This is a genomic window from Streptomyces poriferorum, from assembly GCF_019399235.1.
GTDB classification, from domain to species: domain Bacteria; phylum Actinomycetota; class Actinomycetes; order Streptomycetales; family Streptomycetaceae; genus Streptomyces; species Streptomyces poriferorum.
The window spans coordinates 1-57112 of the sequence record NZ_JAELVH010000123.1 but is presented as its reverse complement, the minus strand read 5'-3'; the positions used below and the strand labels follow the sequence as shown (position 1 = coordinate 57112).

Genomic DNA, 57112 nt, shown 5'->3' with positions numbered 1-57112 from the left:
GGTTGTAGAAGACGAAGTCCGCGTCGCTGCGCACTTTTCCGGACCCGAGGAGAAGGAGCGCCGAGGCGTCCACGTCCGGAGTCCCGGGGGCGGCGCGCCACCCCAGTTCGACGCGCACGGCCTGAGCCGCCACTGGAACATTGGTTCCCTTTAGCATGGTCATGCTCGCCCCCATCGCGAGTCCGGCTGCCGAGACTTCTCCCGGTCAACCTAATGCCCGTCCCGTCGCGCGGCCCACAGGGGTGCGGGAACGGACGCGTGGCCCGCGGGCAGCCCTCGTGGAACCGCCTGCCGTCGTGAAGCGGCACCCGGATCACAATCGCCCGAGGCCGTCAATCGCCGACGGTCCCGTCGGCGAGTTCACGCAGAATGTCGATATGCCCGTTGTGCCGTGATGTCTCCTCGATCAGATGCATCACGATCCACCCAAGAGTTACGTGGACGTCGTCCCTCACCGGGCGCTTGGCCGTGGCCGTCAGATCGGTCGCCGCGATCAATTCGCGGTAGCGCGCGCTCTGCTCCTCGTATTCCTCCAGCAAGGTGGCGAGGGGAATCTCCGCGCCGATACGCATTTCCCGGTCGGGGTCCTCCTCCGTCCAGGGTCCGTGGTCCTCCTCCCCGAGGAAGATGACTTGGACCCACCAGTACTCGACCCACCTCAGGTGGCTGAGGAGACCGCCCAGGGTCATGAGCGGCGATTTCGGAAGAGGGGCCTGCCCGGCGTCCTCCACGCCCGTGCACTTGGCGACCGCCGTGGCGCGCGCGTAGTCGAGAAAGGTCGCCAGCATGGTGCGCTCGTCCCAGGAGGACGGCATATCAGTACGTGTCATCAGGTGATGTTCGCATACCGCGTGCGCCTGAACGCGCGCATTCCGTTCATAAACGGCGACGTGGCGGCGGTCGTCGGTTCCTTGGCGCCCGGCACCGGGCCGGAACTCGTTACCGGCCGCCGGGCAGTGGTGAATTGACTTCGGAGCACCGCGGCGGCCCGACGGAAAACGGCAGGCCGGGCCGAGGGGCGGCGCCACGGGCGGGCCACCCCTCGGCCTTCTCGTTCACGGACGTTGCCGGATATCGCCCCGCTTCAGGGGGTGAGGCCGGCGAGCAGGGTGTCCATGAGTTCGGTCGGCGCTTCCATGAAGCGGTAGTGCGGCCCCTCCAGGACCCGGAACGTGGTCTCGCCGCAGTCGGTCCAGGACCCCATGAGGCGGTGGTCGACCTCGGCGTCCTGGTCCCAGCCGAGCGCGGTGATGGGGCAGGGAAGCCGGACGGGTTCGGCCGGGTGGTAGCGCTTGTTCGTCTCCACGTCGGCGCGGAGGATCTCAAGACTCAGCTCAACCAGGTCCGGACGCGGCTTCCCGCCGAGCTCCACGATCAGGGTGTGCACCTCGTCGGCCAGTTCGGCGTCCGTCATCTCCAGGAAGCGGCCATGGGGTCCGTCGTGCGGAGCGATCTGGGAGGAGACGAAGAGCCGGGCCGGCGCGGGATATCCGCGTTCCTGCAGCCGGACGGCGGTCTCGTAGCCGGGCAGCGCGGACCCGCAGTGCCCGAAGAGGCCGAACGGCCGGTCGAGGTAAGGGAGCAGCACCTCGACCAGGTCGTCGGCGAGCGCCTCGTACGACTTGTACGGCTCCTCGCGGAAGCGGTTCTCACGGCCCGGCGGCTGCACCGGAACGATCTCCACGTCGCCCAGGAACCGTGGCCACTTGCGGTACATGCTGGCGCCGCAGCCCGAGTAGGGCAGGCAGAACAGCCGTGCGGCGCTCTCCTGCGACGGCTCACGCAGGAACCAGGGTGAGGCGCTCATTCGGCCACCCCCGCATAGGCCGGCTCGGCCCCGGCACGGACCGTGGCGACCAGCGGCATGTGTTTGATGCCGGCCACGAAGTTGGAGTGCAGATGCTGGGGCTCGCCGGCGAACTCGAACGCCTCGAAGTTGGTGAAGAGCTCGGTGAACAGCACCTTCAGACTCATCCGGGCGACGGTGTGACCGACGCAGTAGTGGGCCCCGCTGCCGAAGGCCATGTGGCGGTTGGGCTTGCGGTGGATGTCGAACTCGAAGGGCCGGTCGAAGATGTCGGCGTCCCGGTTGGCCGATCCGAGCCAGACCACCACCGCGTCCCCCGCGCGGATCTTCTTTCCGCGGATCTCGATGTCGTGCAGCGCGTACCGCATGAAGTGGTTGGCCGGAGAGGCCCAGCGCAGCGCCTCGTCCACACCGGTGTTGAGCAGCTTGGGGCTCGACCGCCAGTCGTCCCAGACCGGCGTGCCGATGACCGCCGCCAGCGCTCCCGTCGGGACGAAGGGAGTGGTGACGTTGGCGCCGAGGATCAGGCTGTAGCAGTTGGAGAGGATCGCTCCGGTCTCCAGGGCGCGGCCGTCGATCTCCATGCCGAGGAGCAGGCTGATGAGGTCGTCGCCCAGGTTGTCCCGGCGCTCGCGCAGAATGTCGTGGAAGTAGGCGAAGAGCTCCCGGTGGGCGGCCTGGAGCGTGGAGTTGGACCCGCCCGTCCCGGCGAACTCGGGGTCGTCCGGCGCGACCGACATGGTCGTCAGCTCGGTCAGCCTGGACCAGTCCTCGCGCGGCAGGGCCATCATGGTGCCCGCCGTGGCCATGGGCAGCCGCATCATGGCCTCGGCGAAGTCGAACGGCTCACCGGTGAACGCCGGGGCGAGCAGCCGCTGCACCTCGCCGGTGACAGCGCCCTGGTACTTCTCCACCTGCTTGTTGGTGAGGGCCCGCTGCATGGGCACCCGCATCCGGGTGTGGCGCGGCGGATCGGTGGCCGCCATCTGGCGGCCACGCGCGGGGTCCTCCTTGCCCAGCAGGAAGAGCATCGTGCCGCGCTGCGAGGTGAAGCTGGTGTGGTCGCGCAGGACCAGATCGGCGTCCTCGAACTTGGTCACGGACCAGAATCCCAGGGTGTCGTCGACCTGTTGCCACCGCACGGGGTCACGGTGGCGCATGGCATTCCAGACGGAGTGCGGGTCGCCTTCCCCGTAGAGGACGGAATCGGTCAGATCGACGGCGTCCAGGTCGATGGACTCGGGCGGAGCCGGCTGGCTGAGCTTCATACGGTGTGGCCTCTCTCTCAACTACGCGTCAGGCGGTCAGGCGGCCGTCGATCTCCGCTGCCAGTTCGGCAACGGTCGGGTGCAGATAGAGCGTGCGCGCGGACAGTTCCACGCCGAAGCGGTCACCGAGCCGGCCGAGCAGGTCGGCCGCGATGAGTGAGTGGCCGCCCAGCTCGAAGAAGTCGTCGTCCAGGCCGACCGGTTCGACGCCCAGGAGGTCCGCCCACTCCTGCGCCACGGCGTCCTCGGTGGGGTTGGTGGGGGCCAGATACTCGGTGGGCAGCGCGCGGGCCGTCCTGCGGGCGGTGGGCAGGGCGGCGCGGTCCACCTTGCCGTTGCGGTTCAGCGGCAGTGCGGGGAGGGGCAGGATCGCCCACGGGACCATGTAGCCGGGCAGCTCGCCACGGAGCCATTCGCGCAGGCGCAGCCCGAGTGCGGCCGGGCTGTCGTCCTCGGGCCGTTCGGCGGTGATGTAGGCGAGCAGGCGTTTGCTTCCGGCGCCGTCGTCCTGTGCCACCACGACGGTCTGCCGTACGTCCTCGTGCCTGGCGAGCACCGCCTCGATCTCGCCCGGCTCCACGCGGTATCCCTGGACCTTGAGCTGCCGGTCGGCGCGCCCCAGGAACTCCAGGTTCCCGTCGGGAAGGCGCCGTACGAGGTCGCCGGTGCGGTACAGCCGCCCGCCGCCGGGGCCGGGGGCGAACGGATCGGGGACGAAGCGTTCGGCGGTCGCGCCCGGCCGCCCGGCGTACCCGTGGGCGAGCCCCTCGCCGCCCGCGCAGAGCTCACCCGGCACACCCACCGGGACCGGACGCAGCTCGGGGTCGAGGACCAGGACCCGGGTACCGCTGACGGGCCGTCCGAGCGGGACCGTGCGGCCGGCCGGTGCCTCCGTGGAGGTCCAGCAGGCGGTGAAGGTGGTGTTCTCGGTGGGGCCGTATCCGTTGGTGAACACCAGCCCCGGATGGGCCTCCAGCAGCCGGCGCACCTGGGTCGCCGACACGACGTCCCCGCCGGCCACGACGTGCCGGAGGCCTGCGAAGGCGTCCAGGTGCCGGCCGGCCATCTGATGGAACAGGCCCGCTGTCATCCAGGCGACCGTGACGCGCTCCTCCGCCAAGGTGGTGGCGAGTTGTTCCGTGGACAGCGGGCCCGGCGGGTGAACGGCCAGCCGCCCGCCGTTGACCAGGGGCGTCCAGATTTCGAAGGTCGAGGCGTCGAAGGCGACCGGGGCGAGCTGCAGGAACACGTCGTCCGGCCCGAACTTGGCCCAGTCGGGCTCGACGACCAGCCGGGAGACCGCGGTGTGCGGCACCCGTACGCCCTTGGGCACGCCGGTGGAGCCGGAGGTGAAGCTGACGTACGCCACCGCGGAGGGCGCGACCTCGGCCGAGACGGGCACCGGTGCCTCGGTGGTGGTGTCCTCCGCGACCGGCAGCACGCACATGCCGGCCGGCGCGCTCGCGCCGAACCTGTCCTGGACCACGAGGAGGCGGACGCCGGCGTCGTCGAGGAGCCGGTGCAGCCGCTGGGCGGGAAGGTCCGGTTCGAACGCGGCGTACGCGGAACCGGTCTTGAGGATCGCGAGCAGGGCCACGACCAGCTCAGGCGACCGCTCGGCAAGCACGCCGACCACGTGTCCCGGGCCCGCGCCCTGCGCCATGAGCCGGTGCGCGAGGCGGTCGGCGCGGCACACGAACTCGCGGTACGTCAGATCCTGTCCCGCGCAGCTCACGGCCACGGCGTCCGGAGTCCGCTCCGCCTGGTCCCGGACGAGTACGTGCAGGGGCCGGGCCGGCACCGCGGCGTGACCCGAACCCGCCAGGACACCCACCAGGTCGCCGTCGTCGCCGGCCAGCGGGAGGGCCGACAGCGGGGAGGCCTCACCGGCGCCCAGCGCCCCGGCAGCCGTGGCGAGGAGCCGGGCGAGATCCACCACCGGCGCGGCCGCGCCGGCCAGGGCCACCGACACCCACCAGCCGCCGAAGCGGACGGCTTCACCGAATCCGACGGGCTGCTCCGGCAGCCCGGTGTCCCGGATGAGCCGCAGATCCACCGTGGCTCCGGGGTCGGCGTCCTCGACCGCTTCCCGGTCGGGGGCGGACAGGGCCGTGCGGATCTCCGAGAGCAGTTCGGCCAGGGTCGGATCGGCGGAGACGTCGAGTTCGAGCACGCCTTCACCCGCACCGTCCCGGTACGAACACCGCACGGTCTCCTGAAGCGTGCACCGGTGCAGGACCGCCACGGCGACAGCCGCGGCGGCGGCGAGTCCGAGAGCGGTTCCACCATCCGGCGGGCCCGGCGTGGCGCGCTGCTGCGATTCCGTCATGGGGGTCACGGGGTCTCCTTGGAAGGGGCGGTGCCGACCGGGATCCTGGCGCGGCGCCGCCGGAGCGAGGAGCGGTCGACGCGCTGGATGGGGGCGACGGCCTCACGGGGCTTGGCCAGCTGTTCGTCGACGTAGGACGCGACGGCGGCGATCGTCGGTGATCCGAAGAGCAGCCCGAGGGGCACGTCGACCTGGTACTCGTGGCGGACCCGCTCCATGATCTCCGAGCCCATCAGGGAGTGGCCGCCGAGTGCGAAGAAGTCGGCGTGCACGCTGACCCGGTCGACCCCGAGCGCCGCCGACCAGATGACGGCGAGCTTGGACTCCGTCTCCGTGCTCGGGGCCTTGTGCGCGTCGGCGGCGGCTGTCGGATCCGGGTCGGGCAGCGCCGTGGCGTCGACGGCTCCGGACCTGCCCAGCGGGAAGCCGGGAATCACCAGGAGGTCCGGCGGCACGGCGTGGACGGGCAGCCGCTGCTGCAGGTGGCGGCGGGCCCGCGCGACGGCCGCACGGCCCCGGGCGACCGTCGACGGGTCGTTGTACCACTGCGGCCCGGTGCCGGCTCCCTCGTCCTTCGGCCTGTGTCCGAACCCGGCCGGCAGCTCCGTGCCGGCGCCCGCTTCGCCGCTGCCCGCTTCGGTGCTCCGGGTGAGCAGGACCGACACCGTGCCGTCGGCGGGGTCCTTGCCGTACTGCACGATGGCGGCGTAGCCCTCCCTTTCGGCGAGCGTGGTCAGGGCGTGGGGGTCGACCGGGGAGCCGGGACCCGGGCTTCGGGGGGCGAGGGCCGCGGTGGTGTCGGCGACCGTTGCGGTGCGGCCCTCCAGGAGCTCCGCACAGGCACGCAGCCGTGTGTGCACCCTGCTGTCCGGCACGGCACCGAGCAGCAGCCGCTGAGGGGCCTGCTCGCGCAGGAGCCCGGTGAGCGCGTCGGCGGTCAGTGCGTCGGCCTGCCAGTCCAGGGTGAGGTCCGGGGTCCCGGGATCGGCGGGCGTACCGGCCCGCAGGACGGCGTCGTAGCGGTAGGCGCCGAGTTCATTGCGGTGGCGGCTCAGCCTGGGCAGCAGGAACACCTCGGAGATGCCCGGCAGCCGGCTGGCCAGCTCGGCGAAGTAGCGGGGGTCCAGGCAGAGTTCCTCCTCCTGCGCGACCCGGGCCGACACCGCCGCGCGCAGCCGGTCGGCGGGGTCCGCGGCTTCATGGAGTTCCAGCTGTGCGGGCAGGTGCAGTGGTCCGAGCAGCGGCAGGCTCCGTACGGCCCCGAGATAGACGTGGCCACCGGGCCGCAGCGCCCGCAGCGCACCGGCCAGGACCCGCTCCAGATAGGCGGCGTCGGGGAAGTACTGGACCAGCGAGTTCAGGACGACGGTGTCGAAGCCGCCCTCGGCCAATGCCCCGAAGTCGTCCGCGGCCCGCTCAAGGAGCTGTACCTCGTCCGCCTTGTCGGCCAGCCAGTCCCCGTGGTCGCGGATGTGCTGCAAGGCGTGTGCCGACAGGTCCGTGGCCGTGTATCCGGAGCAGCGCGGCGCCAGCCGGAACAGCAGCGCTCCGGTCTTGCAGCCGATTTCCAGGACATCGCTTGGCCGCAGCGCGAGGATTCGGCGGAAGGTGGTGTCGGCCCACTCCTTCATCTCCGCGGCCGTCAGATACTCGCCGGTCTGCGGGCTGTTCCAGCCGGCCGGGTTCAGGGTCGGGTCGTCCTCCGCGGCCCGGGTGGAGTAGATCTCCTCGAACCGGGCCCGGCCGGGGTCGTCACCGTCGCCTCCCTCCTGCGGGAGCAGCGTCAGATGGGCGGTCAGACCGGTCTCCTCGCCCCCGCCGGGCCGGGCCGTGATCAGCGCGCGCTCGATCTCCGGGGCCGTGTGCAGGATCGCCTCGACCTCACTCGGCTCGACCTGGTGGGTGTGGACGCGGATGTCCTCCCCGAGCGGATCGAGGGTGCCGTCCGGGAGCCTGCGGGCCCGCAGGCCGGTGTGGAAGAGGCGCGTCCCCGGCCGGAGCGGATCGTCGGCGAAGAGGGTCCGGTCCTCGTTCGGGCGGCCGAGGATCCCGTCGGGCAACGGCACCCCGCCCAGGCACAGTTCACCCGGTACGCCGAGCGGTACCGGAAGTCCGCAGGCGTCCAGGACCCGCAGTACGGCGCCGGGTTCCTCCGTGCCGACCTGGGACAGGGTGCCGGTGCGGTGCTCGGCCAGGAGGGGCTGGGCCACGACGTCGAGCGCCGCATGCGCGGGACCGTACTGCAGATGGATGCGACAGCCGGGCGCGAGTGCCCGCAGCCGGCGGACCAGTTGCGGCCAGGGCCGCTCGTCATGGCAGACGACTTGGCGCAGGGAGTTTCCGGGCAGGCCGGTGTCGAGCAGCGCGGCCAGCTCGGACGGGGTGCAGCTCAGGGTGTTCACCGCGGCGTCGCCGGGCGTCCCTGCCCGGTCCCCGTTCCCCGGTTCCTCCCGGCCGTCGAGGGTCAGGCTGCCGCCGGCGGCCGGGGCCCACAGCAGTTCCCAGGGCGAGAGGTCGAAACCGGCTCCGGTGACCAGGCAGTGGGGGCGGTCCGTGCCGTCCTCCCCGTAGGCCGAGGCCGCCCAGCGCAGGCGGTGGGTCACCCCCGCGTGGGTGTTGGCCAGGCCGCGGGGCGTTCCGCTCGACGTATGCGGGTAGTTGACGAAGGCCCGGTCCGCCGGCGTCCGCGTGACCGCTGGGCGGTCGGCCGGCCACGCGCCGAGTTCGCCGGTGGCGTCGAGGCGGCTGACCATCGGGTCGAGACCTTCGGGACCGTCGCCCTCGACGAGCACAAGGCCGGTGGAGCAGTCGAGCAGGACGTCGTTGAGGTCCCCGACGGGGTAGCCGGGATGCAGCGGCACCGCCAGGGCGCCTGCCTTGAGTACGGCCAGCAGGGCGACGAGGAGGTCCGGGGACGGCGGCAGACAGACCGCGACCGGCTGGTCCGGGAGCACCTCCCGGACCCGCAGCAGCCAGGAGAGGCGGTTGGACCGCTCGTCGAGCTGGCGGAAGGTCAGGCTGCTGTCGCCCGCCCGGACGGCGATCTCGTCGGGCCGCAGCCCGGCCTGCTCCTCGAAGAGTTCGGGGACCGTGGCCGGCCCGTCCTGTTCCCGGCGGGGTGCGGGGTCGCCGGAGCCGATCCGGGCCAGCTCGGCCGCGCCCACCACCGGCAGTTCCCTGGCGGGTACGTCCGGCTGCCGGCCTGCTTCTTCGAGGACGGTGCGCAGGGAGTCCAGCATGCGCACCACGACGTCCTCGGTGAACGCGTCGGTGGAGAAGTAGACGGTGCCGGTGATGGCGCCGTCATCGGCGGGCGCCAGGTCCACCTCCAGGTCGAAGCGCGCCGTGTTGGTGCTCAGCGGCTCGATGGTGAAGGTGAGACCCGGCAGCTGAGCGCTCCAGTGCGGTTCGTTGTGGAAGCCGAGCTGATGCCGCACCAGGGGCATCCGCGCGAGGGCGTCGCGCTCGGGCGTGACCGCTTCGATGATCCGCTCGAAGGACACGTCCTGGTGGTCGTAGGCGCTCAGGCAGGCGTCCCTGGACTGCCTGAGCAGTTCCCGGTAGGTCGGGGTGCCCGAGGTGTCCATGCGCAGGACCACCTCGTTGATGAAGCAGCCGGCGAGGTGTTCCAGCTCGGCGTGGCGGCGCCCGGCCACGGGGCAGCCGATCAGGATGTCGTCCTGGCCGCTCCAGCGGGAGAGCACCAGGGACTGGGCCGCGACCAACGCCATGTAGGGCGTGGCCCGTTCGGCCTCGGCCACCTCGGTGATGCGGCGCACGGTCTCCGGGTCGATCCGGTACTCCAGGGTGCCGCCGGACCAGCTGAGCTCGGTGGGCCGGGGCAGGCCGGTGGCGACGTCCACCAGGCGGGTCTCGTCGAGGCGCTCCCGCCAGTAGTCGAGCTGCCGCCGAACCGCCGCGTCGTCCAGCCAGCCGCGCTGCCAGGCCGCGAAATCGCCGTACTGGACGGGCAGTTCGGGAAGGTCGACGGGCACACCGCGCACATGCGCGGAGTAGCGCTCGCCCAGCTCCCGGATGAGGACGTTGAGCGACCAGCCGTCGGTGGCTATGTGGTGCTGGCAGATGAGGAGCAGGTGTTCGTCGTCGGCCAGCCGCAGGAGCATCGGGCGCAGCATCGGGTCGCGTTCGAGGACGAAGGGGCGGTCGGTCTCCTCCTGGCAGCGACGCCGGGCCGCTGCCTCCCGCTCCGCTTCGGGCAGGCCGGTCAGGTCGACGGTGGGGAGCTCCACACCGGTGAACGGGTGGACCGTCTGCATCGGGATGCCGCCGGTCTGCCCGTACGTGGTGCGCAGGATCTCGTGGCGTTCGACGATCTCGCCCAGGCAGCGGCGGAGCAGGTCCGCGTCGAGCCGGCCGCGGAGCCTGGCCGCGCCCGCGACGTTGTAGACGGTGGCTTCGGGCTGCAGCCGGTAGAAGAACCAGATGCGCTGTTGCACGGAGGACAGGGGCATGCTCGTGCGGTCCCCGTCGTAGCGGGGGATGCGGGTGCGCGCACTGGCCGGAGCCTCGTGCTCCGTCAGCCGACTGAGCAGTTCCCTCTGTTCAGCTGTCAGCGTTGCCGGTCGCATGGACGCCTCACTCTGTCTGCGGGGACGGGTCGGTGGAGTTGGCCGTACGGCGGCGAAGACCCCGTACGCGGTCGGTCAGGGCACCCGCTGCGCGGGCCCGCCCCGAGGTCCCGGGGACCCGATGGTGTCGGTCACATCGGCGCACAGCCGTGCCAGCACCTCGGCCGTCCGGTCGTGGACGAAGAAGTGGCCGGAGTCGAACGTGTGGACCGCGAAGTCGCCGTTGCTCTCCGCCCGCCAGCCGGCAGCCTCTTCCGGCCGGACACCGGTGTCCGAGTCCCCGAGGTAGACCCGCACGGGGCAGTCCAGGGGCCGGTCGTCCTCGGGCCAGGGCCCCGCCAGGACCGCCAGGTCCGCGCGCAGCGGGGGAAGCATCAGCGCCACGTAGTCCTCGTTGCCGAGCAGTTCCGGCGGGGTGCCGCCCATCTCGCGGAGGAAGGCGCGGGCTCCGTCCTCGCTGAGCCACTTCGTGTAGTCCCGGTCCCGGGCGGGACGCGGGGCCTCGCGGGCCGCGGCGATCAGCAGCGCGGGCGTGATGCCCCGTTCGCGGCGGAGCAGCCGGGCGAGTTCGGCGCCCACAGCCGCGCCCATGCTGTGACCGAAGATCACCAGCGGCCGGTCCGCGAGCGCCGCCACCTCCTCGGCGAGCGGTTCCAGGATCTCCCGCACGGTCAGTACGGGCGGCTCGCTCAGCCTGCTGCCGTGCCCGGGCAGTTCTACGGCCACCACCCCGATGTCGGCCGGCAACAGCTGAGACCAGCGCCGGTAGGTGTGCGCCGCGGTGCCCGCGCCGGGAAGGCAGAGCACCCGCAGGGTGACCTGCTCGCCGTGCGACCAGTCGCGCAGCCATGTCAGCCGTGCCATCCACGTGTTCCCTTCACAGCCCGTCCGGCGCCGCAGGACACCGGGTTCCAGCTTCGCCACCGGGGGCAGGAGTTGCAGTCGGGGGTGTTCCTGACAGGGACACCGTTGCGGGCACGTCCACCCAGGTCAGGGCCGCCGGAGGCACCTTCAGCGCTCCGCCCGCGGGCGCGCCGGGCCGGCCTCTTCGGCGAGGACGGGCGGCCGCGTCCTGTCATCGCCCTGGCAGCGGGTGATCCGGCAGCGGGAAGCGCCGGCACAGTTCCGTGACCCGGCCCGCGACCCGGCCCCGTACCTCCTCGTCCAGGACGTAGGTACGGTCGCCCGAGGGACGTACGGCATCGAGCACGGTGTCGAACAGTTCTGCGCACTCGGTCATTTCCGTCACCCCCATGCCGCGCAGCGCGAGCACGTTGGTCCCGAGGCGCACGCCGCTGGTGATCCGTGGTCCGTGCCGGTCGCCGGGGATGCTGTTCTTGTTGACGACGATCCGGCACTCCTCCAGCGAACCCTCGGCGATCTTCCCGGTCAGTCCGCGCCGGCCCACGTCGGTCAGGACCATGTGGGTGTCCGTGCCACCGGTCAGCACGCGGTGCCCGAGGCGGTCCAGCTCCTTGGCCAGGGCACTGGCGTTGAGGACGATCCGCTGGGTGAGCGCACGGAAGCCGGGCTCGGCCACCCGGGCCAGGGCACGCGCCTTGGCGGCCACCGTGTTCAGCCGGGGGGTGCCCTGCAGATAGGGGAAGACGGCGTCCTGGATCGCGGCCGCGAGCGGCTTGCCCGAGGCGGTGGGGGTCTCCGCGTCGCGGCCGAGCAGGATCAGTCCGCCGCGGGGCCCGTACAGCTGCTTGTAGGTGCTGGTCGTGGTCACATGAGCGACATCGACGGGGCTGGGGTGCTGGCCGGTGGCGACGAGGCCCGCGATGTGCGAGATGTCCGCCACCAGGTAGGCACCGACTTCGTCCGCGACCTCACGGAACCGCCCGAAGTCGATGGCCCGGGGGTAGGCGCTGGCGCCGCAGAAGATGAGCCGGGGCCGGTGCCGTCGCGCCAGTTCGGCCATCGCGTCGTAGTCGATGAGTCCGTCCCCGTCGAGGCCGTACCGCACCGGTGTGAAGAACCGGCCGCTCATCGACGCGGCGGCGCCGTGCGTGAGGTGCCCGCCCGCCTTGAGGCCCATGCCGAGGACGGTGTCGCCCGGGTCGAGCAGACTGCAGAGGACCACCTGGTTGGCGGTGGATCCCGAGTGCGGCTGGACGTTGGCGTACCGGGCGCCGAAGGCCGCCTTCGCCCGGTCCACGGCCAGTCTTTCGACCGCGTCGACCACGTCGCAGCCCGCGTGGTAGCGAGCGCCGGGGTATCCCTCGGTGGTCACGTTGCCCGCCGCGCTGGCCTCGCAGACCAGGACGGAGGGGTCGGCGACGCTGGCCGCGGCGACCATGGCCAGCGTCTCGTGCTGGCGGAGCTGCTCACGTTCGAGCAGCCCGTAGAGCTCCTGGTCGTGCTCGGCGAGCAGTTCCACTCCGTGGGCCAGGGTGCGGCCGACGATCCCGGCCGCCATCACCTGGCCTCCTCGAGGTCGTTCAGAAGTTCCCTGGTGCGTTCCTGGTCCAGCGAGATCACCCGGAGGTAGATCTCCGCGATGGCGTTCACGTCCGTCCCCAGGTCCTGGGCGGTGCGCTCGGCGACTTCCGCCTGGCCCGCCACGGTCGCGGCCTCGAAGACGTCGCGCAGCGGCAGGTCGACGCGCAGGTACTCGCTCAGAGCGGACGCCACCTGCGTCACACCGAGCGAGTTGCCGCCCAGTTCGAAGAAGTCGTCGTGCAGTCCCACCCGTTCGCCGCGCAGCACGCCCTGCCAGATGTCGGCGATCGCCCGCTCCAGGGCGGTGACGGGTTCGGTGAACTCCCCGGACAGCTCCAGCGTCCCGGTCCCTGCCGCCGGGAGGGCGCGGCGGTCCACCTTGCCGTTGGCCGAGAGCGGAAGCCGCTCCAGCGGGACGAACGCGTCCGGGACCATGTAGTCCGGCAGGGAGGCGGCGAGGTGCGCACGCAGCTCGCCGACGGTCGGGGGCAGGTCGCCCGCGGCCACCACGTACGCGGTGAGACCGACGCCGTGTCCCGCCTCGTCGGTGCGTACGACGGTCACCGCCTCGGCGATGTCCTGGTGCCGGCCGAGCGCCGCGTCGATCTCCCCCAGCTCGATCCTGAAGCCGCGCACCTTGACCTGGTGGTCGAGGCGCCCGATGAGGTGAATGGTGCCGTCCGGCGCGTAGCGCGCGAGGTCTCCGGTCCGGTACAGGCGGCTGCCGGCAGGGATGCCGGGGCGGGTGCCCGCGTACGGGTGCGGCACGAAGCGCTCGGCCGTCAGTGCGGGGCGCGCCAGATAGCCGCGGGCGAGGCCGATGCCGCCGAGGCAGAGTTCGCCCGGCACGCTGACCGGCACCGGTTCGAGCCGTTCGTCGACGATGAGGGCCTGCTGGTTCGCCATCGGCCTGCCGTAGGGGATGTGTGCCCAGTCGGGGCCCACCTCGCCGACCGGCTGGACGATGGAGTGGATGGACGCCTCGGTCGCGCCGCCCATCACGATCACGGCCAGGTCCGGGAAGAGCGCCCTCGCCCGGTCCGGCAGCGGGACGGGCACCCAGTCGCCGCCGAGGAAGGCGACGCGCAGCGTGGGGCGGGCCGGGCAGCCGTCGCCGTAGCTGTCGACCAGGGCCTCCAGGAGCGTGGGGGCGGAGTTCCATACGGTGATGCCGTGCCGTTCGACCAGTTCGGCCCAGTGCCGCGGGTCCTTGGCGCGGCCGGGGTCGGGCAGCACCGTGGTGCCGCCTGCGGCGAGCATGCCGAGCAGTTCGTACACCGACATGTCGAAGCTGAGCGACGAGAGCGAGAGGACGGAGTCGGTCGGCCCGATGTCCTGGCCCCTGTTGAGGTCGGTGATGTTGTTGACGACACCGCGGTGGGTGACGGCGACTCCCTTGGGGCTGCCGGTCGATCCCGAGGTGTAGATGACGTAGGCGAGGTGGGCGGGTGTCACCTCGGCCGGCGCCGGGTTCCCGGCCGGGGGCCCGTCGCCGTCGAGCTCCGCCACGTTCATCACGCGCACGGCGGGCAGGCCGGCGCCTCCGGCCACCTGCCCGGTGGCCGGGTCCACCGGCAGCCGCGGCAGGGCGGGCGAGTCGGTGAGGAGGACCGCCGGCCGGGCGTCGGCCAGCATGAAGGCGAGGCGTTCGGACGGGTAGCCCGGGTCCAGAGGGACGTAGGCGCCGCCCGCCTTGAGTACCCCCAGCACCGCCGCGGCCAGGTGGGAGGAACGGTCCATGCAGATGGCTACGGGAACATCGGGCCCGACGCCGGCCGCGCGCAGTGCCGCGGCCACGTGCCCCGCCTTCCGGTCCAGTTCGCCGTAGCTGATCCCGCCGTCGGCCCAGGCCAGCGCCTGCGCTCCGGGGCGCTCCTCGGCCTGCCGCTCGAACAGCTGGTGCAGGCAGAGGTCGGGTGCGGGTGCCGCGGTGTCGTTCCACTCGGCCACGGCGCGTTCCGTCTCGGCGCCGGTGAGCCACGGCAGTTCGCCCACCCGGCGACGCGGGTCACGTACCGCCGCGGTCAGCAGCACCTGGTAGTGGTCCCACAGGCGGGCCACCGTCGCGGCGTCGAAGAGGTCGTCCGCGTACTCGACGAATCCCGTGAACACCCCGTCCACGTAGCGGAGCTGGACGTCGAGATCACACTGCGCGCCGCCGCGTTCCATCCCGGTGACGGCCGCCCGGAGACCGGGCAGGTCCGGCTCCGGGACCGGCGCGTTCTGGAGGATGAACATCACCTGGGCCAGCGGGTTGACGCTCAGGTCGCGCTGCGGCCGGACGTCCTGGACCAGTCGCTCGAAGGGCAGGTCCTGATGGTCGAGGGCGCCCAGGGTGGTGTCGCGGACCCGGCCGAGCAGTTCGGCGAAGTCGGGGTCCCCCGCCAGCGAGGTACGGAGCAGGAGCGTGTTGATGAAACACCCGATGACCTGCTCGGTCTCCGGTGTACGGGTGGCCGCGCCGGTACTCACCACGATGTCCTGCTGTCCGCTGTAGCGGCCGAGGAGGAGCTGGAAGGCACCGAGGAGCGTCATGAAGGGGGTGACGCCCAGCCGTTGCGACAGGTCCTGGACCGCGGCCGAGAGTCCGGGCGACAGCTGTACAGCCAGTTGCCGGCCCCGCAGGCTCTGCACCGCGGGACGCGGGCGGTCGAAGGGAAGATCGAGGACCGGCGGGGCCCCGGCCAGCGTCGCGCGCCAGTAGCCGAGCAGTTCGCCCAGCCGCTCGCTCTGGAGCTGCTCCCGCTGCCAGACCGCGAAATCCGGGTAATGCAGCGGGAGTTCCGGCAGGTCCACGGGTTCACCGGCGCTCAGGGCGGCGTAGGCGATTCCGACCTCGCGCAGGAGTATCCCGCAGGACCACATGTCGGCGACCAGGTGGTGCAGGGTCACGGCAAGCACGTGGTCGTCCTCGGCCAGACGCAGCACGCAGCCGCGCAGCAGCGGCCCCCGGCCCAGGTCGAACGGCCGGGCGGCCTCGGTGCTCAGTGTCTCTTCGAGGTCCGCCTCGGCCACCTCGACGAGCGGCAGCTCGATCGGCACCGCCGACTCGACCACCTGCACCGCCCGCCCGTCCACCTGCCGGAACACGGTGCGCAGCGCCTCGTGCCGGTTCACGACGTGGTTCACGGCGCCGTGCAGCGCCTCGCGGTCGAGGCTGCCGCGCAGCCGGAAGGCCAGCGGGATGTGGTAAGCGGCGGTGTGCGGGGTCAACTGCTCCACGAACCAGAGCCGTTCCTGGGCGGAGGCCAGGGGGAAGATCGTCGGTTGCGGGGTCTGCATGGCCGTCTCCACACGTCGGTGTTGCGGTCGGGGACAACAGGGCTGCGGGGCCGTGCCCCATGCCGTGGGCACCGGGCGCGGCGGCTTTCAGGAGAGGGATTCGGGGAGGGTCAGGCGCCCGGATCCGGAGGTGCCGGCCAGATAGCGCGAGCGGTCCACCCGGGCGATGACCGAGCGCGATGCGCCCTGCCCGCCCGGGCCGGCGGAACCGGCCGCTCGCTGCACGCCGACGTCCACCGAGGCCGCGACCCGGGCGACCGTCGGCTCGACGAAGAGCTCCTGGAGCGGGACCTTCACCCCGAACCGGTCGTCGATGCGCAGAGCCAGCCGGGCCATGAGCAGGGAGTGCCAGCCGAGGGCGAAGAGATCGTCGTCGCGCCCGACCCGGGCGGTTTCGAGGAGCTCGGCAACCAGGCCGGCCACGGCCGCTTCGGTCGGGCTGAGCTGCGGGGCGGCGCCGGCCGGGGCGTTGTCCGGCGTGGCGTCCGACCGGGCCCGGCCCAGGGCGATGAGCGCCCGGTGGTCCACCTTGCCATTGACCGTCAACGGCAGGGCGGAGACCGGGCGGAAGCTGCCCGGCACCAGGTACTCGGGCAGCCGGTCCCGGAGATGGGCCCGGAGTTCGGCAGCCGTCGGCGGCGCCTGGCGGGGCACCACATAGCCGGTGAGCCCGGTACGTCCACGGGCGTCCCGGTCCGCCAGGACGAAGGCGTCGCGGACGCCGGGGTGGGCGCGCAGCGCCACGGCGATCTCACCCGGCTCGATCCGGTGACCGCGGATCTTGACCTGGGAGTCGGCGCGGCCGAGGTACTCCAGGGCACCGTCCGGCCGCTGCCTGGCCAGGTCGCCGGAGCGGTACAGGCGCTCCCCGGCCCGGTCGGGGTGCGGCACGAACCGTTCGGCCGTCAGGGCCGGCTGTCCCAGATAGCCGCGTACGACTCCCCGGCCACCGATGCAGATCTCCCCGGCCTCACCGGGGGCCACCGCGCAGCCGTCCTCGTCGAGCAGGCGCAGATCGGTGCCGCCGAGCGGGGCACCGAGCGCGACCTCCGCGGCCGCGTCCGGTGACGCCGGGACGGGAGACGGCGCCTGTCCGGTCCCCCGCCGCAGTGGCCCGTAGGTGGCGTGCACGGTGATCTCGGTGATGCCGTACATGTTGGTCAGCCGGGTTGCCGGGTCGCCGTGCGCCGCCCAGCCGGCGAGGTGGCCGGCCTCGAGCCTCTCTCCGCCGAAGATGATGTGGCGCAGGTCCAGGCCGCGGAGCATCGGCGGTGGGACGGCGGTCAGTTCGGCGAACACGGCGGGAGTCTGGTTCAGCACGGTGACCCGGTGCCGGCGCAGCAGCTCCCAGAAGTCCGGCGGGGACAGCGTCTCCCGCGCCTCCACCAGCACGAGCCTGCCGCCGTGCACGAGCGGGCCCCACATCTCCCACACCGAGAAGTCGAAGGCGTAGGAGTGGAACAGCGTCCACACGTCGGTGTGGTCGAAGCGGAAGTCCGCAGCGGCCGCGAAGAGGTTGGCCACGCCCCTGTGCGGCACGAGCACGCCCTTGGGCCGTCCGCTGGAGCCCGAGGTGTGGATGACGTACGCCAGCCGGTCGAGGTCGCCCGGGACACCGGGGCCGGTGGCCGACAGCGCCGCGAGCGTCTCCGCCTCGGCGTCGAGGTCGATGACCAGGGCGTCGTGGCCGGGGAGCCGGGACCTGGTCTCCGTACACGTCAGGACGATCGACGGCCGGGCGTCCTCGAGGACGTACCCGGTGCGCGCGGACGGGTGGGCCGGGTCCAGCGGCACATAGGCACCGCCCGCCTTGGCCACCGCGAGGACGGCAACCACGAGGTGGGGCGAGCGCGGGAGGCAGAGCGCCACCAGCGACTCGGGGACCACACCGGCCTCCCGCAGCCGGTGGGCGAGCCGGTTGGCCCGGGCGTCGAGCTCCGCGTACGTGAGTGCGCCGCCGTCCCAGACGAGCGCCGTCCGGTCCGGTGCGATCGCCGCCCGGCGGGCGAACATCTCGTGCACGGGGAGCAGTTCGGCCGTCTCCTCGCCGGTCCCCGCCGTGTTCGGGGCGGGGCCGAGGAGTCGCGGATCGGACAGCGGCGTCCGGGAATCACGGGTCACCGTGTCGAGTACGGTGCGGAACTGATCCGCCCAGTCGCCGGCGGATGCGGACCGCAGGAGCGCAGCGTCGAAGTGCAGTACTCCGTGCCACTGGCCGTCGATCTCGGCGAGGGTCACGCCGGTCTCGAACTGGCTGGCCGGCGGAGTGAACGGTACTGATTCCAGGGCGAGTCCACCGACCGTGCCACGAGCCCCCGCGAGACCCAGGGCGCAGGCGGCCGCCAGCTGACCGTGTCCGCCGACCGGGCGGTGCACGGTGATGACGGCCTGGGCGAGCGCGGGGCGCCCGGGGCTGCGCCGTGGCCGCAGGCGTTCGATCAGCACGGGCAGGGGCAGTCCGGCATGGGCGGCCGCGGACCGTGCGGTGCGGTGGGTGCGCCTGAGCAGTGAGTCGAAGTCATCGGTACGCGCGAGCTTGCCGCGCAGCACCAGCATTCCTGCGAACAGCCCGATGCCGTCGGCCTCGTCCGCTGCGCGGCGGCCGTGTTCCGGGGTGGCGACGAGCAGGTCCTGCCGGCCGCTGAGACGGGCGAGGAGGATCTGGTAGCCGGCGAGCAGCACCGTGTAGGGGGTGGTCCGGGCAGTGGTCGCTGCGGCGGCAATCCGGGCGCTGAGCTCCGGGCCGAGAGCGAAGGGCACGCTCGCGCCCCGCGACGCCGTGCGGGCCGGCCGCGGGTGGCCGGCGGGCAGCGGCCGGCCGGGGAGTGACCCGTCGGTGGGCAGCGGCCGGCCGGAAAGCGACCCGTCCGTAGGCAGCGGCCCTCCGGGCGGCGGGCCGTCCGTAGGCAGCGGCAACAGGGCCGGGGCACCCGCCAGTTCCCGGCTCCAGTACTCCCACAGCCGCTCCTGCTCGTCCGCGGCCGGCTGCCTCGGCTCGCCGCTGCCGACCGGTCGTGCGAGGGGCGGGTCGCCCCTCAGCGCCGCGGGATAGAGCAGGTCGAGGTCGGCCAGGAGGACCTCGACCGACCAGAGGTCGGCGACGATGTGATGGATCGCGAGGACTAGCCGGTGGTCGTCGGCGCCGAGCGTGAAGACCGCGGCCCGCAGCAGCGGCCCCTCGGCCAGGTCGAACGGCCGGTAGGCGGCCTCGGTGAGACGCTCGCGCAAGGTCTCCGCGTCGAGCCCGGAGGCGTCGTGGCGGACGAAGTCGATCTGCGGGTCCTGCCGAAGCCGTCGTACGGGACCGTCACCGGTCGCGGGGAAGGTGGTACGCAGCCCCGGGTGCCGTGCCACCGCGCCGTGCAGTGCCCTCTCCAGCGCTTCGGTGTCCAGGGGGCCGCGGACGGCCACCGCCGAGGCGATCACCTGGGCGCGGCCGTCGGGCGCGACCTGGTGTCCGATCCACTGCGCGTACTGGTTCGAGGTCAGCGGCCGGTCCCCGACGGGCTCGGCGGGTGAGGCTTCGGCCGGGCCCTCCGTGGTGGGCTTCGGTGCCGCGACCAGCGCGGCGAGCTCGCCGAGGGTGAGGTCCGCCGCTTCCTCGAAGTCGATCCGGTACCCGAGTTCGCGCTCGATCCGGTGCTGCAGTTCCACCGTGCCCAGCGAGTCGAGGCCCAGTTCGATCAGCGTCCGGCCGGCGGGGAGGTCGTCATGCCGCAGAAGCCGGCTGAGCTGCGTGCGGAGAAGGCTCAGGGCCTCGGTGGCGTCGCTCTCCGGCAGCGCGGGCTCGGGTACGGGGGGCCCGTCGGGAACGCGGGGCGCCTCGGAAACGGGGGGCCCGTCGGAAACACGGGGCGCCTCTGAAACGCGGGGCGCGGAGGCAGGGGCCGCGTCGGCGGTCGGCACGGCGGCACCCTCGTGGTCCGCGTGGACGGTCTTCAGCGAGCCGGCCAGGAGCTCCGCCTTGCAGGCCCCCCGCTGCACCTTGCCGCTGGAGGTGCGCGGCAGGCTGCCGGCCCGGATCAGCACGACCGAGTGCGGCCGTATCCGGTGCGCGGCGGCGACGGCGCCGCGGACGGTCGTCACCACCTGCGCGCAGTCGCCGTCGAAGCCGCGGTCGAGTTCGTGCACGACGGCGAGTTGTTCGGCCCCGTCGTCACCGCTGCCGGTGAGGGAGAAGGCCGCTCCCCCGCCGGGACGCAGAGCCGGATGGCTGTGCTCGACGGTCTGTTCGATGTCCGTCGGATAGTGGTTCCGGCCGCGCACGATGATGAGGTCCTTGAGCCTGCCCACCACGTGGAGCTCGCCCCCGGACCGGTACCCCAGGTCGCCCGTGCGCAAGAAGTGCGGCGCGGTGGTGCCGGCCAGAGTGGCCGCGAAGGTGGCCGCGGTGAGCTCGGGCCGCCCCAGGTAGCCCTCGGAGACACCGTGCTCGCTTCGGCGAGGCCGAAGCACGGCGTCAGAGCCTCGGCGCGGAAGCCGCTGTCGGCGAAGGCGTCGGCGAAGCGGCGCAGGGTCGAGGGACGCAGCGGCTCGGCGCCGTTGAAGGCGACCTCCCAGGAACTGAGGTCGAGCGCCGCCCGCTCCTCGGGCCCGATGCGGTCGACGCACAGGTCGTAGGCGAAGTTGGGGCCGCCGCTCGCCGTTCCGCCTGCCGCGCTGATCGCCTCCAGCCAGCGGGCGGGCCGCTGCGCGAACGCCGAGGGCGACATCAGTACGCAGCTTCCGCCGCAGTACACGGTGCCGAGGACCGAGCCGATCAGGCCCATGTCGTGGTACATGGGGAGCCAGGACACCACCCGCGTGTCGGTGGACGTCCCGAACGCCTGCTGGGTCACGTGTGCGTTGGACAGCAGATTGCCGTGGCTGAGCACCACGCCCCGCGGGCTGCTGGTCGAACCCGAGGTGTACTGGATGAACGCCGTTGTCCGCTCATCGGCCCGGTACGGCGTCCAGCCGTCGGCCGCTGCTCCCCGCGCCACGGAATCCGTCGCCACCAGCCGCAGTCCCGCCACCGCGGGCGCCCTGGACGCCAGGCGTGCGGCGAACTCCTCGGTGGTCAGGGCCGTGTCCACGCCGCAGTCCTGGATGATGCCCGCGATGCGCTCCAGCGAGCGCGCCTGGCGGGTGGGCGGATAGGCGGGTACCGCCACGGCGCCCGCGTACAGGCAGCCGAAGAACGCCGCCACGTAGTCGAGGCCCGAGGGGTAGAGCAGCAGCACCCGGCGACCGGCCAGGCCGAGGCCCTGGAGGTGGGCGCCGATCATCCGGGCCATGGAGTCGAGTCGGGCGTACGTCAACTCGCCGGCCGGCACCTCCCCGTCGGCGAGGTAGCCGAAGGCGACACGGTCCGGTGAACGCAGTGCGGTATCGGCGAGCAGCTCGGTCCAGCTGCCTGCCACGGGGCGGATCTGGGTCATCAGCACCTCTGTCGTCCGAGGGCGCGGCGGGAACACCCACCCGTGGGTACGCGAACAGCCTGGCCACACCCGGGGGACGCAGACAGTCGGGAAGACTCCTGACACCGGCGCAGCCCCGACCGGGGCCCGGAGCAACGTCCGGGCGCTCTAGGGTCGCTGGCACGATCAGCCGCCTGCCGCCGAGGAGACACCGTGCCCCCGATAACGTCCTTCTCCGTCGACGCCGCCTTCAACGGACCCCCCACCAGCGCCAACGGCGGCTACGCCTGCGGTGTTCTGGCAGAGCTGGCCATGTCCGCCGGCCATCTGACCGGCCCGCTCGCGGTCTCCCTGCACCTGCCGGTCCCGCTGGACACACCGCTCGCCTACCGGCCCGCCGGACGACGTGGCCACGCCTGGCACGGGGAGGACGTGGTCGCCACGGTCACGGCGGCGAACGGCGCCGTTGCCGCGCCCGCCGCCGTCTCCGCGACGACGGCGGCGGCGGCGCAGGAGTCGTTCAGCGGGGCCGGGCACCCGTTCCCGACCTGTTTCGTCTGCGGCACCGAGCGGGAGGAGGACGGCCTGTCGCTACGGCCGGGGGCCGTCGAGGGCCGTCCGGACACGGTCGCCTGCGGCTGGCGCCCGCGCCCCGAACTGGCCGACGCTTCCGGTCTCGTACGGCCCGAGGTCGTCTGGGCCGCCCTTGACTGCCCGGGCGGCTGGACGACCGATCCGGTCCGGCGCCCCAGGCTGCTCGGCCGGATGACGGCGGCGATCGACGAGCTCCCGCGCGCGGGTGCGGACTATGTCGTGGTGGGCAGACTCGACGGCATCCAGGACCGCACCGCCACCAACGTCACGGCCCTGTACGAAGCGGGGACGGGCCGCCTGCTGGCCCGGGCGAGCGCCCTCTGGATAGCCATCGACGCGGGCCCCGCGGCCTGAGGGCTCCGCGCGAGCGCGAAACGGCGTACGGGGCTCCGCCTTCGGACGAAGGCGGAGCCCCGTACGCCGTTTCGTGACGGCTCCGGTACCGGTCAGCGGGCGCTGAGCGGGCGCAGGTCCGTCCAGACGGTGTCGATGTGCGCGAGGCACTGCTCCTTGGATCCGCTGAAGCCTGCCTCGCTCCAGCCGTCCGGAAGATCGCGCCCGGCCCGCCAGATCGAGTACTGCGCCTCGATGTTGACGACCACCTGATAGTCCTGGGTACCACCGGCCATGTGAACCTCCTGATGTGGTGCGCCCCGACGGACGCCCTTTGCGGATACCTGTCCTTCAACGAGTCCGGTGCGGTCGAGCCGGGCGTCCGGGGGCGGCGACCTCCGTCGCGGGAGGCGTCGGCTGCGGCCGCCCATCAGACGGTGAACTCCTTTGCCACCAGGGTGAACCCGGCATCCCAGGCAGCCCAGGCGACATCGGCGGGCGGATCCTGTGCCAGGGCCCCTTCCGGGAATCCGGTGGACTTCGCCAGCAGCCGCAGCCGCAGGGGCCCGTCGCCCGCGACCTTCAGCCGGAGCTCGACCCCCTCGGCCGGCGGCGCCACGTAGGTGAATCCCCAGCCCCAACGGCCCTTCACGCCGGGTCTGTTGTTTCCGCCGGGCCACTCCTCCCCCGCCACGGTCAGGCTCCGCACGTCGCCGCTTCCGGTGTCCGCGTACAGCATCAGCTGGCTGGTCGCGCCATGGGCTGCGCCGATGCGTACCGTGACCTCGCGCGAGCCGTCGTCGCCACGCCGGGTGGAGAGCACGCGAGCGGTCGGTGCCGGGGCCTCGACCCGGGGCGCGGGGCCGGTACGCCACTCGTCCGGCTCCTTGAGATACGGGAACTCCGCCGCGAGCGGAGCGGTGTCCGCGTCCACGTACGGATCGAGCCAGGGGTGAGCGCTCCGGCCCGAGCTCACCCAGCGGGCCCCCTTCCCGTCGGCGACGTACAACATGCTGACCTGGGCGGGGTGTCCGCTGTCCGTGCCGTCGCGGGCCACACCGATCCCGCAGACGACGACGCCCGCGAGAGCCGCCGCACCGGCCCTGAGGAACAGCGGCCGCCGTGCCAGAGGACGGGCGAGCGGCGCCGCCACCAGGGCGACGAGCAGGACGAGTACGACCAGCGGCGCCATGGCGAGTACCAGGCCGAGCGCGGCGAAGAGCAGCGCCACCATGGGGGCGAGCAGTGCCGCGCCTGGCACGGCCGGCAGTGCCGCGACGGCGGTGCGCCAGGGGGAGGACGCCGGCAGGCGGACCGAGGCGGCGAACCCGGCCGCGCCGGTCAGGGCGGGCCAGAGGAACAGGTACGAGGCGCCGGGGACGAGCAGCGCGGTGAGCAGGGTGAGGAGGGTCAGCCAGCAGGTGACCGCCGCGGTCAGCTCCAGAGAACCGCATCTGCGCCGCAGCACCGTCGCCCAGACCCAGACAGCCACCGCGGTCACCAGGCACAGGCCGAGCGCGGTCGGGCCCGGACGGTAGGGGTCCCCGAAGATGAAGCCCGTGTAGTGCGGCCGGACGAGGGTCATCAGCTGCCAGCCCGCCCAGCCGACGGCGGCGGCCGTGATCAACGGCAGGGGCACCGTGGCGGCGGCGATCGTCAGCGTCCGGCTCCTGACCGCGCGCCGCCGCAGCGCGAACCACACGACGAGGGCGCACGCGGCCACCGAGATCCCCGCCAGCGGCAGCACCAGGGCGCCCGGATAGCGCACCAGGAGCGGACCGAGCGTGAAGTAGGTGGCCTCGCCGCCCTTGCCGGTCGCGGCGATGTCCGCGGCGGCCAGGCTCCTGGTGGCGCTGAGGACCGTGGCGCCCATGTCCTGGAGGGAGGCCTTGCTGGAGTTGGCGAGCTTGTCCTGGGGGGTGTCGTAGTTGGCCGACGTACCGACGTTGGCGAAGTTCATTCCGGTGAAGCCGGCCTCGCGGAAGACCGTGAAGTCGGTGTTGTTGGGGAGCAGCCGGTACACCTCGTAGGCGAGCGAGGTGGTGACCGGCGCGTGGTCGGCCAGGGCGGGCACGAGCGCCGCGTTGTGCGCGCCGGTCTCGAACATGACCGCGCGGCCCGAGGTGCCGCGGGACTCCAGATTGAGTACGACGGTACGGTCCGGGTCGCCCCGGTCCTCGGCGGCGAGCCGGCCCCGGGCGCCCATCAGGCCCGGCTCCTCGGCGTCGGTGAACAGGACGGTGATGTCGTTGCGCGGCGAGGGGCCCGACCGCAGGGCCCGTACGGTTTCGAGCAGCGCCGCCACACCGTGCGCGTCGTCCGTGGCCCCCGGCCCGATCTCCACCGAGTCGTAGTGGGCCACGACCAGGACCCTGCCCGTCGGGTCGCTGCCGGGCAGCGTGGCCTCGATGTTCTGGACCGGGGCCGCCATGGTGTGGCCGGGGGTCCGGTCGATGCCGAGCTCCTTGTGGACCACCGGGTCCAGCCCGAGTCCGCGGAGCTTCCGCACGAGTTGGTCCCGTACACGATCGTGCGCGGTCGATCCGACAGGGCGCGGCCCCGTCGCGATCTGCTCCACGTCGGCGTGGGCGCGCGTGGCCGAGAACTCCGCGGCGGGCGCGTCGGCCGGCAGCGGGTCGGGCGGTGTGGCGACGGACAGCACACCGAGGACCGCCACGGCAAGCGTGACCAGGAGGACCAGCAGTCCGGGCAGCCACCGGCGGCCGGATCCGGGCGTCTGCTCCGGGGCCGCGGCGGTGGCGGGGAGCTGAATCTCGCGCAGGGTCATTCGCCGTCCTTTCCTGGAGGTGCGGCCGGACTCCCGGCGTCCTCGTGCCCGGGCCGGGCGTCCTGGTCCGGGACGTGGCCGATCCTGCGGTTGGAGAGCAGCGGCAGGGCCGCGCACGTGACCCCGGCGAGCACGACGGCCGCGAGGAAGAAGGGTGCGCGCAGCCCGAACCGGTCCGCGGTCAGCCCGCCCGCGAGGCCGCCGAGCGGGGAGAGGCCGTTGATGACCAGCCGGTAGGCGCCGTTGATCCGGCCGAACCTGTCCGGTGGAATGAGTGCCTGGCGCAGCGTCGTGGTGACCACGTTGACCAGGGCGACGCTGATCCCGGCGAAGGCGAACACGACGGCGGCGATCAGCGGCTGCGAAGTGATGCCGCCGAGCACGAACACGAACGGGCAGATGCCGAGAGACAGTTGGAGGACACGGCCGCGCCCCAGGCCCGCGATCAGCTTCGGGGCCAGGGTCAGCCCGGCGAGTCCGCCGACCGCGATCACCAGGAGCAGCAGGCCGTACACCGTCTCGCTGACGTGCAGCACATGCAGGGCGTAGAGGACGGCGACGCCCATCACCGCGAGGACCGCGAAGTTCAGCAGCCCCGCCATCACGCAGACGGTGCGCAGCAGCGGATGGCGCCACAGCCAGACCACGGCCTCGCCGGTCTGGGACCCGAGCAGGCGCAGGGTGACCCGTCCCTCGTCCGCGGCCGTGCGGCCCGACGCCGGCCGCACTCCGAAGACGAGGAGTGCGGAGAGGGCGAAGCAGACCGTGGCCAGGCCGAAGGGCAGCAGGTGTGCGGTGGCGAACAGGGCCGTGCCCACCGGTGCGCCGAGGAACTCCATCGTGACCAGGCGCCCGGTCAGCAGTTTGCTGTTGGCCGAGTCCAGCGAATGGGAGCCGGCCACATCGGGCACGACGGCCTGGGACAGGTTGTCCGCCATCGTCTCGATCGAGCTCAGCAGGAAGGCCGTGGCCGCGAGGACGGTGATGGTGACCCGGTCCCCGACGATGGCCGACACGAAGCCCGCCAGGACGACGGCCCTGGCCACATCGCAGATCCAGAGCATCCGCCAGCGGTCGAGATGGTCGATCAGGGTGCCGGAGAACGGACCGACCAGGACCCAGGGCAGTTGGCCGGCGACCGCCACCATCGACACCTCGACGGGGTCGCTGGAGACGGTGGCGGCGTACACGGACAGGGCGAATATCCGGACGCCGTCACCCAGCCCGGAGATCGAGGTCGCGGTCCACAGCCGCCAGAATCCTGCCCCGAAGCGGCGTTTCGGCACCGTAGCGGTGCTCGGTTCAGCCACCACGGGCGCCTCCTTTCTGAGGCACTTGAGCAGCAGAGGTACGCCGATACTGGCAACCCCGTGCCGCGGGCAGCAGTCGGGGGAATCCCCCACGGCGGCGGCCCGTGCGCCCGCCGGTCAGGGAGCCTCCTGACCCACGGGCCCGGCACGGTCCGGACCATGGCGATGGGCCCCTCGTCCGAACCGTCCCGGGGCCCAACGGCCCGGCCTGCTCCGGACGAAATGCCCTAGGGTGCGCACATGATCACCGCTGCCGCGCAGCACCTGCGGGTGCTGCCCTCCGAGTTCACCGTCGAACAACTGCCGGCCGGGCAACTGCCGCCGGACGCTTCCTGGTACGTCCTGCACCGGGCGCCGGAGGGCCTGACCGTGGTGCGCGAGATACCGCCGGCCCCGGCGGCGGAGCCCGATGCACCCGGTGCTCCACAGCGCTGGGCCGGTCTCTACGGCGAGACGTCGCACGGCCTCGACCTGCCCGGCATGCTGGCGGCCGTGCTCGGCCCGCTCGCGGCAGCGGGCGTCCCGGTCTTCGTCTCGTCGAGCTACCTCAGCGACCTGGTCCTGGTGCCCCGCGAGCGCCGGGCCGAAGCCTGTTCCGTACTGCGGGAGGCGGGCCACACCGTGACCGGGTGAGCGTGGCCGGCGCCGCCGGGCCCGGGGTGTCAGGAAGGTTCCCGACTGCCTGGCGGTACCGGACCACTGCCAGCCTTTCGCGAACGGCCCCGACCCTGGCCGTTGACTCCAGGAGGCTGAACGTGGGACTGGCACATGCCGAAGAAGCCGAAGACCTCGAGATCCGGGCGGACGACGGTGTGCCCTGCCTGGCTCTGGACGGACAGGAGAGCGCGACGGTCCGCGACATCACCGACACCCTCCTCGACGAGGACCCGAGGCGCCCTCTCGAAGACCGGCTGAACCGCATCTCGGTCCGCTCCCACGAGCTTCCGTTCCGCCTGCGCCGGCGGCTCACCGAATTCCGGCTCACCGGGCAGCCGTACGGGGGCCTGGTCGTCTCCGGGCTTCCGCTGGACGCCGCGGCGCTCGGCCCGACGCCGCTCGAGTACACCGACGATCCCCGGAGCCGCGAGACGGACCGGGCAGCGGCGGTCCTCCTGCTGATCGGTTCGCTGATCGGCGACCCGATCTCCTATCTCACCCAGCAGCGTGGCCGGCTGGTCCTGGACGTCTTCCCGGTGGCCGGGCACGAGGATTCCCAGCTGGGTTCGAGCTCCACGGTCAACCTGGAGTGGCACAACGAGGACGCGTTCCACCCGCTGCGCGCCGACTGGATCATGCTGTTCTGCCTGCGCAACCCCGACCGGGTGCCCACGACCTTCGCGCCCGCCCAGGACCTGCGGCTGGACGCGGAGACTAGGAGGATCCTCTTCGAGGAGCGGTTCATCATTCTCCCCGACGAGTCGCACACCGCCGCGTTCAACGAGACGACGACCGGGCTCGAGACCGACGCCTGGGCCGACAAGGCGTTCCGGCAGATCGCCGAGATGAACAGCAGTCCCCGGCCCACCGCGATTCTGAGCGGCAGCCAGGACGCCCCGTTCATCCGCATCGACCCGGCCTTCATGGAGCGCTCGCTCTCGGACCCCGCCGCCGAGAAGGCGCTGGAGACCGTGATCGCGGCCTTCGACACCCGGTTGCGCGATGTCTCCCTGGCCCCGGGCGAGCTCCTGCTCATCGACAACAAGCGGGCGATCCACGGGCGCCGGCCCTTCAAGGCCCGTTACGACGGCACCGATCGCTGGCTGCGGCGCATCAACGTCACGTCGAACCTCCGCGATTCCGAGGACCGCCGCTACGGCTCGCACGGACGCGCGCTGGTCTGAGACGGCGTACGGGAACCCGGCCGGGGCCGGGTTCCCGTACGAGGTGTGTCCGCCAGCCCGCCCACCGCGACAGGAGCCCCCATGACCACCGCACCAGAGACCGGGTCCGCGGCGACGGACGACCGGCCGGCGGACGACGAGCCGCTGATGGCCGAGACGTCCTTCAGCCAGCAGAGCCTGTGGCTGCTCGACCAGGTCGACCCGGATCAGCCGACGTACAACGTGCTCGCGGCGGCGCGCATCCGCGGCCCGCTCGACGTCACGGCGCTGCGCCGGGCGCTCGACAGCGTCGTGGAGCGGCACGAGTCGCTGCGCACGGTCTTCCACTTCGACGGCGTGGAACCGCTCCAGGTCATCCTCGACGAACTGCGGATCGAACTGCCGGTCGTCGAGGTGGCGGGCCGGGACGCGGACGAGCTCATCCTCGCCGAGATCGAGCGGCCGTTCTCCCTGGACACCGGGCCGCTCCTGCGCATGCGGCTGCTGCGGCGTTCGCCCGAGGAGCACATCGCCGTCCTGACGATGCATCACATCATCACGGACGGTTGGTCGTCGGGCATCCTCTTCCAGGAGCTCTCGCTCTGCTACGAGGCCCATGCGAGCGGCCGGCGGCCCCAGTTGGAACCACTCCCCCTCCAGTACGTCGACTACGCCGTCTGGCAGCGCGAGTCGCTGCGGGGCGAGACGCTGACCGGACTGGTCGACTACTGGCGGGACCGCCTCGCCGGCCTCGCACCGCTCCAGCTCCCCACCGACCGGCCGCGCCCCGCCGAACCGTCCTCTGCCGGTGCCGTGCACGCGTTCACCATTCCCACGGCCCTGGTCACCAGAGTGGACCGGCTCGCCCGTGAGCACGAGGCCAGCCCGTTCATGGTGTTCCTCGCGGCGTTCAACGTCCTGCTCGGACGCTACTCGGGCAGCGACGACATCTCCGTGGCCACTCCGGTCGCGGGCCGGGGCCGTTCCGAACTCGCCGGCCTGATCGGGTTCTTCGTCAACACCCTGCCCCTGCGCGTCGACAGCTCCGGCGACCCCGCCTTCACCGAGCTGATCGGCCGGGCCCGGGAAGCCTGTCTCGGCGCGTACGCCCATCAGGAACTGCCGTACGAGAAGCTGGTGGAGGAGCTCCGGCCGGCGCGCTACGCGGGGCTCGGCGGTCCGCTGTCCCAGGTCATGTTCTCCCTGCAGAACCTGCCGCAGGAGGGCTGGTCCGCGGGCGGACTCTCCTTCGAGGCGATGCCCGTGGCCACGCGCACCGCGAAGTTCGACCTCTCGCTCGAGATCACTCCCGGGCCCGAGTTCGCCGACGCCACCCTCGAGTACAGCACCGAGCTGTTCGACGCCGACACGGTCGAGCGGATGGCACGGCAGTTCGTGACCTTGCTGCACTCCATCGCCACCCGGCCGCAGGAGCCCGTCTCCCGGCTGCGGTTGTTCGAGGAGGACGAGCGCGACCTGCTTCTCGGCTCCGCCCGTGAGTCCGCGCCGGATGCGGAGGGGCCACCCGAATGCCTGCACCGGGCGTTCGCGAGCCGGGCCGCCGCAGCACCCGACGCCGTCGCCGTGGTCTGCGGGCCGCGACGGCTCACCTACGCGGAGCTGGACGCCGCCGCGGACCGGCTTGCCTGGCACCTGCGGGACCGCGGCGTCGGACCCGGCACACCCGTGGCAGTACTCCTGCCCCGGTCGCCAGAGCTGATCACGGCCTACCTGGGCGTGCTCAAGGCGGGTGGCCACTACGTGCCGCTCGACCCGGACTACCCGTCCGACCGGATCGACTACATGGTGACCGACTCGGAGGCGTCCCTGGTCATCACCACGGCCGAGTGCGCCGCGCAGCCGTATCTGCGGGGCCGTGAACCCGTGCTGCTCGACGCGCTGGCGCCCACGGCCCGCCAGGGGCCGCCGCCGGACGAGACCACACCGGACCAGCTCGCCTACCTCATCTACACCTCCGGCTCCACCGGACGCCCCAAGGGCGCCATGAACACCCATCGCGGCGTCACCGCCTTCGCCCGCGCGATGGCCGGCTCCCTCGGGTTCACCCCGCAGGACAGGGCCCTGCAACTGGCGCCTCTGGGCTTCGACGTGGTGGCCGAAGAGGTTTATCCGCACCTGCTCACGGGCGGCTCGATCGCCCTGCCCGACGGAAAGCCCCCGCTGGCGACCGAGGAGCTGTGGGAGCTCGTCGCTGCGACCGGTGCCACCGTCCTGTCCACCACGCCCAGCCGGCTCGGCGCCATCACGCAGGCCGAACGAGACGCCGCGCCCTCCTGCCTGCGCATCCTGATCTTCGGCAGCGAGGCGGCGCCCGCGCTCGGCCGGCTGATGCCGTGGCGGCAGTGGCCAGGCCGGCTCGTACAGGTCTACGGAGTGACCGAGGCCGCGTGCACCTCCGTGGCGGCACCGGTCGACTACGACGGGGCCGCCGACGCCATCGCCCCGCTGGGCCGTCCGCTGCCGCACTGCCGGGCCTACGTGCTGGACGCGTGGCTGGAGCCGGTGCCGCCGGGTGTGGCGGGCGAGCTGTGCCTGGGCGGTCCCTCCGTCGGCCGCGGCTACCACGCCCGTCCGGGCCTCACCGCCGAACGCTTCGTGCCCGACCCGCACTCGGCCACGCCGGGCGCCCGGCTCTACCGGACCGGCGACGTGGTGAGCCGGCGCGCCGACGGCACCCTCCAGTTCGTCGGCCGGTCGGACGCACAGGTGAAGATCCGGGGCTACCGGGTGGAGCCGGGCGAGGTGGAGGCCGTGCTGAACCGGCACCCCGGACTCTCCGGCGGCGCGGTCGTCGCCCGGCCCGATGCTCTCGGCGCCCAGCAGCTGGTGGCGTACCCGGTGCCCGTCGCAGGCGGTGAGGCCGGCCCCGGGGAGTTGCGGGACTTCCTGGCCGAGCGGCTGCCGGAGTGGATGGTCCCCGCCCTGTACGTCCCCCTGGCCGAACTCCCGCTGACCGCCAACGGCAAGATCGACCGGGCGGCGCTGCCGGACGCGTCGGGAGCCGCCGCGTCAGCGCGGTACGTGGCCCCGCGGACCCCGGTGGAGGAGGAGCTCGCCAGGATCTGGTCGGAGCTCCTGGGCCTGGACCGAGTCGGCGTCCACGACAACTTCTTCGATCTGGGCGGCCACTCGCTGCTCGCCGTCCGGATGCTCGCCGATGTGAGTGAGACGCTCGGCATCCAGGTCCCGATGCGGGTCCTGTTCACGATCGAGCCGACGGTCGCCGAGGTCGCTCAGCACATCTTCGAACTGCTCCTGGCGGACAGCGGGGACAGCCCGGACGACGTGGCCGGCACGGACGGCAATGCCGGTGCCACCGAGGGGGCCGGAGCATGACGGCGGGCCCGGCCGACCTTGCCGCGCGCGCACGCATCGAGGCCTCCCTGCTGGCCCGGCGCTCACGAACGGGCCGAGCCCCGGTCCCCCGCCTGCCGAGGAGCGAGGGCGACAACCGCTTCCCGCTGTCACCGGTCCAGCACCTGATGTGGCAGCTCCACCACGACTCGCCCACGCGGAACACCTGGGTCACCCTCGGAGGCATCAAGCTGTTCGGAGCTCTGGACATCAGGGCACTCGAACGCGCCTGGAGCGCCCTGGCCGACCGCCACGAGGCCCTGCGGACGGTGTTCACCACCGATGAGCACGGGGAGCCCGCACAGATCGTGCGACGGTCCGGCACCGGCCGCCTGTCCTTCCAGGTCGTCGAAGTGACGCCGGAGGACGCCGACGATGTCATGGGGGCCTTCTTCGACGAACCCTTCGACCTGTGCGCCGATTTGCCGGGACGGCTGCGGATCCTGCGGGTGGGGCCGGACGAGCACCACATCGCCATCGTGGTGCACCACATCGTCAGTGACGGCCACACCATGTCGGTGCTCATCGAGGAACTGACCACCCTGTACTTCGCCTGCTCGGCCGGGCTGCCTTCCCCCCTGGCACCGCTCCCGGTCCAGCCCGCGGACCTGGCCGCCTGGCAGGGCGAGCGGCTGACCACGGCCCGGCGGCGACAACTGCTCGGCTACTGGCGAACCGCCCTGGAGGGCGCCTCCGTTCCGGTGCCGCCCACCGACGTGGCGCCGCGGCCGGAGACCGACTGCACCGGGCGGACGTATCAGCTGCCGGTCTCCGGGAGGACCGTGTCCGCGTTGCGGCAGGTCGCCAGGAAGCACGGAGCGACCCCGTTCATGGTGAGCCTGGCCGCCTTCCAGGTACTGCTCGCCCGCTACACCGGAGTACGCGACGGAGCGGTCACCACTCCCTACTCCTGCCGGGACCGCCCGGAGGCAGACCGCCTCGTCGGCGCCTTCATCAACCTGCTGATCGTGCGGGCGGATCTCTCCGGCGATCCCACGTACCTACAGGTCCTCGAACGGGTGCGCGACCGGACGGCGGCGGACTTCGAGCACCACGACCTCCCGGTCGCCGAGGTGATCGAGGCCCTCGGCCATGAGCCCGCGGCCGGCCGGCGCGACATGCTGCGCGCCCTGTTCACCGAGGAGGACAACCCCGCCGTACCCGATGAGGCCGAGGAGATCCTGCGCAGCGAGATGGTCATGGATCCGCCGTGGCACCAGGCGGAGCGGGACTTCACGCTCCGGGTGACGCATGACGCGACCGCCGGGACCCGGATCATCGTCACGTACCGGACCAGCGCGTACACCGCCGCGAGGGTGCGGGACATCGCCGCCGACTACCGTGACCTGCTGGACCGGATCGCGGCCGGGACTTCGTTCCGCGTCTTCGACGACCGTGGCGGGCCGCCGCTGCGGGTTGTGTCCCCGCCTCCGGTCGTGGGCGGAACCTGAGCGGCCGTCGTCCGCGGCGCATGAATGAGCGTGGCCCGGTCCCGGCGACTTCGCCGGGACCGGGCCACGCTCCTGTCGTCAGCCGCGCTCCCCCTCGGGCCCGGGGCCCGGCATTTCTCTGGGGACCACGTACGACCGGCCGACCAGGGTGGCGAGTTCGGCCCTGGAGGAGACATCGAGCTTCTTGAATATCCGGCCCAGGTGGGTCTCCACGGTCTTGTGGCTGACCGTGAGGGCGCGGGCGATCTGCTGGTTGGTACGGCCCCGGCTCACCTGGACCGCGACCTCGAGTTCGCGCTTGCTCAACCGGCCCAGCCGCGTCTTCGCCGTGTGAGTCGGTCCGGCCGGCGGCTGGGCCGAAGCCGGGCCCGGAGCAGCGGCCCGGGACATGTGCGGCGCGGCTGTCCCGGCGCTGCGGCCCGCCGCCCGCAGGGCCGTTTCCGCCTCCTCGGTGACCGCGCGCAGATACTCGCTGTCCGTCATCGCGGCGGCCGCCGCCGCGACCACCGCGTGCCGGACCGATCCCGCGAGGTCTCCGTCCGCCAGGTCCATCTCGCCGACGGCGAGCGCGAACTGCGGTACCCGGCTGAGCTGTTTGCCGCGCTCGGCGAGCAGCAGACCCCGCTCGTAGTGCCGGGCCGCGGACTCCTTGCGCCCGAGTGCGGACTCGGCCGCGGCCAGCCAGTACAGGCCGTCGAGATACCGCACGGCCTCGTCGTCCTGTGCCTGGTCGAGGAGCCGGCACGCCACCGCGCGGTGGAGCACGGCGTGTTCGGTGGCGCGGCTCCTGGTGGCTCCCATGGCCAGCAGGGCGTACAGCCAGCCCCGGGTCACCGCGGAGAGTCCGGCCGCGTCGTCGAGCAGCGCGTCCTCCTCGATCTCGGGCAGGGGCGCGTTGGCGGCAAGGGCGTTCTCCAGGCGTGCGCCGAGCAGCAGGGCATGCTGTTCGCGTTCCTGTCCGCCGGTCAGCTTCAGGGCCGTGGCGATCTCCTGGTCCGCTCCGTCCGGCCTGCCCAGATTGCGCAGCGCCCACGCCCGCCAGAGCGTCGCCTTCAGATGGATCGGGTGCGACTCGTCCTCGCCACGGAGACCGTCCAGCACCGTCATGCCCTGCGAAAGCTTTCCGCTGAGCATCAGTGCGCTCCCGAGCAACAGGGTCTCCGGCCCCGTTCCGGGCCCCGGACGGCTCATGTCCATCGCGGTCGCGGCCCACGTGGCGGCCTGCCCCGGGTCGGTCCACAGCGTTTCGGCCGCTGCCTCCAGCAGAATCCGGCTGCTGTCGGTGTCGCCGGTCACGGCGGCGTACTGGAGATGCCCGGCCAGGTCCAGCGGATCACCACCCTGCTGGGCAAGGATCGGCGCTGCCCTGCCGTGGGCACCGAAGAGCCAGCCGGTGCCGGCCGTCTGGTAGGCGGCGGCGCGCAGGAGGGGGTTGCTGAAGCGCAGCCGCCTGGTGACGATGTCGACCCGCAGCAGGTCCTCACGCACCAACTCGTCGATGGCCGAGCAGAGTTCCTCGCCGCTCACGCAGGCGACGCATCCCACGTTGGCGGGGATGAACGGTTCGCCGAGCACGGCTGCCGCCCTGGCGACCTGCCATGCGAGATCGGAGAGCGCCCTGAAGTCCCGCAGGGTGTCGGTGAGTACGTCCAGTGGGAGCCGGGGCATGATCGGCGCGTGTTCCCCGGGTATCGAGCGCAGCGCTGAATACGCTTTGAGCAGCCCGGGGTTGCGGTCCGACTCGTCGAGCATGAGATTGCACTGCACCCGGCTCATGTCTTCGGGAAGCAGAGCGAGCGCAGCCTCCCGGGAGATGCCTGCCGCGACGACCCGCTTGGCCCGGCCGTTCGCCACAGCCTGGTTCAGCACGTCCTGCAGGTTGTGGTCGAGCTGGCGGGGGCGATAGGCGAGCGCCATCAGCACGGGACCGGCGGGCGGGTGTCGCACCAGGTGCGCGACCAGTTCCATCGAGGCCTCGTCGGCGCAGTGCAGATCATCGAGGGTGATCAACAGCCCGCCGTCGGAGCCCAGGTGCTCCAACAGGGCCCGCACCGCACTGAACAGGTGGTACCTGCCCACCGGGCTCGTGGGTACGCATAACTGTGCTGTTCCGGAGAGGGCGGGAAAGACGGCCTTCAGCCATTGCGCCTGTTCTTCCGACCAGGGATGACAGGTCCTGTACTGAACCAGAACGTCATCCAGAGCGTCGACGAAAACACCGAATGGCATTCCGACCCGCGACCGGGGAACAGCACACCCGGAGGCGATGACCCTGCCTCTGCGAGCACCGCTTGCGGCCAGCGTCGAAAGCAGGAGGCTCTTCCCCGTCCATCGATCGCCACAGATTTCCAGAACTGAAGTGCTGGACGGCTCATCAAAGATGGTTTCGAACCAGGAACCCGGCTCCTGCCCCGAGATTTCCGGTCCAAACTCTCTATCGATTACACATGCCGAAGACGGAGTCTCAGCTGCAGCGCACATACCTCATCCATAAAGTCGCCAACCATAGACACGGAGAGGCTCTCTCACATACTTGAGCCCGTAGACGCCACGAAAGCAAGGTGAAGGATCTGCACGCGGGTCACGTCTTCACGACCTGAACGCCGAGCTCCGGACCGTCGGGGAACTCCCCGGCGGGAAAGGGCGCCCCGAAGGTCCGGAGCCATCCGTGAACACCTTGCCCACCTGGCTGTTCCGTGCACGGGTGAGCTCACCCTGCGCGTGACGGGCCCACCCGGACACGTCACACCGCTCGAGCTTGTCCTGTGAGACGCCCAGGCGCCCGGTGCGGTTCCCCGGTCGGGCCTGTCGCCGCGGCCGGGATCCGGGAACACGTACCGGCCGGTTCCCCGGCTGCCTCGGCCTCATCCCGTCCGGGCACCGCACCATCACATCCGGACCACGCCCATGCGCACGTTTCCGGAACGAACGGACCGGCCGGCCGCAACCGACCATCAAGAGTTTTCCCATAGTTCCCCCTTGACACCATCACGTGCCCAGCTATTGGTGGGCCGATCATTACGCAACTCACTCTGATCACACAAGGATTCGAGGGGGTTTATATCTTGAACGGATGGTGTCCCGCCCGCCGCCCCGAGCAGTTTCGAGAGATGCCGGCGCACGGCTGCGGCAAGGCACGATCTGTGCACGAAAGAGCCGGTCTCGAACAGATACGGACAGGGATCGCAGTGTCATAGCAAGAAGTCCTTCGACCACTGTGGTGAGGTCCGAGCTGATATGTTCTCGGCCGCCGGGGCAGAAGCAACTCCGCAAACTACGCGTTCCGACGCGGAAATCCGCCGCGCGCCGGGCACAGGTGCGGCCGGTGCGCGGGTGGACCGTGACGGGCGGGGTCCGACGGCTCCGCCCGAAGTCCCTGCCCGGCATCGGGACAGCCGCGCCCGGGCGCTGCCCGTAACCGAAGGAATCATGCGCGCGTTGGTTCGGCGGGGCTGCCCTCACCACCCCGCCTCACGAGTCGAGACCCGCCAGAAAGGCAGGAACTCCTTGCCGCACGCCCGGTCCATGAGCGAAGCGCTGAACGCAGGCCGTAGCGGGCAGGCGGTGAGCCCGGGATGGCTGCCGCCGGAGCAGTACGCCGAGACGGTGATGAAGGCGACCGCGTTCGCGTGCATGTACTTCACCGACGAGCATGACAACCCGCTTCAGCTGAAGGCGGTTTACTCGCGGACCCACCCGTGGCAGCTCGTCGGTGGAACGATGGATCCGGGCGAGCGGCCGTGGGAGACGGCGCTGAGGGAGTGCCGGGAGGAGACCGGGATCGTCTACGACGGGCCCGCGGAACTCCTCGCGTCGGTGTTCGGTCAGCCGGGGGCGGAATGGCCCTACGCCACCATCGGCTTCGTCTTCGAGGGCGGCCGGCTCACCGACGAACAGATCCACTCCCTCGTCCTGGACCCGGCCGAACACGACCAGGCCCGCGTGCTTCCCCTGTCTGAATGGCGGGCGCTCATGCCGCGTCGGGATTTCGTCCGGCTGGACGCGGTGGCGCAAGCCCGTCGCACAGGCACGGCGGCCTACTTCGGCTCATGGGACTGGGAGACGTGACAGCCGAAAGAGATCATGGGTTCGTGCCACTCCGCCGAGAGTGCCCGCGCGACGGTCGCCCCCGGACGGTGCGGCCGACCGCGTCGCACCGGGCTTAAGCGCAGGTGGGAGGTGCCGCAGGGGGTGCAGCGGCCTGTTGACCGGTGCAAGGTTCCAAACGTCCGGGGGCCGAAGCTCATCGCCGCGGCACGCGCCAAGCGGATGTCGCCCTTTGTAACGCAACCGCCACTTCTTGTTGACCTCAGTGGCTCTCCAACGGAAAAGCCCCCGCTGTTAACGGTGGCTTTAACGGTGTCTTGGCATGTCAGGCTGACAAAAGCAGCGTAAAACGGATAACCCCAAGATTGGGACTCCCCAATCAGCACATCGTGGGCTTAACTTAGGTGGCATGACCTCCCCCCGCTCCACCTACGGCGGCGGCTACTACGCCGCACCGTCGTTCCCCGACACTCCGATCTACGACTCCCTGGTCGCGGAGCGGGGCACGCCTCAGATCGCACCGATCCGAGTGCCCGCCGCGTACGACACCGGCAACAGCTACCTGCCGGCGCTCCCGTCGGCCCTGCCGGCCCTGCCCGCGGCACCCTCCCAGCCGAATCCGTCGTACGGCTACCAACAGCCGATGGCCCAACAGGGCTACGCGCCGATGCAGCCGGCGCAGCTGCAGCACGCGCCGGCGCCGTACATCCCGCAGCAGCCTTCCGCGGGGCGGGGCGGCTACCAGCAGGCGCCCCAGCAGTACCAGCAGCCGCAGCGGCCCGCGCCGAGTACCGGCTACGAGTCGATGCGCCCGGCCTCGCCGCGGCCCGCGCCCGCGCAGTCCCCGTACGAGGACCCGTACAACCGCCCGTACCAGGGCCGGGGCTACTAGGCAGGTCAGCGGCAGTTCACCGGGGAGTGGCTGGCAGGATGGAGGCATGCCCTCTCCCGAACTGAGTGCCGTCCACATCCACCCGGTCAAATCGCTGGCCGCGTGCACGGTGGGCGAGGCCGCCGTCGAGCCATGGGGACTCGACGGCGACCGGCGCTGGATGCTGGTCGACACCGCGGGCAAGGTGGTCACACAACGTCAGCAGCCCCGCATGGCGTTGATCTCCGCGACACCTGTACCGGGCGGCGGAATCGTGCTGAGCGCGCCTGGGAGCGCGCCCCTGGCCGTGGAGGTTCCCGAGCCCCGGGAGATGACGGACGTAACTCTGCACCGCAGCCGGCTCGACGTCGTCGAGGCGGCGCCGAGTGCCCACGCCTGGCTGGGCGCGTACCTCGGGGCCGAGGTCAGGCTGGTCCACCTCGACGCGCCGGACCGGCGCAGGCTCATCGATCCCGCATACGCACGGCCGGGTGAGACCGTCAGCCTGGCCGACGGCTACCCTCTGCTGCTCACCACTCTCGCCTCGCTCGACGCGCTGAACTCTCTCGTCGCGGACGGCGACCACGCCGGTGAGGGGCCGGTGCCGATGGACCGCTTCCGGCCCAACGCCGTCGTGGCCGGCACGGCCGCGTGGGCGGAGGACGCGTGGACGCGGCTCTCGATCGGCGAGGTGACGTTCCGCGTGGTCAAGCCGAGTGCCCGCTGTGTGATCACCACGACCGATCAGCACACGGCCCGCCGGGGCGTCGAACCTCTGCACACCCTCGCCCGGCACCGCCGGTCCGGCAAGGAGCTGCTGTTCGGCCAGAATCTGATCCCGGACACGACGGGCGTCATCCGGGTCGGGGACCCGGTGCGCATTCTGGGATGACGGGCCCCGCACACCGGGAACTCAACGTGCCACGCGGCACGTTGGCCGGGTGAGGTTGCTCTCTCTTCGACGCTCCAGCGCGCGGTCCGCGCCGTATCGGGTTATGACGGATACGGAAGGGGGTGCAGGATGCGAGCGCTCACGGGAGTCTGGCGTTGGCGGCACAACCCACTGCGCCGCGCCACTGACAGGCGCGAGGCGTGGGTGGCTCTGGTCGCGTTGCTTCTGCTCGTCGTGGCGGCGCCGGTGCTTGGCTGGTTCTGCGGCGCACGCGCCGACGACGCCCTGCAGGAATCGGTTCGGGCCCAGCAGGCCGACCGCCGGCTCACCACCGCCGTCGTGGTGCGCCAGGCCGCCCGGCACGTGCTGACCGATCCGGAGGTCTCCACGGACCGCAGGGCGCAGACCCCGGTGGTAGCCCGCTGGCACGCCCCGGACGGCACGGCGCGCAGCGCCACGGTGACGACCGCCTCGCGCGACACCGCGACCGGTGCCCAGGTGCGGATCTGGACGGACCTGGCGGGCAACCCCGCGCCGCGCCCCCTGGACGCGCCGACGGCGCACACCCATGCCGCGCTGGCGGGTTTCGGCGCGACGATGTTGTCCGTCCTGCTGATCGAGGGCGGGCGGCGTCTGATCGTATGGCGCATGGTGCAACGGCGGTACGAGCGGCTCGACCGGGCATGGGCCGAGGCCGGTCCCGACTGGGGCAGGACGGGCACCGGCAGCTGAAGAGCTGCTGTTCGGGTCAACTCCGGGCCTCCGCGCGCGCTACGGTGGACCGGCCCGCCCGTCACTCCTGCGGGGCAGGCCCCGGGTGACCGCTGCCGCGAGGCCGGTGACACGGGCATCACACACGCACGAGGTGGGGGCACAACAGCGCCATGGCACAGGGCACGGTCCAGGTGACGCACACCGGCACATCGCGGTGGCGGCGCCGCACAGGCGAGTACGCCTCCCTCACCGCGGCTCTGGAAGCGGCGGCGGACGGTGATGTGCTCACCGTCGCGCCGGGCACCTACCGGGAGAATCTGGTCATCGCCCGCGCGGTGACCCTGCGCGGGCCCGAGGGCTCCGTCGGCTCCGTGCGGATCGCCCCCGTCGACGGTGTCCCGCTGACCCTCCGTGCCTCCGCCGTCGTCCAGGACCTGCACGTGGAGGGCCAGGACTCCGCAGCCCCGGCCCTGCTGGTCGAGGAAGGCGCCCCGGACCTCTCGGACCTGCGGATCGTGACCCGCTCGGCCGCCGGCATCGAGGTGCGCGGGGCGGCGCGGCCCACCGTGCGCCGCTGCACCGTCGACAATCCGGCCGGTGTCGGCATCGCCGTACTCGACGGGGCGGGCGGCGTGTTCGAGGAGTGCGAGATCGTCTCCGCCGGGCAGTCCGGTGTCTCGGTGCGCGACGGCGCGCATCCGAGGCTGGAGCGCTGCCGCGTCCATCACGCCTCGGGGGCGGGCCTGTCCGTCACCGGCGAGGGCAGCGGTCTGGAGGCCGTCGGCTGCGAGATCTACGAGATCAAGGGAAGCGGGATACAGGTCTCGGCCCGCGGCGCCGCCCATCTCACCGACTGCACGGTGCACCGCACCTCCGCCGACGGGGTCACGCTGGACACCGACGCGGTGCTCACGCTGGCCGACTGCGACATCCACGACATCCCCGAGAACGCGGTGGATCTTCGGTCGCGCTCCGTGCTCACCCTGACCCGCTCCACGGTGCGTCGCTTCGGCCGCAACGGGCTCTCCGTCTGGGACCCGGGCACCCGCGTCGACGCCAACCAGTGCGAGATCCACGACAGCACCGGCGACTACCCGGCGGTCTGGGTCAGCGACGGGGCCACCGTGATACTGGATTCGTGCCGCGTCCATGACGTGCCGGACGCCCTCTTCGTCCTCGACCGGGGCTCGCGCGCCGATGTCGTGGACAGCGATCTGTCCCAGGTCCGCAACACGGCGGTGTCGGTCAGCGACGGGGCGACCGCGCAACTGGACGACTGCCGGATCCGCGAGGCGTCCACGGGCGCCTGGTTCCGGGACCACGGCAGCGGCGGCACCCTGAACAACTGCACCGTCGACGCGGTGCAGACCGGCGTGATCGTCACCAAGGGCGCCGATCCGACGATCGAGCGCTGCACCGTCACCTCCCCCGCCGAAGCCGGCTTCTACGTGTCGGCCGAGGGGCGCGGCACCTTCCACAGCTGCCGGGTCACCGGCAGCGAGGGATACGGCTTCCATGTGATGGACGGGTGCCGTACGACGCTGACGCGCTGCCGCACCGAGCGGTGCGCCCGCGGCGGTTACGAGTTCGCGGAGGGCGGGGCGCACGGTGACGCCTCGGCCACCGGGCCGGTCGTGGAGGACTGCACCAGCGACGAGAGCGGTCTGCGTGCCGCCACTCCCCCGCCGCCCGCCGTCCTGACGGCCACCCAGTCGACTCCGGGTCTGCTGCTGGGCGCGGTGCCCACACCTCGCGCGGCGGAGCCCGTGGCCGCCGAGGCGCCGGCCGAGCCCGCGCGTACGTCCGGAGCGGTGCTCGGTGAACTGGACGCGCTGGTCGGCCTCGACAGCGTCAAGCGCGAGGTGCGCGCGCTCACCGACATGATCGAAGTGGGGCGCCGGCGTCAGCAGGCCGGGCTGAAGGCGGCTTCGGTCCGCCGCCATCTCGTCTTCACCGGCTCCCCCGGCACCGGCAAGACCACGGTGGCCAGGCTGTACGGCGAGATCCTGGCCTCCCTCGGAGTGCTGGAGCGGGGCCACCTGGTCGAGGTGTCCCGGGTCGACCTCGTCGGCGAGCACATCGGCTCGACCGCCATCCGTACCCAGGAGGCCTTCGAGCGGGCCCGCGGCGGGGTGCTGTTCGTGGACGAGGCCTACGCGCTGTCGCCCGAGGACTCCGGCCGGGACTTCGGCCGGGAGGCCATCGACACCCTGGTGAAGCTGATGGAGGACCACCGGGACGCGGTGGTCGTCATCGTCGCCGGGTACACCCACGAGATGGAGCGGTTCCTCACCGTCAACCCCGGCGTGGCGTCCCGGTTCTCACGCACGATCACCTTCAGCGACTACGAGCCCGGTGAGCTCCTGCGCATCGTCGAGCAGCAGACCGAGGAGCAGGAGTACAGCCTGGCGTCCGGGACCGGCGAGGCTCTGCTGAAGTACTTCACCGAGCTTCCCAAGGGGCCCGCCTTCGGTAACGGCCGCACGGCCCGCCAGACGTTCGAGTCGATGGTCGAACGGCATGCGGGCCGGGTCGCCCAGCTCGCCGAGATGAGCACGGACGACCTCACCCTGCTGTTTCCGGAAGACCTTCCGGAACTCCCCTGACGACTCTGCCCGACTGGTCCGCCTGGTGGGGCAGGACGGGGACGAGCCGTTCGAGGAGCGCGGCCCGTTCCTCGGCGAACACGGGGTCCGCCTGGTAGTCGGAGTGCCCCAGCACCGGCTCGGGAAGCGGGTGTTCGGGGGTGCGTCCGTAGACCAGCGGGTCCTTCAGCGGGCCCCGGTCCACTTCCGGCCCGGACTCCTCGCCGAGCCGGACCTCGCCGCCGATGGGGTCCGTGGCCCGCCACAGGTTGCGCCAGCAGTGCACGGACCGGTGCAGCCCGTGCAGCTGGACGGGCCCGAAGTAGGCCGGGAACCAGCGCCCGTAGAGGCGTTCGATCGGTGAGCCGTAGGTGAGCAGTGCCACCCGGCCACGGGTCTCGGCCGGCAGTTGCCAGACGGCCGACGCGGCCAGGACGCTGCCCTGGGAGTGGCCCGAGATGACGAGCCGGCCGCGGGTGCGCGCGGTCCAGCCGGACATGCGCGAGGCCAGGTCGGGGACGGCCCGCTCGGCGTAGCACGGCGGGGCGAAGGGATGTGCGGCACGCGGCCAGAAGGTCCCCACGTCCCAGAGGATGCCGATGGTGCGGCGGGCCGAGGCATCCCGGTAGGCGCGGCGCCCGCAGGCGACGAACACCAGGAAGCCGAAGCCGATGAGCCAGGAGCCGGTGGACTGCGCCGCCTCGGCCACCGATTCGACGAAGGGACTGCTCCCGTCCATCGCGAGTCCGGGTACCTGACCGCTCGCCCAGGCGCCGCCCACCGCCCCCGCGCCGAGCAGCAGCGTGGCCCCGGAGACCAGGCCCAGCATGCCGGACGCCGAGTCGGTGAGCGCGGCCGTGGCCCGGATCCGGGCGATCTGCCTGGTCCGCGCGGGGTCGGGCCGCTCCTGTCCGTACTCCGCGTCGATCAGCGGTTCCAGCCGACGGGCCGCACGGTACGTCCGCAGGCCGAGCACGAGGCCCGGGATCACCAGAAGCACCAGGAGCACCGGAATGACGGAGGCCTGCCAGCTGAGGAGCACCGGCGGTCCCTCTATGAGGGCGCTGCGGCCCATCCCGGGGCTGCCGGGGCCGTCGAGCCAGTCCGCGACGCGCTGGGCCACACCACCGGTCATCACACCACCGAGCGCACAGGCCAGCATCGCGACGGCGGGGCCGCCGAGCCCGCGCATCACGGTGCGCGGCTCGGGGCTGCGCCGGTACAGGTTCAGCGCAACGACGGCGAGGAGCACGACGAGCGCGCCCTGGGCCAGGGTGACGACGCGGAACATGACGTCACCGGGAAGCGCTCCGGCGGAGACCCAGCCGGGGCGCGACCATGCGGCGTGCAGCGCGGCAAGGACAAGCAGAACGAGGGCGGTCGCGGGCAGATACGTGACGATGGCGCGGTCGATCCGGTTGTCGAGGCGCCGTTCGCTCCGGCCGCGCCGGCAGACCACCGCGAACACCACGAGCGCGCCCGCCACGAGGGCAGCCTCGATCAGCAGGCCGAACACCTCGGGCACCGGTCCGGCCGCCGACCGGTCCCTGCGGGCCGCCGCGCCCGTGACGAACGCGGTGACGGTGAGGAAGCCCGCGGCGGTATGGGCGGCACGCAGGCGCGCGACGAGCCGGCGTCCGTACCAGAACCCTGGCCGTCCGAGCGCGGGCCGCACCACGGGGGCCGCGTCCGCTCCGGGGACGGACGGCGGTACGTCGTCTTCCGGGTCGGCACCGGTGAGCGGCCGCTGGGACTCGTACGCGCTCCAGGTCCGGTTGGACAGGTACCAGAGCAGCACCACCAGGGCGGTAGGCACCAGGGCGGCGAGGGCGAGGCGGCGGCCCGGCTGGGACCACCAGCCGCCCTGCGCGGCGGAGAGGAACCCCAGCCACGACCGCTGGTCGGAGCATTCCGGTACGCCCGCGCACTGCCAGGCGGTCAGATCGAGCGCGACCTCGCAGACGGCTGCGGTCAGCAGGACGGTGAGGCTCAGCGCGAGCAGCCGGACGAGCACGCCGTACAGCCGGATCGCCCGGGGGCGGCGTGTGGCGGCCGGGCGCATCCAGTGGGCGAGGTTGATCACCATGAACGGGAGGAGCAGGAGCCACAGCGCGCGGGAGCCGTTGCCGGACGTCAGGTTGGACCAGCAGTACGCCTCGGGGATGGGCCGGTCCCGGTAGCGCTCGGGGTGCGCCTCCGCGTCGACGTCGCCGGGGCGCCGGTAGATGGCGGCGGTGGCGTCACCGGTGACGCGGACCGTGCGCGGATCGACGAGCATCTCCTGCGGAGTGGCTCCGCCCACGCCGTGGACCAGCAGCTCCAGTGCGGGTCCTTCGCTCTGTGGGGCCTGGGTGGCAGGTGGCACGGGGGTGACTCGCTCTCGCAGGGGGACGCGGCTGATGGCCGGTCACCAGAGTGCTGGATGGCTCCGGGTGTCCGCACCGCTCTTACGGAATCTCCCCAGTGCGGCGGCCCGCGACACCGCGTGGCAGGATGAGCCGTCGACATGGACTGCCGCACGGCCAGAGGAAAGGACCGGGCTCAGCGTTGAGCGAGAATCAGAATCTGCTCGCGGAGCAGCGGCGTGCGCTGATCCTCGACGAGGTGCGCAGACGCGGCGGGGTCAGGGTCAATGAGCTGACCCGGAAGCTGAACGTCTCCGACATGACCGTCCGCCGGGACCTGGACGCGCTGGCCCGCCAGGGAGTCATCGAGAAGGTGCACGGCGGCGCCGTGCCCGTGGTTGAGGCGAGTACGCACGAGCCCGGCTTCGAGGCGAAGTCGGCGCTGGAGCTGTCCGCCAAGGAGGACATCGCCCGGGCCGCCGCCGCGATGGCGGTGCCCGGCAGCGCCATCGCGCTCTCCGGCGGTACCACCACGTACGCCCTCGCCCAGCATCTGCTGGACGTACCGGACTTGACGGTGGTGACCAACTCGGTGCGGGTCGCCGACGTGTTCCATGCGGCGCAGCGTCCGGGCTCGCCCGGCTCGCGGCCCGGTGCCGCGACGGTGGTGCTCACCGGTGGGGTCCGGACCCCGTCCGACTCGCTGGTCGGCCCCGTCGCCGACCGGGCGATCACCTCGCTCCACTTCGATGTCCTCTTCCTCGGTGTGCACGGGATCTCGGTCGAGGGCGGACTGTCCACGCCGAACCTGGCGGAGGCCGAGACCAACCGCCGCTTCGTCCAGTCGGCGCGGCGGGTGGTGGTGGTCGCGGACCACACCAAGTGGGGCACGGTGGGCCTGAGTTCGTTCGCCACACTGGAGCAGGTGCACACGTTCGTCACGGACGCGGGCCTGTCGGGTGGCGCCCGTGAGGAGATCGAGGAGCACCTGCCGGGCCTCGTGGTGGCGGGCCGGGCGGCGGGCAGCGAACCGGCCCAGGACTGAGCACCGGATTCCGCTCAGCTCGCGCCGGGGGCGTGACGTCCTAGGATCGACGTGTGGCCGTCTTCCGGATCGAGCGTTTCACCCCTCTGCCCGCAGCCGAGTCCTGGCGCCGGGTGACGGACTGGGAGCGGCATGCCGCACAGGTCCCGCTGACGACGATCACGGTGCCGACCGGGCTGCCGACCCGCGTCGGGACGGTCTTCGTGGCCCGGACGGGCATCGGTCCGCTGGCGTTCGACGATCCGATGGAAGTGGTGCGCTGGTCGCCGCCGGCCGGGAGCCGGGCGGGGATGTGCCGGCTGGAGAAGCACGGCCGGGTGGTGCGGGGCCGGGCCTCGATCGATGTGTATCCCACCCACGCCGGCTCCCATGTGGTGTGGGTGGAGGAACTCTCGGTCCGACTGCTGCCGCGCTGGGGCGACCCCCTCATCGCCGGTGCGGGCCGGCGGGTCTTCGGCCGGGTCCTGGACTCCATGCTGGACAGGCCGGCGCAGCCGTACGGCTGACAGCACGTGCCGCCCCCGCGCGGGTCCGGGCGCAGGCGCCACGAGCAGGTGATGTGACCGTCACACGATCGAGTCGTTTGTCGTTGTGACGTCTTTCGCCCACGGCTCAGAAGGCACGGAATCATGCCGATCCACCCACCGCGGCAGCGGTCCACCGGCAGTAGCGAGCGCCCCGGCGTGCAACAGGCCGAGTCCGCGCTCGTGGAGCACTACCCCCGTCTGGTCCGGCTCGCCTATCTGGTGCTGCCGCCGTCCCTCGGCCGGCACCGCCGGGTGCTCGCCGCACACGCGGTGGTGCAGCGCGCGCTGCCCGGCGTGCGTAGCGCGCCCGAGGCCCCGGCCCTGTCACGGATCCCGGCGCAGACCCGTGGTGCCGCCCACCGTCCGGCCCCGGACAGCGCCAAATCGGCGTACGCCTGGATGCGGTTGCGCGTGCTGCGTGCCGCACTGGCGCACGAACGGCGGCCGCGCTGGTGGCCGGGGCAGCTCCCGGTGCCCGCGGCACTGCGTCCCTCACTCCCGGCCGTCTGGGGTCTGCGGCTCTGTCCAAGGGCCGGCGGCGCAGGTGAACTGGCCCTGGACCAGGCACTGTCTGCGGTTCCCGGAGCCGTGCGGGCCGCGTTCGCGCTGCGGCTGCTGGAGGACCTGGACGCCCCCGAGGCTCAGTCCCTGCTCACCGGGGCGGGTGCGTCGGACCCGGCGGGGGCGGTGCGGGCCGCGATGCGGCTGGAGGGCGCCGACCGGGCGGAGGCCGGGGAACTCCTGCGTTCCGGGGAGTTCGACCCGTGTGTGCTGCAGACGCGTCCCAGCGATCTGCTGCGGCGCAGGCACCGGATGCGGGCGGTCGCGGCGGTCGCGGCGCTGTGCGTGGTGGCCGGCGGTCTGGTCGCGCTGACGGAGCAGGGCACGCCGGCCCCGGCACCCGGCGGCGGCGAGCGCAGCGCGTTCGCTCCCGCACTCGACCCGGCGAAGCTGCTGAGGACCGCGGCCGACGAGTGGGCGGACACCTCCCGCATCGACTTCACGGCCTGGCCGGCCCGTGGCGAACGAACCGATGACCGGGCTCTGCTCAGCCGGGCACTGCGGGCCTGGGGACGCGCCCCGGGCGGCACCGCCGTCTCGGCCACGCCCGGGGCGCTCGCGGTGCCGCCGGCGCAGCCGCCGCAGCTTTTGTACGCGGGTGAGGTGGACGGCGCCACCGTGGTGCTGTTCCATGACCGCGGTGTGCGGGTGGTGCGTTACGCGGAACCGCGGGCGGGGTCCGGGGCGCCGGCAGTGGACTTCGCGCGGACGGACGGCGCGGATGTGACGACGGGAGCCGCGCTGGTCGTCAGCCGCGACGGAGACCGGGCCCGGTTCCTGATGGCCCCCTGGATCTCGCGGACCACGACGCGCGACCTGCTGGCGCCGGACAGCCCGGCGCGCACACTGGAGGTGAACGCGGACGGGGTCACCGCGGCCGTGCCACGGCCGTCACCGGGCGGACGCTGCGACTCCTGGCCGGTGCTCCAGTTGCGCTCCTCCGAACGCATCGTGGAGAACCACGCGTTCCTCCTCACCGACCTGGGCGACCTTGCCCCGGTCCACCTGACGTTCACGCCGGGTCCCGCCGTTCGTGGCGGAGCGCGGCAGCCGAGGGAGGCGACGAGTACCCCCGCCCTGCTGGCCTGGGCCCGCACCGCCTGTTCGCTGACGGCACTGCGGGGCTCCGGTGTCCGCGCGGTCAACAACTGGAACTTCGCCGAGCAGCGTCTGCCGGAGTCCGGCACTCCGGCCCAGTGGCTCTGCACCCGCGCCGACACCTGGCAGGGGCCCGGACGTGTGCTGATCCAGTTCCTGCCGCCCAGTTCCTCGCCCACCGGGCCGGGGACGGTGGTGGGGGACGAGCGCGACACCGCACAGTGCAGCAGGTTCGGACAGCACGTCCTGGCGGGTACGCGCTGGAGGGCGCCGTCCGGAGACTGGTACGTGCTGGCGGCGGGCAGCCGTGCGGTGAGCCGGATCGAGGCCACCGGGGCCGTGCGGGACTCGGCGGCCGGGAGGACACTCGCGGTCCGGGCGCCACGGGACGCGCCGGTGGAGCTCACGGCCCGGCTGAGGGAGGGCGGATCGCTCACCGCAGTGCGGTGACCCCGTCCGCGGACCACTGCCGATCCGGTTCCGTTGCACCTGACGACTTCTGACGGTCCGCCGGATATGGTGTGCGCGGCCTCGTCCGCCACCGATCGCACGGGAGGTGCGTTCCATGGCACGCCGACTCCGCTCCGTGGACCTCGACTTCGTCGAGTCCGCTCCGGTCAGGCTGGTCTTCGCCGCCGATGTGTCCGCACCGCCCGATACCGTGTACCGGGCGCTGGCCGACGACGTCGAGGGCTGGCCCGGATGGTTCACCCAGGTGACCGCGGCGCTGCCGCTCGACGGCGGCGCCGGCCGCGACGTGCGGCTGCGGGGCGGGATCGCGTTCCGCGAGACGGTCGTCGCCACCGATCCCGGCGAGCGGTACGCCTACCGCGTTGACCGGACCAACGCCCCAGGTATGCAAGCCCTGCTGGAGGAGTGGCGGCTGACCCCGGCCGGAACCGGTACCCGGGTGCAGTGGACCTTCGCCGCCGACGGTTCGGCACTGTTCCGGTTCACGTTGCGGCGGGCGCGGGGTGCGGTCGGCAGGTCGTTCCGGGACGCGGTGCGCAACCTGGACCGGCGGCTGTCGGCGGCTGCCGCGTAGAACGCGTTCCGGAAGTCCCGCCCGCCCTTCGGGCGGGCGGCGCCACTTTCGGAACAGCTGGGTTCTTCACCGGGTCCGGGCCGGATCCTCCTCCTGTCCGGGCCAGTTGCCCGTGGCCAGGAAGTGGTCGATCGTCCGCGTGTACGGGGCGATGTCCAGGCCCTGGGCGGCCAGCCAGGTGTCGGAGTAGTACTTGTCGAGGTAGCGGTCGCCCGGGTCGCAGATCAGGGTGACGATGCTGCCGGTCCTGCCCTGCGCGACCATCTCGGCAACCAGTTTGAAGGCGCTCCACAGGCCGGTACCGGTGGAGCCTCCCGCCTTGCGGCCGATGGACCGCTCCAGGGCGCGCACGGCCGCGACGGTGGCCGCGTCCGGGACCTTCATCATGCGGTCGATGGCGCCCGGCACGAAGCTCGGCTCCATCCGCGGTCTGCCGATGCCCTCGATGCGGGAGCCGCAGTCGCTTGTGGCGTGCGGGTCGTGGTGCGTCCAGCCGTCGAAGAAGCACGAGTTCTCCGGATCGGGGACGCAGATCCGGGTGTCGTGCTGCATGTAGTGGACGTACCGCGCGATGGTGGCCGAGGTGCCGCCCGTGCCGGCCGTGGCGACGATCCAGGCGGGCTCGGGGTACCGCTCCATCCTCAACTGCTGGTAGATGGACTCCGCGATGTTGTTGTTGCCCCGCCAGTCCGTGGCCCGCTCGGCGTACGTGAACTGGTCCATGTAGTGACCGCCGGTCTCCTCGGCGAGCCTGGCGGACTCCTCGTAGAGCTTGCGCGAGTCGTCCACGAAGTGGCAGCGGCCGCCGTGGAATTCGATGAGCCGGCACTTCTCGGGGCTGGTGGTGCGGGGCATCACCGCGATGAAAGGGACGCCGATCAGCTTGGCGAAGTACGCCTCCGAGACGGCGGTCGAACCGCTCGACGCCTCGATCACGGGTTTGCCGGGGCGGATCCATCCGTTGCAGAGCCCGTAGAGGAACAGCGACCGGGCCAGCCGGTGCTTGAGGCTGCCGGTGGGATGGGTCGACTCGTCCTTGAGGTAGAGGTCGATGCCCCAGCTCTCTGGAAGCGGGAAGCGCAGCAGATGGGTGTCGGCGGAGCGGTTGGCGTCGGCCTGGACCTTGCGGACGGCCTCCTTGAGCCAGGCGCGGTACGCCAGGTCGGTGCGGTCGATGTCGACGGTCGCCACAGCGTCTGCGTCGTGTCCGTGCTCACTCGTGCCCATCAGTGCGCTTCTCCTCGTACGACCGGTCCCGGCGATGCCCACGATATGCCCCCCACCTGGGCAAACGTTGACTTTGATACTCCATAGCACTGCCTTGGTGCCGCGGACGGCCCCCGGCCGGCCATCGCGTCGGGAATGGGCCTTTGCGTCCCGTTCCGCCCTGGTGCACACGCCCCTGGATGTGCACACTCCTTGCAGGGGTGCGATGAAGGGGGCGAAGGGGCCATGCGGGAAACGGAGTTCAGTGAGACGGGCGTGCGTATCGACCGGTGGGCGCGCTCGCTCACCCGGGCCGGTCAGGTCACCGTCAAGGACGGCCGGGTGGCGCTGCTCACCAGCTACGGCCGGGAGATCGACAGTGCGCCGGCGGGCACGGTGAGTGCGGGCAGACCGTGGTTCGCCGGCGCGGACGCCACGGTGGCGCGGGTGAACGGGACGCGGTACCGGCTGACGATGCCGCGGCGCCCCGACAAGCCCGACGACGCCACGCCCGCCCGCCGATTCCTGGAGGCCGTACACCGGGCGGGCGGACGGCGGGGCTGACGGAACGGGACCGCGAGGGCACCGCGAGTTGCGGAGCCGTGGCCGCTGGGTGACATTGGAGACGCATCACTCATGGTTCACCGGCGGTGACAGTGTGATCCAGGCCGCCGGGCCAGAACCAGCAGCCAGCCATCTGCTGGATCCGTTCCTTCGTCTTCTTCCGGACCTACTTCGGGGAGTCGCAGCCGTGATCAGCGAGCCAAGCAGGCACTGCACGGTGGAGCTCCAGGCCCTGCCGTCGCGGATCGGTCAGGTCCGCAGAATCATCTCGGCGCAGTTGCGCTACTGGCATCTCGATCCTCTGATCGACCAGGCAGCACTCGGCGTCACTGAACTGCTGACCAATGTCCACCGGCACGCACAGCCGGACAAGTCATGCACCGTCGAGGTCGAGTTGCTGCTCGAACGGCTGACGGTGTCCGTCCATGACCACGACCCACGGCTGCCGACCGTGCGCGAGGCCAGCGACTCCAGTACGTCGGGGCGCGGACTCGCACTGATTGCCGCGGTCAGCGAGAGCTGGGGCGTCCGTCCCCGGGGCGGTGCGGGAAAGGTGGTCTGGTTCACCCTCCCCACCCCTTCCCTGTTCGCCACGCAGCCACCGCACGCGCTGTACGGGGCGACGACCGACGGGCCGTTCGATCTGAGCGGTGCCGCCGCACCGGAGGGCGTATCGCCCTCGGTGGCACGATCGGTGGTCGTCGGCTGACGCCGCGGGAGCGGGGCGCCTCCCTGGGTGCCCCGCTCCTGTCGTTCACCTGTACCTAGTGCCGTGGCGGGCGAACGTTCGCCCGCCACGGCACTAGTCGGTGGCGATGGCGCGGAGCACATCCAGCCGCGCCGCCCGCCGGGCCGGCCGCCAGCCGGCCAGCGCGCCCGCCGTGATCCCCACCAGGGCGACGACGAGCAGTCGCGCCGGCGCCAGGGCGAAGGCGAACGCGGTGTCGCCCGCGCCTTCGGACGCCTTGACCAGCACCCAGCCGAGGAAGCCGCCCAGCAGGAGACCGCCTGCCGTGCCGAACGTGGCGACCAGGACGGATTCCCAGCGGACCATGGCCCGCAACTGCTTCCTGGTCTGTCCCACGGCCCGCAACAGGCCCAGTTCCCTGGTGCGTTCGTGGATGGCCAGGGTGAGGGTGTTCGCGATGCCGAGCAGGGCGATCAGAACCGCGAGTGCCAGCAGTGCGTAGACCAGGGTGAGCATCATGTCGATGCCGCCGGCCGAGGACTGCGCGTACTCGCCGCGCGACTGCACCTCCGGGTTACCGTACGCGGCGGCGGCCTTCTCGACCGCGGACCTGCCGTCTGCCGCGGACACACCGTCCTTGAAGGACACGGCGACCAGGGAGTCGGAGTCCTGGCCGCGGTGCGGGGCCCAGGCCTGCCGGGTGATGACGTAGTCGCCCGCCAGTTCCGGTTGTCCGTACACGGCCCGGACGGTGAAGGTCCGTTCCTTGCCGTCGGTGAAGGTCAGCCGTGTGGTGGAGCCGGTGCGCAGCCCCAGCTTGTCCGCCTCGGTGTCGGAGACGGCGATGCCGTTCGTCCCCAGTGCCTTCATCGAGCCGTCGACCTTGCCGAGGTCGAGGACCGCGGCGAGTGCGGCGGGGTCGGTGACGGTGAGGGCGCGTCCGGAGCCGTTGACCTCCGCGACGCCCTTGCCCAGGCCGACAGCGGTGGCCACGTCGGGCAGCCTGTCGACGGCCGGGGCGAGCCGGGGGCTGAGCCCGCTGCCGCCTGCGCCGAACGCGGGTGCGCTGATGGCCAGGTCCCCGGCGAAGGAGCGGTCGACGGTCTGGTTCATGGTGGCCTTCAGCGAGGCGCCGAACACGGTGAAGAGCGAGACCACCGCCACGCCGATCATCAGGGCGGTCGCCGTCGAAGCTGTCCGCTTCGGGCTGCGCAGCGCGTTGCGCCGGGCGAGGTGCCCGGTGGCGCCGCGCAGCCGGCCGAGCGGCGCGCCCAGAACCCGTACGGCACAGGTGGAAGCGACCGGGCCGAGTACGACGAAGGCGGCGAGGGCGAGCACCGCTCCGACGGCGGACAGCCAGACGGACGGATCGGCCAGGACACCGGTCATGATCACCCCGACCGAGGCGAGCAGCAGCAGGAGCCCGGTGACGGCGCGGGTCCTGGAGGCGGCCGAGTCGTCGACGGCGGTTTCCCGCAGTGCCGCCAGGGGCGCGGTGCGTCCGGCGTGGACGGCGGGCACCAGGGCCGATCCGATGCAGACGACGACGCCCACGGCGAGCGGCAGCAGCATGGACACGCCGCTGATGACCAGGGAGCCGTCGGGGAACGGGAAGCCGATCGCAGGGAAGAGCGCCTGGAGCCCGGCGGCGATTGCGATGCCAGCGGCCAGTCCGGCCGCGGAGGCGGTCACGCCGACGATGCCCGCCTCGGTCAGGGTCGATCCGAGGATCTGCCGGCGGGAGGCGCCGAGCGCGCGCAGCAGGGCGTTCTCGCGGGTGCGCTGGGCGACGACGATGGCGAAGGTGTTGTGGATGGAGAAGGTCGCGACCAGCAGCACGATGCCGGAGAACACGAGCAGCAGTGTGGTGAAGAGGCTGAGGAAGGCTCCGGAGATCATGTCCTGGTCCTCGGCGGCCGAGGCCTGTCCGGTGATCGCCTCGGTGTCCGGGGGCAGCACGGGCCGCAGTGCGTCGACAAGTTCCTGCTGGCTGGTCCCGGGGCCGGCCCGGACCTGGATGCCCGACGCCTGGCCGGGCTTCGGGGTGAGGTGCCTCTCGGCGTCGGCGAGCGTCATGCCGGTGTACGTCACCTGAGCCATGCCGTCCTCGCCGCCGAAGGTGGCCAGGCCGACGACGGTGACGCGGACCGGGTCCGGGGTGCGCAGGACGGTCGTGTCACCGATCTTCAGCCCGCCCTTGTCGGCGGTGCCGCGGTTGACGACGACTTCGCCGGGTGCGGACGGGGCGTGGCCCTCGGCCAGCCGGTAGGGGTTGAGCTTCGGGTCGTCGATCCAGTTTCCGGCGAGGGTGGGCGGTCCCTGGCCGCCGATCGGTTCGCCGTCGGCGCCGATCAGCTGGCCGGCGCCCTGGATGTCGGGAGCGGCCGCGGCGACCTGGGGCAGCTGTCCGATGCGCTGCGCGAGGCCGGTGCTCACGGGCTGCCGGGTGCCTTCGGACTCTCCGGAGACGGTGACGACGTTGGTACTGCGGACAACGGCGTCGGTGCCGCCGGCCGCGTTGCCGAACAACGCGACGAAGCTCGCGCGCAGGGTGTCTCCCATGACGAGCGTGCCGGTGAGGAAGGAGACACCGAGCAGGACGGCGGTGAGCGTGCCGACGAACCGGCGCCGGTGGGCACGGAGCGAGGAGAGGCTGATGCGCACGGAGGCGCGGGTGCTGGTCATGGCGCCCCCTGCGTGCTCGGTGCGGGTTCGAAGGCCTTGAGGCGGTCGAGTACGCGTTCGGCGGTGGGGTCCGGCATCCGGTCGACGAGCCGTCCGTCGGCGAGGAAGACGACTTCGTCCGCGTGTGCGGCGGCGACCGGGTCGTGGGTGACCATGACGACGGTGCGGCCGGTCTGCCTGACGGTGCGGCCGAGCAGCCTGAGCACCTCCTGGCCGGCGCGCGAGTCGAGGTTGCCGGTGGGTTCGTCGGCGAAGACGACGTCGGGGTCCCCCGCGAAGGCCCGGGCGACGGCGACGCGCTGTTGCTGGCCGCCGGAGAGCTCGCTGGGCCGGTGGTGCAGCCGGTCGCGCAGTCCGACGGTGTCGATGATCGCGTCCAGCCGGGTCCGGTCGGGGCGTTCCCCGGCCAGGTCCATGGGGAGCGTGATGTTCTCGGCGACGGTGAGCGTCGGCAGGAGGTTGAAGGCCTGGAAGACGAAGCCGATGCGCCGGCGGCGCAGCAGGGTGAGCCTGCGGTCGTCGAGCGCGCCGAGGTCGGTGCCGCCGATGAAGGCCGTGCCGGAGGTGAGGGTGTCGAGTCCGGCGGCGCAGTGCATCAGCGTGGACTTGCCGGACCCGGAGGGCCCCATGATCGCGGTGAAGCGGCCGGCCGGGAAGCCGACGCTCACCCCGTCCAGGGCTCTGACCTCGGTGTCGCCCGTGCCGTAGACCTTCACCGCGTCGACGACACGGGCGGCGGTCGTGGTGCCGGTGGCGGGAGCGGCGGTGGTCATGCCGCACCGCCCTTGCCGAGGGTGCCGAACTGCTCGTCGAGGACGGAGAGGCGGCGCCAGTACTCGTCCTCGTCGATCTCCCCGGCGGCGAAGCGCCGGCCGAGCAGGGTGATCGGTGAGGTCTCGGAGGGGCCGTTCCGCTCCGCGCGGACCTGCCAGGGGCCACGCCGGCCGCGCCATACGGTGCGTCGCAGGACGGTGACGACGGTGATGACGACGGCTGCCCAGACGAGCGGGAACAGGAGGACCCACGGTCCGGGTCCGCCGTCGAAGGCCAGGGTGTTCATCTCGGTCAGCTCCTCGGTTCACGGTTCGGATGCACGCTTTTCTGTCACCACCGAGCCTGTCTCCGCAGGGGGGTCCGCGTCGTCGTACGGCCAGCGGCAGTGCGCGTACCCCGCCGGGAGTAGACGGCGGTCCTGCGGCTGCTCCCGGCTGGCCGGACAGGGAACCCTGGATTTCTGTACCTACTGGTATGTACAGTGGGTCCATGAGCACTTCGGACCGTCTGATCGAAGCCACCCGGGAGCTCCTGTGGGAGCGCGGCTACGTGGGCACCAGCCCCAAGGCAATACAGCAGCACGCGGGCGCGGGCCAGGGCAGCATGTACCACCACTTCGCCGGCAAACCGGATCTGGCACTGGCGGCCATCCGCCGCACGGCGCAGGAGCTGCGCGGGACGGCGGGCCGGGTGCTCGACGCACCCGGGTCGGCGTACGAGCGGATCTCGGGCTACCTGCTGCGTGAGCGCGATGTGCTGCGCGGCTGCCCGGTGGGGCGGCTGACGATGGACCCGGAGGTCATCGCGAGCGAGGACTTGCGGGCACCCGTGGAGGAGACGATCGCCTGGCTCCGCGGCCGGCTTGCCGGGATCGTCCAGGAGGGCCTGGACCGCGGCGAGTTCGATCGCCGCCTGGTGCCCGAGGACATCGCGGCGTCGATCGTCGCGACGGTACAGGGCGGCTATGTGCTGGCCCGCGCCTCCGGCTCGACGGAGGCCTTCGACGCGGCTGCCCGAGGACTGCTGACGCTGCTTGCGCCCCGTACGGACGCCACCTGACGCTCCGCCGTACGCCACCCACCCCGAGGAGTACCTCACCCATGCGCATCACCAGGAACCGGCCCGGCACACAGTCCGGGCCGGCCGGGCAGTTCAACGGATCCGTCTGGATCGACGAGATCGCCGCTCCCGAACCACCCTCCCGGCTCCGGCTGTTCAGCGTGCACTTCGCTCCGGGCGGACACACCGGCTGGCACACCCACCCGCACGGGCAGGTCCTCCACGTCACCGAGGGCGAAGGCCTGGTGCAGCACCGGGGCGGTCCGGTGGAGGCGATCCGGGCGGGCGACACGGTCTGGATCGAACCGGACGAGTGGCACTGGCACGGAGCCGCGCCGCGCACCTTCATGACCCATCTCGCCCTCGTCGAGGCGGCCGAGGACGGCTCCACCATCCACTGGCACACCGACCCCGGCGTCCCCGAGTACCCGGCAGCCTGAGGAGCGCCCGATGCATGCGATTCAGTACGAGATCACTCTGCCCTCCGACTACGACATGGGCATCATCCGCGACCGGGTGGCGACGCGAGGCCACCTCCTGGACACCTTCCCCGGGCTCGGCGTCAAGGCGTACCTGATGCGGGAGCGCGGCGAGGACTCCCCCGTCAGCCAGTACGCGCCGCTCTACCTCTGGACCACGCCCGAGGGCATGAACTCCTTCCTCTGGGGTCCCGGATTCCAGGGCATCGTGCAGGACTTCGGACGCCCCGAGGTACAGCACTGGACCGGCCTGTCGTACGAGGAGGGCCCGGCGTCGGCCGCACTCCCCCGTTCGGCCACCCGGCTCCGCTCGCCGATGCCGCCGTCGGCCGCCCCGGCGGACGTGGTCGGCGCCGCGATGGAGGAGAGCCGGCGGCTCGCGAAGGCGCCCGGCGCGGTCGCCACGGCGCTGGCCGCCGACCCCCGCCACTGGGAGCTGCTCCACTTCACGCTCTGGGAGCACCCCGCGCCGCAGGAGGCCGGTGACCGCTACGAGGTGCTCCATCTCAGCCGGCCGGAGCGCGAACGGCTCGGGACGGGGCGCCAGTGGTAGCCGCGGTCCGCACCGTCCTCGGCGACATCCCCGCCGGCGAACTCGGTGTGTGCGACGCGCACGACCATCTCTTCCTGCGCAGCCCCGTGCTGCCGGGCCAGGAACTCGACGACCCCGCGGCGGCGGCCGGACGGCTGCGGGCCTTCGCCGGGTTCGGCGGGCGGTCCGTGGTGCAGTGGACGCCGTACGGCATGGGGCGCCGGGCCGATGTACTGGCGGAGCTGTCCCGTTCGACGGGGACCCATGTGGTGGCGGCGACGGGACTGCACCAGGCCGTGCACTACCCGGCCGCGCTGCTCGGCCGGATCAGGGACGGTCTCGCCTCGCTGTTCGTCTCGGAGCTGACCGACGGAATCGGCGCGACGTCCGTGCGGGCGGGTCTGATCAAGGTCGCCGGCGCCTTCCACACGGTCGACGCCCACGCCCGGCTCACCATGACGGCGGCCGCCGAGGCGCATCACCGTACGGGCGCGCCGATCGCCGTCCATCTGGAGCTGGGAACGGCCGCGCCTGACGTACTCGACCTGCTGTGCGGCGCGTTGGGCGTCCCGCCGCACCGCGTGATCCTCGGGCACCTCGGCCGG

39 protein-coding genes and 2 pseudogenes are annotated in these 57112 nt (G+C 72.2%); 21 read left to right on the top strand and 20 right to left on the bottom strand.

Annotated features, from left to right (window positions below; translation table 11 throughout):
• Together JGS39_RS21530 and JGS39_RS21525 are read right to left on the bottom strand one after the other, a co-directional pair.
• On the bottom strand, positions 1-175 hold a 175-nt coding region (locus JGS39_RS21530; protein ID WP_236065782.1), incomplete at its 3' end, for a TerD family protein.
• A gap of 157 nt (positions 176-332) precedes the next feature.
• Complete coding sequence (locus JGS39_RS21525) at positions 333-830, bottom strand: DinB family protein (protein ID WP_219570926.1); 498 nt, start codon at positions 828-830, stop codon at positions 333-335.
• Positions 831-836: 6 nt separating this feature from the next.
• On the opposite strand from JGS39_RS21525, the gene JGS39_RS41490 reads away from it, so the two are divergent.
• Positions 837-968 (top strand): hypothetical protein, encoded by a 132-nt coding sequence (locus JGS39_RS41490; RefSeq protein WP_264302859.1) that lies wholly within the window; start codon positions 837-839, stop codon positions 966-968.
• A gap of 116 nt (positions 969-1084) precedes the next feature.
• On the opposite strand, the gene JGS39_RS21520 is transcribed toward JGS39_RS41490, so the two are convergent.
• The 9 genes and pseudogenes from JGS39_RS21520 to JGS39_RS40990 form a co-directional block, all read right to left on the bottom strand.
• Complete coding sequence (locus JGS39_RS21520) at positions 1085-1807, bottom strand: thioesterase II family protein (protein ID WP_219570925.1); 723 nt, start codon at positions 1805-1807, stop codon at positions 1085-1087.
• Complete coding sequence (locus tag JGS39_RS21515) at positions 1804-3075, bottom strand: cytochrome P450 (RefSeq protein WP_219570924.1); 1272 nt, start codon at positions 3073-3075, stop codon at positions 1804-1806. Before JGS39_RS21515 ends, JGS39_RS21520 begins: the two co-directional genes overlap by 4 nt.
• Positions 3076-3103: 28 nt before the next feature.
• Positions 3104-5404, bottom strand: a complete 2301-nt coding sequence (locus JGS39_RS21510) for a non-ribosomal peptide synthetase (protein ID WP_219570928.1) — start codon at positions 5402-5404, stop codon at positions 3104-3106.
• A gap of 5 nt (positions 5405-5409) precedes the next feature.
• On the bottom strand, positions 5410-9993 hold the full coding sequence (locus JGS39_RS21505; RefSeq protein WP_219570923.1) for a non-ribosomal peptide synthetase: 4584 nt from the start codon (positions 9991-9993) through the stop codon (positions 5410-5412).
• A gap of 75 nt (positions 9994-10068) precedes the next feature.
• A complete protein-coding gene (locus JGS39_RS21500) occupies positions 10069-10857 on the bottom strand; it encodes a thioesterase II family protein (protein WP_219570922.1) in 789 nt (262 codons plus the stop codon).
• A 211-nt stretch (positions 10858-11068) separates the two neighbouring features.
• Positions 11069-12415 carry a serine hydroxymethyltransferase gene (gene glyA / locus JGS39_RS21495; RefSeq protein WP_219570921.1) on the bottom strand — a complete coding sequence of 449 codons (1347 nt, stop codon included), beginning with the start codon at positions 12413-12415 and terminating at the stop codon, positions 11069-11071.
• Positions 12415-15720, bottom strand: coding sequence for a non-ribosomal peptide synthetase (locus tag JGS39_RS21490; protein ID WP_219570920.1), 3306 nt, complete (start codon positions 15718-15720; stop codon positions 12415-12417). The genes glyA and JGS39_RS21490 overlap by 1 nt, the downstream gene beginning before the upstream one ends.
• An 87-nt stretch (positions 15721-15807) precedes the next feature.
• Positions 15808-19986, bottom strand: a complete 4179-nt coding sequence (locus tag JGS39_RS21485; RefSeq protein WP_219570919.1) for a non-ribosomal peptide synthetase — start codon at positions 19984-19986, stop codon at positions 15808-15810.
• 137 nt (positions 19987-20123) lie between these two features.
• A pseudogene (locus JGS39_RS40990) lies at positions 20124-21140 on the bottom strand (AMP-binding protein); the annotation flags it as partial.
• A 192-nt stretch (positions 21141-21332) separates the two neighbouring features.
• Between JGS39_RS40990 and JGS39_RS21480 the strand changes: the two are divergent.
• Complete coding sequence (locus JGS39_RS21480) at positions 21333-22067, top strand: hypothetical protein (protein WP_219570918.1); 735 nt, start codon at positions 21333-21335, stop codon at positions 22065-22067.
• A 92-nt stretch (positions 22068-22159) separates the two neighbouring features.
• On the opposite strand, the gene JGS39_RS21475 is transcribed toward JGS39_RS21480, so the two are convergent.
• The 3 genes from JGS39_RS21475 to JGS39_RS21465 all read right to left on the bottom strand — a co-directional run bounded on the left by JGS39_RS21475 (position 22160) and on the right by JGS39_RS21465 (position 26144).
• On the bottom strand, positions 22160-22342 hold the full coding sequence (locus JGS39_RS21475; protein WP_219570917.1) for an MbtH family protein: 183 nt from the start codon (positions 22340-22342) through the stop codon (positions 22160-22162).
• A 134-nt stretch (positions 22343-22476) separates the two neighbouring features.
• Positions 22477-24834: a M20/M25/M40 family metallo-hydrolase gene (locus tag JGS39_RS21470; RefSeq protein ID WP_219570916.1), complete on the bottom strand. Its 2358-nt coding sequence runs from the start codon at positions 24832-24834 to the stop codon at positions 22477-22479.
• On the bottom strand, positions 24831-26144 hold the full coding sequence (locus tag JGS39_RS21465) for an MFS transporter (RefSeq protein ID WP_219570915.1): 1314 nt from the start codon (positions 26142-26144) through the stop codon (positions 24831-24833). The genes JGS39_RS21470 and JGS39_RS21465 overlap by 4 nt, the downstream gene beginning before the upstream one ends.
• 240 nt (positions 26145-26384) lie before the next feature.
• On the opposite strand from JGS39_RS21465, the gene JGS39_RS21460 reads away from it, so the two are divergent.
• The 4 genes from JGS39_RS21460 (at position 26385) to JGS39_RS21445 (ending at position 32790) form a co-directional block, all read left to right on the top strand.
• The gene (locus JGS39_RS21460) at positions 26385-26777 is read left to right on the top strand and encodes an ACT domain-containing protein (protein WP_219570914.1); all 393 of its coding nucleotides are present in this window, start codon (positions 26385-26387) and stop codon (positions 26775-26777) included.
• Positions 26778-26899: 122 nt separating this feature from the next.
• A complete protein-coding gene (gntD, locus tag JGS39_RS21455; protein WP_219570913.1) occupies positions 26900-27985 on the top strand; it encodes a guanitoxin biosynthesis L-enduracididine beta-hydroxylase GntD in 1086 nt (361 codons plus the stop codon).
• An 81-nt stretch (positions 27986-28066) separates the two neighbouring features.
• On the top strand, positions 28067-31321 hold the full coding sequence (locus JGS39_RS21450; RefSeq protein ID WP_219570911.1) for a non-ribosomal peptide synthetase: 3255 nt from the start codon (positions 28067-28069) through the stop codon (positions 31319-31321).
• Complete coding sequence (locus JGS39_RS21445) at positions 31318-32790, top strand: condensation domain-containing protein (protein WP_219570909.1); 1473 nt, start codon at positions 31318-31320, stop codon at positions 32788-32790. The genes JGS39_RS21450 and JGS39_RS21445 overlap by 4 nt, the downstream gene beginning before the upstream one ends.
• A 78-nt stretch (positions 32791-32868) precedes the next feature.
• On the opposite strand, the gene JGS39_RS21440 is transcribed toward JGS39_RS21445, so the two are convergent.
• On the bottom strand, positions 32869-35271 hold the full coding sequence (locus JGS39_RS21440; RefSeq protein WP_219570907.1) for a helix-turn-helix transcriptional regulator: 2403 nt from the start codon (positions 35269-35271) through the stop codon (positions 32869-32871).
• A gap of 1044 nt (positions 35272-36315) precedes the next feature.
• Between JGS39_RS21440 and JGS39_RS21435 the strand changes: the two genes are divergently transcribed.
• From JGS39_RS21435 to JGS39_RS21415, 5 genes are all read left to right on the top strand, one after another.
• Complete coding sequence (locus JGS39_RS21435) at positions 36316-36858, top strand: NUDIX domain-containing protein (protein WP_236063519.1); 543 nt, start codon at positions 36316-36318, stop codon at positions 36856-36858.
• A 388-nt stretch (positions 36859-37246) separates the two neighbouring features.
• Positions 37247-37729 (top strand): DUF6643 family protein, encoded by a 483-nt coding sequence (locus JGS39_RS21430; protein WP_219570905.1) that lies wholly within the window; start codon positions 37247-37249, stop codon positions 37727-37729.
• 46 nt (positions 37730-37775) lie between these two features.
• Complete coding sequence (locus JGS39_RS21425) at positions 37776-38600, top strand: MOSC domain-containing protein (RefSeq protein ID WP_219570903.1); 825 nt, start codon at positions 37776-37778, stop codon at positions 38598-38600.
• Positions 38601-38729: 129 nt separating this feature from the next.
• A complete protein-coding gene (locus JGS39_RS21420) occupies positions 38730-39332 on the top strand; it encodes an Rv1733c family protein (RefSeq protein WP_219570901.1) in 603 nt (200 codons plus the stop codon).
• A 152-nt stretch (positions 39333-39484) separates the two neighbouring features.
• Positions 39485-41920, top strand: coding sequence for a right-handed parallel beta-helix repeat-containing protein (locus JGS39_RS21415; RefSeq protein WP_219570899.1), 2436 nt, complete (start codon positions 39485-39487; stop codon positions 41918-41920).
• Here the strand turns inward: JGS39_RS21415 and JGS39_RS21410 are convergent.
• A pseudogene (locus tag JGS39_RS21410) lies at positions 41893-44177 on the bottom strand (hypothetical protein); the annotation flags it as partial. The gene JGS39_RS21415 and the pseudogene JGS39_RS21410 sit on opposite strands and share 28 nt — an antisense overlap.
• 269 nt (positions 44178-44446) lie before the next feature.
• Between JGS39_RS21410 and JGS39_RS21405 the strand changes: the two are divergent.
• The 4 genes from JGS39_RS21405 to JGS39_RS21390 all read left to right on the top strand — a co-directional run bounded on the left by JGS39_RS21405 (position 44447) and on the right by JGS39_RS21390 (position 48520).
• Positions 44447-45289 (top strand): DeoR/GlpR family DNA-binding transcription regulator, encoded by an 843-nt coding sequence (locus JGS39_RS21405; protein ID WP_219570895.1) that lies wholly within the window; start codon positions 44447-44449, stop codon positions 45287-45289.
• A 53-nt stretch (positions 45290-45342) separates the two neighbouring features.
• Positions 45343-45795 (top strand): SRPBCC family protein, encoded by a 453-nt coding sequence (locus JGS39_RS21400; protein WP_219570893.1) that lies wholly within the window; start codon positions 45343-45345, stop codon positions 45793-45795.
• A 123-nt stretch (positions 45796-45918) separates the two neighbouring features.
• Positions 45919-47925: a hypothetical protein gene (locus tag JGS39_RS21395; protein WP_219570891.1), complete on the top strand. Its 2007-nt coding sequence runs from the start codon at positions 45919-45921 to the stop codon at positions 47923-47925.
• A 115-nt stretch (positions 47926-48040) separates the two neighbouring features.
• Positions 48041-48520: an SRPBCC family protein gene (locus JGS39_RS21390; protein WP_219570889.1), complete on the top strand. Its 480-nt coding sequence runs from the start codon at positions 48041-48043 to the stop codon at positions 48518-48520.
• A gap of 66 nt (positions 48521-48586) precedes the next feature.
• On the opposite strand, the gene cds1 is transcribed toward JGS39_RS21390, so the two are convergent.
• Entirely contained in the window at positions 48587-49747 is a 1161-nt protein-coding gene (cds1, locus tag JGS39_RS21385; RefSeq protein WP_219570887.1) for an L-cysteine desulfhydrase Cds1, read from the bottom strand.
• 225 nt (positions 49748-49972) lie between these two features.
• Here cds1 and JGS39_RS21380 point away from each other — a divergent pair, with 225 nt between their 5' ends.
• Positions 49973-50290: a hypothetical protein gene (locus JGS39_RS21380; protein WP_219570885.1), complete on the top strand. Its 318-nt coding sequence runs from the start codon at positions 49973-49975 to the stop codon at positions 50288-50290.
• Positions 50291-50477: 187 nt separating this feature from the next.
• A complete protein-coding gene (locus tag JGS39_RS21375; RefSeq protein WP_219570882.1) occupies positions 50478-50999 on the top strand; it encodes an ATP-binding protein in 522 nt (173 codons plus the stop codon).
• 93 nt (positions 51000-51092) lie between these two features.
• Here the strand turns inward: JGS39_RS21375 and JGS39_RS21370 are convergent, their stop codons facing one another.
• From JGS39_RS21370 to JGS39_RS21360, 3 genes are read right to left on the bottom strand one after another with little or no spacing between them, the layout of a single operon-like run.
• Positions 51093-53663, bottom strand: coding sequence for an ABC transporter permease (locus JGS39_RS21370; RefSeq protein ID WP_219570880.1), 2571 nt, complete (start codon positions 53661-53663; stop codon positions 51093-51095).
• Positions 53660-54436 (bottom strand): ABC transporter ATP-binding protein, encoded by a 777-nt coding sequence (locus JGS39_RS21365; protein ID WP_219570878.1) that lies wholly within the window; start codon positions 54434-54436, stop codon positions 53660-53662. Before JGS39_RS21365 ends, JGS39_RS21370 begins: the two co-directional genes overlap by 4 nt.
• Positions 54433-54723, bottom strand: coding sequence for an SHOCT domain-containing protein (locus tag JGS39_RS21360; protein WP_219570875.1), 291 nt, complete (start codon positions 54721-54723; stop codon positions 54433-54435). Before JGS39_RS21360 ends, JGS39_RS21365 begins: the two co-directional genes overlap by 4 nt.
• Before the next feature lie 203 nt (positions 54724-54926).
• Between JGS39_RS21360 and JGS39_RS21355 the strand changes: the two genes are divergently transcribed.
• The 4 genes from JGS39_RS21355 to JGS39_RS21340 all read left to right on the top strand — a co-directional run.
• Complete coding sequence (locus JGS39_RS21355; RefSeq protein WP_219570873.1) at positions 54927-55496, top strand: TetR/AcrR family transcriptional regulator; 570 nt, start codon at positions 54927-54929, stop codon at positions 55494-55496.
• Between the two features lie 41 nt (positions 55497-55537).
• Positions 55538-55936: a (R)-mandelonitrile lyase gene (locus tag JGS39_RS21350; RefSeq protein ID WP_219570871.1), complete on the top strand. Its 399-nt coding sequence runs from the start codon at positions 55538-55540 to the stop codon at positions 55934-55936.
• Between the two features lie 10 nt (positions 55937-55946).
• Entirely contained in the window at positions 55947-56528 is a 582-nt protein-coding gene (locus JGS39_RS21345) for a DUF4865 family protein (protein ID WP_219570869.1), read from the top strand.
• Positions 56522-57112: phosphotriesterase family protein (locus JGS39_RS21340; RefSeq protein ID WP_219570867.1), on the top strand; the 591-nt coding region annotated here is incomplete at its 3' end. The genes JGS39_RS21345 and JGS39_RS21340, both read left to right, overlap by 7 nt.

Excerpts from the sequence above, each read along its gene's own strand:
- JGS39_RS21525 (WP_219570926.1), bottom strand. The coding sequence starts at position 830 with ATGACACGTACTGATATGCCGTCCTCCTGGGACGAGCGCACCATGCTG.
- JGS39_RS41490 (WP_264302859.1), top strand. The coding sequence starts at position 837 with ATGTTCGCATACCGCGTGCGCCTGAACGCGCGCATTCCGTTCATAAAC.
- JGS39_RS21520 (WP_219570925.1), bottom strand. The coding sequence starts at position 1,807 with ATGAGCGCCTCACCCTGGTTCCTGCGTGAGCCGTCGCAGGAGAGCGCC.
- JGS39_RS21515 (WP_219570924.1), bottom strand. The coding sequence starts at position 3,075 with ATGAAGCTCAGCCAGCCGGCTCCGCCCGAGTCCATCGACCTGGACGCC.
- JGS39_RS21510 (WP_219570928.1), bottom strand. The coding sequence starts at position 5,404 with ATGACGGAATCGCAGCAGCGCGCCACGCCGGGCCCGCCGGATGGTGGA.
- JGS39_RS21505 (WP_219570923.1), bottom strand. The coding sequence starts at position 9,993 with ATGCGACCGGCAACGCTGACAGCTGAACAGAGGGAACTGCTCAGTCGG.
- JGS39_RS21500 (WP_219570922.1), bottom strand. The coding sequence starts at position 10,857 with ATGGCACGGCTGACATGGCTGCGCGACTGGTCGCACGGCGAGCAGGTC.
- glyA (WP_219570921.1), bottom strand. The coding sequence starts at position 12,415 with ATGGCGGCCGGGATCGTCGGCCGCACCCTGGCCCACGGAGTGGAACTG.
- JGS39_RS21490 (WP_219570920.1), bottom strand. The coding sequence starts at position 15,720 with ATGCAGACCCCGCAACCGACGATCTTCCCCCTGGCCTCCGCCCAGGAA.
- JGS39_RS21475 (WP_219570917.1), bottom strand. The coding sequence starts at position 22,342 with ATGGCCGGTGGTACCCAGGACTATCAGGTGGTCGTCAACATCGAGGCG.
- JGS39_RS21470 (WP_219570916.1), bottom strand. The coding sequence starts at position 24,834 with ATGACCCTGCGCGAGATTCAGCTCCCCGCCACCGCCGCGGCCCCGGAG.
- JGS39_RS21460 (WP_219570914.1), top strand. The coding sequence starts at position 26,385 with ATGATCACCGCTGCCGCGCAGCACCTGCGGGTGCTGCCCTCCGAGTTC.
- JGS39_RS21450 (WP_219570911.1), top strand. The coding sequence starts at position 28,067 with ATGACCACCGCACCAGAGACCGGGTCCGCGGCGACGGACGACCGGCCG.
- JGS39_RS21445 (WP_219570909.1), top strand. The coding sequence starts at position 31,318 with ATGACGGCGGGCCCGGCCGACCTTGCCGCGCGCGCACGCATCGAGGCC.
- JGS39_RS21440 (WP_219570907.1), bottom strand. The coding sequence starts at position 35,271 with ATGTGCGCTGCAGCTGAGACTCCGTCTTCGGCATGTGTAATCGATAGA.
- JGS39_RS21435 (WP_236063519.1), top strand. The coding sequence starts at position 36,316 with ATGAGCGAAGCGCTGAACGCAGGCCGTAGCGGGCAGGCGGTGAGCCCG.
- JGS39_RS21430 (WP_219570905.1), top strand. The coding sequence starts at position 37,247 with ATGACCTCCCCCCGCTCCACCTACGGCGGCGGCTACTACGCCGCACCG.
- JGS39_RS21425 (WP_219570903.1), top strand. The coding sequence starts at position 37,776 with ATGCCCTCTCCCGAACTGAGTGCCGTCCACATCCACCCGGTCAAATCG.
- JGS39_RS21420 (WP_219570901.1), top strand. The coding sequence starts at position 38,730 with ATGCGAGCGCTCACGGGAGTCTGGCGTTGGCGGCACAACCCACTGCGC.
- JGS39_RS21415 (WP_219570899.1), top strand. The coding sequence starts at position 39,485 with ATGGCACAGGGCACGGTCCAGGTGACGCACACCGGCACATCGCGGTGG.
- JGS39_RS21395 (WP_219570891.1), top strand. The coding sequence starts at position 45,919 with ATGCCGATCCACCCACCGCGGCAGCGGTCCACCGGCAGTAGCGAGCGC.
- JGS39_RS21390 (WP_219570889.1), top strand. The coding sequence starts at position 48,041 with ATGGCACGCCGACTCCGCTCCGTGGACCTCGACTTCGTCGAGTCCGCT.
- cds1 (WP_219570887.1), bottom strand. The coding sequence starts at position 49,747 with ATGGGCACGAGTGAGCACGGACACGACGCAGACGCTGTGGCGACCGTC.
- JGS39_RS21380 (WP_219570885.1), top strand. The coding sequence starts at position 49,973 with ATGCGGGAAACGGAGTTCAGTGAGACGGGCGTGCGTATCGACCGGTGG.
- JGS39_RS21370 (WP_219570880.1), bottom strand. The coding sequence starts at position 53,663 with ATGACCAGCACCCGCGCCTCCGTGCGCATCAGCCTCTCCTCGCTCCGT.
- JGS39_RS21365 (WP_219570878.1), bottom strand. The coding sequence starts at position 54,436 with ATGACCACCGCCGCTCCCGCCACCGGCACCACGACCGCCGCCCGTGTC.
- JGS39_RS21360 (WP_219570875.1), bottom strand. The coding sequence starts at position 54,723 with ATGAACACCCTGGCCTTCGACGGCGGACCCGGACCGTGGGTCCTCCTG.
- JGS39_RS21355 (WP_219570873.1), top strand. The coding sequence starts at position 54,927 with ATGAGCACTTCGGACCGTCTGATCGAAGCCACCCGGGAGCTCCTGTGG.
- JGS39_RS21350 (WP_219570871.1), top strand. The coding sequence starts at position 55,538 with ATGCGCATCACCAGGAACCGGCCCGGCACACAGTCCGGGCCGGCCGGG.
- JGS39_RS21345 (WP_219570869.1), top strand. The coding sequence starts at position 55,947 with ATGCATGCGATTCAGTACGAGATCACTCTGCCCTCCGACTACGACATG.